The sequence below is a fragment of the Streptomyces sp. B8-7 genome (genome assembly GCF_058833805.1).
In genome coordinates this window covers 1,933,187-1,988,248 of the sequence record NZ_JBYRRL010000001.1, presented here as the reverse complement: position 1 = coordinate 1,988,248, position 55,062 = coordinate 1,933,187, and the positions used below count along the sequence as shown (strand labels likewise).

At 74.6% G+C, this 55,062-nt stretch carries 51 protein-coding genes, 5 tRNA genes and 2 pseudogenes (2 of these 58 only partly in view); 22 read left to right on the top strand and 36 right to left on the bottom strand.

Going from position 1 to position 55,062, the window contains the following annotated elements:
* The 3 genes from AC5K6T_RS08385 to AC5K6T_RS08375 form a co-directional block, all read right to left on the bottom strand.
* Positions 1-119: the 5' portion of a GNAT family N-acetyltransferase gene (locus tag AC5K6T_RS08385; RefSeq protein ID WP_493207013.1), read on the bottom strand. The gene continues 712 nt to the left of window position 1, outside the view; the window shows 119 of its 831 coding nt (coding positions 1-119); it begins with the start codon at positions 117-119; the stop codon falls past the left edge of the window.
* Between the two features lie 391 nt (positions 120-510).
* Entirely contained in the window at positions 511-1,332 is an 822-nt protein-coding gene (locus AC5K6T_RS08380) for an aminotransferase class IV (RefSeq protein WP_493207011.1), read from the bottom strand.
* 3 nt (positions 1,333-1,335) lie between these two features.
* Complete coding sequence (locus AC5K6T_RS08375) at positions 1,336-2,388, bottom strand: chorismate-binding protein (RefSeq protein WP_493207009.1); 1,053 nt, start codon at positions 2,386-2,388, stop codon at positions 1,336-1,338.
* A 177-nt stretch (positions 2,389-2,565) separates the two neighbouring features.
* Here AC5K6T_RS08375 and AC5K6T_RS08370 point away from each other — a divergent pair.
* The 5 genes from AC5K6T_RS08370 (at position 2,566) to AC5K6T_RS08350 (ending at position 3,043) form a co-directional block, all read left to right on the top strand.
* Positions 2,566-2,638, top strand: a tRNA-Gly gene (locus AC5K6T_RS08370).
* A 37-nt stretch (positions 2,639-2,675) separates the two neighbouring features.
* Positions 2,676-2,749: transfer RNA gene (locus tag AC5K6T_RS08365), tRNA-Cys, on the top strand.
* 1 nt (position 2,750) lies between these two features.
* Positions 2,751-2,822, top strand: a tRNA-Val gene (locus AC5K6T_RS08360).
* 43 nt (positions 2,823-2,865) lie between these two features.
* Positions 2,866-2,937 (top strand) — tRNA-Val (locus AC5K6T_RS08355).
* 34 nt (positions 2,938-2,971) lie between these two features.
* A tRNA-Val gene (locus AC5K6T_RS08350) sits at positions 2,972-3,043 on the top strand.
* 53 nt (positions 3,044-3,096) lie between these two features.
* On the opposite strand, the gene AC5K6T_RS08345 is transcribed toward AC5K6T_RS08350, so the two are convergent.
* The 3 genes from AC5K6T_RS08345 to AC5K6T_RS08335 all read right to left on the bottom strand — a co-directional run bounded on the left by AC5K6T_RS08345 (position 3,097) and on the right by AC5K6T_RS08335 (position 5,019).
* Complete coding sequence (locus AC5K6T_RS08345; RefSeq protein WP_493207007.1) at positions 3,097-3,393, bottom strand: TFIIB-type zinc ribbon-containing protein; 297 nt, start codon at positions 3,391-3,393, stop codon at positions 3,097-3,099.
* Positions 3,394-3,497: 104 nt separating this feature from the next.
* Complete coding sequence (locus AC5K6T_RS08340) at positions 3,498-4,412, bottom strand: phosphotransferase family protein (protein ID WP_493207005.1); 915 nt, start codon at positions 4,410-4,412, stop codon at positions 3,498-3,500.
* A gap of 400 nt (positions 4,413-4,812) precedes the next feature.
* Positions 4,813-5,019, bottom strand: a complete 207-nt coding sequence (locus tag AC5K6T_RS08335; protein ID WP_493207004.1) for a hypothetical protein — start codon at positions 5,017-5,019, stop codon at positions 4,813-4,815.
* A gap of 886 nt (positions 5,020-5,905) precedes the next feature.
* Here AC5K6T_RS08335 and AC5K6T_RS08330 point away from each other — a divergent pair.
* Positions 5,906-7,387 (top strand): serine/threonine-protein kinase, encoded by a 1,482-nt coding sequence (locus AC5K6T_RS08330; protein ID WP_493207421.1) that lies wholly within the window; start codon positions 5,906-5,908, stop codon positions 7,385-7,387.
* 393 nt (positions 7,388-7,780) lie between these two features.
* On the opposite strand, the gene AC5K6T_RS08325 is transcribed toward AC5K6T_RS08330, so the two are convergent.
* The 8 genes from AC5K6T_RS08325 to AC5K6T_RS08290 form a co-directional block, all read right to left on the bottom strand.
* Positions 7,781-8,599, bottom strand: a complete 819-nt coding sequence (locus AC5K6T_RS08325; protein ID WP_493207003.1) for a TrmH family RNA methyltransferase — start codon at positions 8,597-8,599, stop codon at positions 7,781-7,783.
* A 64-nt stretch (positions 8,600-8,663) separates the two neighbouring features.
* Positions 8,664-9,917 carry a uroporphyrinogen-III C-methyltransferase gene (gene cobA / locus AC5K6T_RS08320; RefSeq protein WP_493207001.1) on the bottom strand — a complete coding sequence of 418 codons (1,254 nt, stop codon included), beginning with the start codon at positions 9,915-9,917 and terminating at the stop codon, positions 8,664-8,666.
* A gap of 363 nt (positions 9,918-10,280) precedes the next feature.
* Entirely contained in the window at positions 10,281-14,594 is a 4,314-nt protein-coding gene (gene cobT, locus AC5K6T_RS08315; RefSeq protein ID WP_493207000.1) for a nicotinate-nucleotide--dimethylbenzimidazole phosphoribosyltransferase, read from the bottom strand.
* 346 nt (positions 14,595-14,940) lie between these two features.
* The gene (gene cbiE, locus AC5K6T_RS08310; RefSeq protein ID WP_493206999.1) at positions 14,941-16,161 is read right to left on the bottom strand and encodes a precorrin-6y C5,15-methyltransferase (decarboxylating) subunit CbiE; all 1,221 of its coding nucleotides are present in this window, start codon (positions 16,159-16,161) and stop codon (positions 14,941-14,943) included.
* Between the two features lie 361 nt (positions 16,162-16,522).
* The gene (locus AC5K6T_RS08305) at positions 16,523-17,161 is read right to left on the bottom strand and encodes a GNAT family N-acetyltransferase (RefSeq protein WP_493206998.1); all 639 of its coding nucleotides are present in this window, start codon (positions 17,159-17,161) and stop codon (positions 16,523-16,525) included.
* A gap of 193 nt (positions 17,162-17,354) precedes the next feature.
* The gene (locus tag AC5K6T_RS08300) at positions 17,355-18,182 is read right to left on the bottom strand and encodes a MetQ/NlpA family ABC transporter substrate-binding protein (protein WP_493206996.1); all 828 of its coding nucleotides are present in this window, start codon (positions 18,180-18,182) and stop codon (positions 17,355-17,357) included.
* A gap of 217 nt (positions 18,183-18,399) precedes the next feature.
* On the bottom strand, positions 18,400-19,152 hold the full coding sequence (locus tag AC5K6T_RS08295) for a methionine ABC transporter permease (RefSeq protein WP_493206994.1): 753 nt from the start codon (positions 19,150-19,152) through the stop codon (positions 18,400-18,402).
* Positions 19,149-20,192: a methionine ABC transporter ATP-binding protein gene (locus tag AC5K6T_RS08290; RefSeq protein WP_493206993.1), complete on the bottom strand. Its 1,044-nt coding sequence runs from the start codon at positions 20,190-20,192 to the stop codon at positions 19,149-19,151. Before AC5K6T_RS08290 ends, AC5K6T_RS08295 begins: the two co-directional genes overlap by 4 nt.
* 740 nt (positions 20,193-20,932) lie before the next feature.
* On the opposite strand from AC5K6T_RS08290, the gene AC5K6T_RS08285 reads away from it, so the two are divergent.
* Positions 20,933-21,292, top strand: a complete 360-nt coding sequence (locus AC5K6T_RS08285; protein ID WP_493206991.1) for a hypothetical protein — start codon at positions 20,933-20,935, stop codon at positions 21,290-21,292.
* 208 nt (positions 21,293-21,500) lie between these two features.
* Positions 21,501-21,887, top strand: a complete 387-nt coding sequence (locus AC5K6T_RS08280; RefSeq protein WP_493207420.1) for a hypothetical protein — start codon at positions 21,501-21,503, stop codon at positions 21,885-21,887.
* Positions 21,888-22,112: 225 nt separating this feature from the next.
* Here AC5K6T_RS08280 and AC5K6T_RS08275 read toward each other — a convergent pair whose 3' ends face one another.
* From AC5K6T_RS08275 to AC5K6T_RS08265, 3 genes are all read right to left on the bottom strand, one after another.
* Positions 22,113-22,610: a GNAT family N-acetyltransferase gene (locus AC5K6T_RS08275; protein ID WP_493206990.1), complete on the bottom strand. Its 498-nt coding sequence runs from the start codon at positions 22,608-22,610 to the stop codon at positions 22,113-22,115.
* A 43-nt stretch (positions 22,611-22,653) separates the two neighbouring features.
* Positions 22,654-23,160 carry a sigma-70 family RNA polymerase sigma factor gene (locus AC5K6T_RS08270; RefSeq protein WP_493206989.1) on the bottom strand — a complete coding sequence of 169 codons (507 nt, stop codon included), beginning with the start codon at positions 23,158-23,160 and terminating at the stop codon, positions 22,654-22,656.
* 101 nt (positions 23,161-23,261) lie between these two features.
* Positions 23,262-24,431, bottom strand: a complete 1,170-nt coding sequence (locus AC5K6T_RS08265; RefSeq protein WP_493206987.1) for a glycerophosphodiester phosphodiesterase — start codon at positions 24,429-24,431, stop codon at positions 23,262-23,264.
* A gap of 297 nt (positions 24,432-24,728) precedes the next feature.
* Between AC5K6T_RS08265 and AC5K6T_RS08260 the strand changes: the two genes are divergently transcribed.
* Together AC5K6T_RS08260 and AC5K6T_RS08255 are read left to right on the top strand one after the other, a co-directional pair.
* The gene (locus AC5K6T_RS08260; RefSeq protein ID WP_493206985.1) at positions 24,729-25,490 is read left to right on the top strand and encodes a lysophospholipid acyltransferase family protein; all 762 of its coding nucleotides are present in this window, start codon (positions 24,729-24,731) and stop codon (positions 25,488-25,490) included.
* Between the two features lie 231 nt (positions 25,491-25,721).
* Positions 25,722-26,249 carry a hypothetical protein gene (locus AC5K6T_RS08255; RefSeq protein ID WP_493206983.1) on the top strand — a complete coding sequence of 176 codons (528 nt, stop codon included), beginning with the start codon at positions 25,722-25,724 and terminating at the stop codon, positions 26,247-26,249.
* A gap of 53 nt (positions 26,250-26,302) precedes the next feature.
* On the opposite strand, the gene AC5K6T_RS08250 is transcribed toward AC5K6T_RS08255, so the two are convergent.
* From AC5K6T_RS08250 to argH, 4 genes are all read right to left on the bottom strand, one after another.
* Positions 26,303-27,862, bottom strand: a complete 1,560-nt coding sequence (locus tag AC5K6T_RS08250; RefSeq protein WP_493206981.1) for an MFS transporter — start codon at positions 27,860-27,862, stop codon at positions 26,303-26,305.
* Positions 27,859-28,410: a TetR/AcrR family transcriptional regulator gene (locus AC5K6T_RS08245; protein ID WP_493206979.1), complete on the bottom strand. Its 552-nt coding sequence runs from the start codon at positions 28,408-28,410 to the stop codon at positions 27,859-27,861. Before AC5K6T_RS08245 ends, AC5K6T_RS08250 begins: the two co-directional genes overlap by 4 nt.
* Before the next feature lie 159 nt (positions 28,411-28,569).
* Entirely contained in the window at positions 28,570-29,541 is a 972-nt protein-coding gene (locus AC5K6T_RS08240) for an aldo/keto reductase (protein ID WP_493206977.1), read from the bottom strand.
* 184 nt (positions 29,542-29,725) lie between these two features.
* Entirely contained in the window at positions 29,726-31,159 is a 1,434-nt protein-coding gene (argH, locus tag AC5K6T_RS08235; protein WP_493206975.1) for an argininosuccinate lyase, read from the bottom strand.
* Positions 31,160-31,449: 290 nt separating this feature from the next.
* Between argH and AC5K6T_RS08230 the strand changes: the two genes are divergently transcribed.
* The 4 genes from AC5K6T_RS08230 to AC5K6T_RS08215 all read left to right on the top strand — a co-directional run bounded on the left by AC5K6T_RS08230 (position 31,450) and on the right by AC5K6T_RS08215 (position 34,874).
* Positions 31,450-32,040 (top strand): pyridoxamine 5'-phosphate oxidase family protein, encoded by a 591-nt coding sequence (locus AC5K6T_RS08230; RefSeq protein ID WP_493206973.1) that lies wholly within the window; start codon positions 31,450-31,452, stop codon positions 32,038-32,040.
* A gap of 197 nt (positions 32,041-32,237) precedes the next feature.
* Positions 32,238-33,620 carry a ferredoxin reductase family protein gene (locus AC5K6T_RS08225; protein ID WP_493206971.1) on the top strand — a complete coding sequence of 461 codons (1,383 nt, stop codon included), beginning with the start codon at positions 32,238-32,240 and terminating at the stop codon, positions 33,618-33,620.
* A 32-nt stretch (positions 33,621-33,652) separates the two neighbouring features.
* Positions 33,653-34,087: an FMN-binding protein gene (locus AC5K6T_RS08220; protein ID WP_493206969.1), complete on the top strand. Its 435-nt coding sequence runs from the start codon at positions 33,653-33,655 to the stop codon at positions 34,085-34,087.
* A gap of 49 nt (positions 34,088-34,136) precedes the next feature.
* Entirely contained in the window at positions 34,137-34,874 is a 738-nt protein-coding gene (locus tag AC5K6T_RS08215; RefSeq protein WP_493207419.1) for an FAD:protein FMN transferase, read from the top strand.
* Positions 34,875-35,257: 383 nt separating this feature from the next.
* On the opposite strand, the gene AC5K6T_RS08210 is transcribed toward AC5K6T_RS08215, so the two are convergent.
* The 5 genes from AC5K6T_RS08210 to argC form a co-directional block, all read right to left on the bottom strand.
* Positions 35,258-35,797, bottom strand: coding sequence for an arginine repressor (locus tag AC5K6T_RS08210; RefSeq protein WP_493206967.1), 540 nt, complete (start codon positions 35,795-35,797; stop codon positions 35,258-35,260).
* Between the two features lie 18 nt (positions 35,798-35,815).
* On the bottom strand, positions 35,816-37,009 hold the full coding sequence (locus AC5K6T_RS08205; RefSeq protein ID WP_493206965.1) for an acetylornithine transaminase: 1,194 nt from the start codon (positions 37,007-37,009) through the stop codon (positions 35,816-35,818).
* Entirely contained in the window at positions 37,009-37,911 is a 903-nt protein-coding gene (argB, locus tag AC5K6T_RS08200) for an acetylglutamate kinase (RefSeq protein WP_493206963.1), read from the bottom strand. The genes AC5K6T_RS08205 and argB overlap by 1 nt, the downstream gene beginning before the upstream one ends.
* Positions 37,908-39,059 carry a bifunctional glutamate N-acetyltransferase/amino-acid acetyltransferase ArgJ gene (argJ, locus tag AC5K6T_RS08195; RefSeq protein WP_493206961.1) on the bottom strand — a complete coding sequence of 384 codons (1,152 nt, stop codon included), beginning with the start codon at positions 39,057-39,059 and terminating at the stop codon, positions 37,908-37,910. Before argJ ends, argB begins: the two co-directional genes overlap by 4 nt.
* 88 nt (positions 39,060-39,147) lie before the next feature.
* Entirely contained in the window at positions 39,148-40,176 is a 1,029-nt protein-coding gene (gene argC / locus AC5K6T_RS08190; RefSeq protein ID WP_493206959.1) for an N-acetyl-gamma-glutamyl-phosphate reductase, read from the bottom strand.
* Between the two features lie 364 nt (positions 40,177-40,540).
* On the opposite strand from argC, the gene AC5K6T_RS08185 reads away from it, so the two are divergent.
* Positions 40,541-40,906, top strand: coding sequence for a DUF6314 family protein (locus tag AC5K6T_RS08185; RefSeq protein ID WP_493207418.1), 366 nt, complete (start codon positions 40,541-40,543; stop codon positions 40,904-40,906).
* 35 nt (positions 40,907-40,941) lie between these two features.
* Here the strand turns inward: AC5K6T_RS08185 and AC5K6T_RS08180 are convergent, their stop codons facing one another.
* From AC5K6T_RS08180 to AC5K6T_RS08170, 3 genes are all read right to left on the bottom strand, one after another.
* A complete protein-coding gene (locus AC5K6T_RS08180) occupies positions 40,942-41,538 on the bottom strand; it encodes a histidine phosphatase family protein (protein ID WP_493206957.1) in 597 nt (198 codons plus the stop codon).
* A 73-nt stretch (positions 41,539-41,611) separates the two neighbouring features.
* Positions 41,612-42,052 (bottom strand): GNAT family N-acetyltransferase, encoded by a 441-nt coding sequence (locus AC5K6T_RS08175; RefSeq protein ID WP_493207417.1) that lies wholly within the window; start codon positions 42,050-42,052, stop codon positions 41,612-41,614.
* 19 nt (positions 42,053-42,071) lie between these two features.
* Positions 42,072-43,547, bottom strand: coding sequence for an aminotransferase-like domain-containing protein (locus tag AC5K6T_RS08170; protein ID WP_493206955.1), 1,476 nt, complete (start codon positions 43,545-43,547; stop codon positions 42,072-42,074).
* Here AC5K6T_RS08170 and AC5K6T_RS08165 point away from each other — a divergent pair.
* Complete coding sequence (locus AC5K6T_RS08165) at positions 43,546-44,493, top strand: DMT family transporter (protein WP_493206953.1); 948 nt, start codon at positions 43,546-43,548, stop codon at positions 44,491-44,493. The genes AC5K6T_RS08170 and AC5K6T_RS08165 overlap by 2 nt on opposite strands.
* 87 nt (positions 44,494-44,580) lie before the next feature.
* Positions 44,581-44,778, top strand: coding sequence for a DUF1918 domain-containing protein (locus tag AC5K6T_RS08160; RefSeq protein ID WP_493206951.1), 198 nt, complete (start codon positions 44,581-44,583; stop codon positions 44,776-44,778).
* 7 nt (positions 44,779-44,785) lie between these two features.
* Here AC5K6T_RS08160 and AC5K6T_RS08155 read toward each other — a convergent pair whose 3' ends face one another.
* Positions 44,786-46,063, bottom strand: a complete 1,278-nt coding sequence (locus tag AC5K6T_RS08155; protein ID WP_493206949.1) for a glycoside hydrolase family 10-like protein — start codon at positions 46,061-46,063, stop codon at positions 44,786-44,788.
* Positions 46,064-46,235: 172 nt separating this feature from the next.
* On the opposite strand from AC5K6T_RS08155, the gene AC5K6T_RS08150 reads away from it, so the two are divergent.
* The 3 genes from AC5K6T_RS08150 (at position 46,236) to AC5K6T_RS08140 (ending at position 48,153) form a co-directional block, all read left to right on the top strand.
* Complete coding sequence (locus AC5K6T_RS08150; RefSeq protein ID WP_493206947.1) at positions 46,236-47,096, top strand: 3-hydroxybutyryl-CoA dehydrogenase; 861 nt, start codon at positions 46,236-46,238, stop codon at positions 47,094-47,096.
* A 386-nt stretch (positions 47,097-47,482) separates the two neighbouring features.
* Positions 47,483-47,743, top strand: a complete 261-nt coding sequence (locus AC5K6T_RS08145; protein WP_493206945.1) for a type II toxin-antitoxin system VapB family antitoxin — start codon at positions 47,483-47,485, stop codon at positions 47,741-47,743.
* Positions 47,740-48,153: a PIN domain nuclease gene (locus AC5K6T_RS08140; protein ID WP_493206943.1), complete on the top strand. Its 414-nt coding sequence runs from the start codon at positions 47,740-47,742 to the stop codon at positions 48,151-48,153. The genes AC5K6T_RS08145 and AC5K6T_RS08140 overlap by 4 nt, the downstream gene beginning before the upstream one ends.
* A gap of 519 nt (positions 48,154-48,672) precedes the next feature.
* Here the strand turns inward: AC5K6T_RS08140 and AC5K6T_RS08135 are convergent.
* Together AC5K6T_RS08135 and AC5K6T_RS08130 are read right to left on the bottom strand one after the other, a co-directional pair.
* Positions 48,673-48,759 (bottom strand): annotated as a pseudogene (locus AC5K6T_RS08135) (hypothetical protein); the annotation flags it as partial.
* A gap of 136 nt (positions 48,760-48,895) precedes the next feature.
* Entirely contained in the window at positions 48,896-49,246 is a 351-nt protein-coding gene (locus AC5K6T_RS08130) for a hypothetical protein (protein ID WP_493207415.1), read from the bottom strand.
* 361 nt (positions 49,247-49,607) lie between these two features.
* Here AC5K6T_RS08130 and AC5K6T_RS08125 point away from each other — a divergent pair.
* Positions 49,608-49,694: pseudogene (locus tag AC5K6T_RS08125) on the top strand (3-hydroxyacyl-CoA dehydrogenase family protein); the annotation flags it as partial.
* 182 nt (positions 49,695-49,876) lie between these two features.
* Positions 49,877-50,134 (top strand): hypothetical protein, encoded by a 258-nt coding sequence (locus AC5K6T_RS08120; protein WP_493206941.1) that lies wholly within the window; start codon positions 49,877-49,879, stop codon positions 50,132-50,134.
* 83 nt (positions 50,135-50,217) lie between these two features.
* Here the strand turns inward: AC5K6T_RS08120 and AC5K6T_RS08115 are convergent, their stop codons facing one another.
* The 4 genes from AC5K6T_RS08115 to pheT form a co-directional block, all read right to left on the bottom strand.
* Positions 50,218-50,769 carry an NUDIX hydrolase gene (locus AC5K6T_RS08115; RefSeq protein WP_493206939.1) on the bottom strand — a complete coding sequence of 184 codons (552 nt, stop codon included), beginning with the start codon at positions 50,767-50,769 and terminating at the stop codon, positions 50,218-50,220.
* Positions 50,770-50,899: 130 nt separating this feature from the next.
* Complete coding sequence (locus AC5K6T_RS08110; RefSeq protein ID WP_493206937.1) at positions 50,900-52,240, bottom strand: NsdA family TPR-like regulatory protein; 1,341 nt, start codon at positions 52,238-52,240, stop codon at positions 50,900-50,902.
* Between the two features lie 304 nt (positions 52,241-52,544).
* A complete protein-coding gene (locus AC5K6T_RS08105; protein WP_493206935.1) occupies positions 52,545-53,615 on the bottom strand; it encodes a PP2C family protein-serine/threonine phosphatase in 1,071 nt (356 codons plus the stop codon).
* Positions 53,616-53,810: 195 nt separating this feature from the next.
* Positions 53,811-55,062, bottom strand: the final stretch of a protein-coding gene (gene pheT / locus AC5K6T_RS08100; protein ID WP_493206933.1) for a phenylalanine--tRNA ligase subunit beta. The gene runs 1,262 nt beyond the window's last position; 1,252 of the gene's 2,514 nt are visible here — the last part of the coding sequence; the start codon falls outside the window, past its right edge; it ends in the stop codon at positions 53,811-53,813.

Genomic DNA, 55,062 nt, shown 5'->3' with positions numbered 1-55,062 from the left:
GTGGCCAGGTGTATCGCGCCGACGGGACGGCTGTTCACGCACACCGCGAAACGGCGCGACAGTGCCCCGTCGGAGGCGCGCTGGAGCGGCTCGGTCGGCCGCAGGGTCGTGGTCATCATCCGTGTTCTACCCGCCGACGCGCGCGACGGCAGCCGATTTACGTCCTGGATCCGGTCCCGCGGCCTCGGCGCGAGGAGCGCCGCGTGCCCGGCGTCCCGAGCGGGCGGCACGGTGCCGTTATGGGCCACGGGCACCGGGCCTCGGCCCCGGGGCCACGGACACCGGGCCTCGCAGGCCAAGTTTTCAGCCCCCGGCCACGGACACCAAGCCCCAGCCCCCGGGCCACGGACACCAAGCCCCAGCCCCCGGGCCACGGCTACGCCCCGGCCGCGGGGCATGCACGGCGGGTACGCCGCGAGGGGCCGGTGGTCCGGAAGCCGGGCCCCGCCCCGCCGGTCCGGACGTCGGTGGCGGACCGGGGGCCCGGCCTCGGGCACGCCCCGGAGGGCATCAGGGGTCCAGGTCGTCGGAGGAGCGTTCGTCGAAGAGGCGCATCGCCTTGGCGGTCACCGGGCCCGGTGCGCCGGGCAGCAGGCGGCCGTCGATGCGGTGCACGGCCTGTACGTCGCGCAGGGTGGAGGTGAGGAACACCTCGTCGGCGTGGCCCAGGACGTCCAGGGGGAGGTCGGTCTCCTTGGCGCCGGTCCACTCCGCGGCCAGTTGACGGGTGATGCCGGCCAGGCAGCCGGAGGTGAGCGGCGGGGTGTGGAGCTCGCCGTCGAGGACGACGAACACGTTGGAGCCGGTGCCCTCGCAGAGCTGTCCGACGGTGTTGGCGAAGAGGGCCTCGGAGGCGTCCTGGGCGTGGGCGCGGGCGAGGGCGACGACGTTCTCGGCGTAGGAGGTGGTCTTCAGGCCGGTGAGGGCGCCGCGTTCGTTGCGGGTCCAGGGGACCGTGACGACGGCGGTGGAGTCGGGGCGGCGGGTGGTCTCGCCGAGGGCGACGACCAGGGTGGGGCCGTGGGTGCCGCGGTCGGAGCCGAGGGGGCCGTGGCCGCCGGTGTAGGTGATGCGCAGTCTGCCGAGCGGCATGGGGTTCGCCTCGATGACGGCCGCACAGGCGTGGCGGACCTCGTCGAGGTCGGGGTCGGGCAGGCCGAGGCCGTGGGCGGAGCGGGTCAGCCGGTCCAGGTGGCGGGTGAGGGCGAAGGGGCGGCCGTGCACCGCCTTCACCGTCTCGAACACGCCGTCGCCCACGGTCAGGCCGTGGTCGAGGACGGAGACGCGGGCGGACTCGGTGTCCTGCAGTACGCCGTCGAGCCAGATCTTCACGTGCTAGAACCCTTCTCCACCGGTCTCGTACGTCCCCGACGCTACCGCGAGCAGCCGGGCGGCCTTCAGTTCGGTCTCGCGCCACTCCCCCTCGGGGTCGGATCCCCAGGTGATGCCGGCGCCGGTGCCGAAGCGGAGTACTCCCCGGGTCCGGTCGACCCAGAAGGTGCGGATGCCGACGGCCAGCTCGGCGGTGCCGCGGTCGGCGTCGACCCAGCCGATGCCACCGCAGTAGGGGCCGCGGGGTGCGGTCTCCAGGTCTGCGATGATCCGCAGGGCGCTCGACTTGGGCGCGCCGGTGACCGAGCCGGGCGGGAAGGCGGCGGCGAGCAGCTCGGGCCAGCCGGCGTCGTCGCGGAGGGCGCCGCGGACGGTGGAGACGAGGTGGACCAGGCCCGGGTGCTTCTCCACGGCGCACAGGTCGGGCACGGTCACGCTTCCGGTGGCGCAGACGCGGCCGACGTCGTTGCGGACCAGATCGACGATCATGACGTTCTCGGCGTAGTCCTTCGGCAGCAGGTCCGCCTCGGTGCGCCCGGTGCCCTTGATCGGGCCGGACTCGATGATCCGGCCGTCCCGGCGCAGGAACAGCTCGGGGGAGGCGGTGGCGATCTCCACGCCGTGCGCCGGCAGCCGGATCGTGCCTGCGTACGGGGCGGGATTGCCGCGGGCGAGCAGCGCGGTGAGCGCGTCGACGTCTGCTCCGCCGCCGATGCCCGGGGCGAGGGGGGCGGAAAGGACGCGGCAGAGGTTCGCCTGGTAGACGTCGCCGGCCGCGATGTGCTCGCGGATCCGGCGGACGCCCGCGGTGTACGCGGCGCGGTCGAGGGAGGACGTCCAGTCGGTGGCGGCCGGGCCGCGCCATGCGCCGGGAACGGGCGCGGGCACCGGCTGGGTGCGGACATCGGCGAAGCGGGCGCAGGTCAGGCGGCCCTCGAAGTCGGCGCAGACGGCCCAGAAGCCGGTGGAGTCCAGGGCCGAGGGGTCGTCGGTGACGTCGAGGAGGCCGGTGGCGACACGGTCGCCGAAGCGGGCCAGAGGAGCGAGGTCGAGCACGCTGTCGAGTCTAGGGCGGGCGTCCCGCCGGTGAGCCGGGCGTGCCCTCGCGGGGCTCCTGCCGGGTCGCCGGGCAGCGCGGACGCAGCACGCTGCACAAACGCGTTTTTGTACTGGCCCAGGAATCCGCTAGAGTTCAACACGTCGCCGGGCCGCGCAAGCGGACCGAAACGACAGGCGGACGTAGCTCAGTTGGTAGAGCGCAACCTTGCCAAGGTTGAGGTCGCGAGTTCGAGCCTCGTCGTCCGCTCGTAGGAAGTGGGGGTCTCCCGATCCCCTACACTCCTGGTGGAGTGGCCGAGAGGCGAGGCAACGGCCTGCAAAGCCGTCTACACGGGTTCAAATCCCGTCTCCACCTCCAAGGACGATTAGCTCAGCGGGAGAGCGCTTCCCTGACACGGAAGAGGTCACTGGTTCAATCCCAGTATCGTCCACTGGTCCGGACCGCTCCGGACCCGGTCCGCAAGGATCATCCCCGCGCGATTAGCTCAGCGGGAGAGCGCTTCCCTGACACGGAAGAGGTCACTGGTTCAATCCCAGTATCGCGCACGCAGTGCCCCCGGCTCTCCGGCCGGGGTCCCGAGGACGATTAGCTCAGCGGGAGAGCGCTTCCCTGACACGGAAGAGGTCACTGGTTCAATCCCAGTATCGTCCACACCCCGAAGCCCCCGGCCGTCCGGCCGGGGGCTTCGTCGTGGGCGGTGCGGCTCAGCTGGAGAAGAGCATGCGGCCGAAGCCCTTGTGCCGGCGGTGGCCGCCGTAGTGGCCGCCGTGGCCGCCGTGCGGAGCGCCCCAGGCGGGGGCGTGCGGGGCGGCCGGGTAGGGCTGCGGAGCGACCGGCGGCGCGGGCGGGGCCGGCGGCTGCGCCCACTGGGACTCCATCCGGGTCAGGGCCTCCAGCTCGCCGTAGTCGAGGAAGATCCCCCGGCAGTTGGAGCACTGCTCGATCTGGACGCCGCTGCGGTTGTAGGTGTGCATCGCCGCGTGGCACTTCGGACACTGCATGGTCGGCTCAACTCCTCGCCGTTCGGTCCTGCTTCGGACGTCTTCTGGACAGACTCCGTCCCGCCGCCCACGGTTGCACGCGACATGGCGGAAGTCGTCGCGGGTCACGGTGACACGGAACACATGCGCGCGCACGCGTCGACCAGGGCCTGCTCCACCTCGTCCAGGGCGCGGCCTGCGGCGACGGCCTTCGCGATCGCGGTGGCGGCGGTCTGGACGGTCAGCGCGCGGGCCGGCGTGTCCAGGGCCGGCCACGGGTCGCCGTCCGGCGGCACGGCCGGCCCGCCGTGGGCGCGGTAGGAGGCCAGGAAGCGGGCCCACTCCCCGGGTGGCAGCAGGCCGCAGGCGTACCAGGCGGCCGGGCGGGCCAGATCCCAGGCGGGTACGCCGGTGCCGAGGTCGTCGACGTCGATGAGGCGCCACGGGCCGTCGGGGGCCGGGTGACGCACGAGCTGTCCAAGGTGCAGGTCGCCGTGGCAGAGGGTGCCGGTGTCCGGCATGGGACTCTCGCCGCGGGCCCAGCCGGGCAGGGTGCGCCAGGCGCGCAGGACGGGCGCGGCGGCCGCGTGGGCCGGGGCACCGCCGCACAGCCGGGCGACCGCGCGGGCGGCCTTCGCGGGGCCGCGCATCGGGGGCAGCCCCGCAGGGGCGGGCGCGCGGTGCAGTGCGGCGAGGAGGCTGCCCAGGGCCTCCCAGGGGGCGGCGTCCGGGTCACCGGGGTCGACGGGGGCGCCGTAGGGCCAGAACGTGACCAGGCGGCCGTGCAGCGGGACGGGGTCCGGCGCGAGGGGCCGCAGCAGCGGGCCGGACAGATCGGCGGCCGCGGCGAGGCGGGCCGCGAGGGTGTCCGGGGCGGTGCCGGGCGCATGCGCCTTGGCGACCGCGGTGCCGTGCCGTACGACGATGACGTCCGGCCGTTCCGCGAGCGCGCCGCCCGCACCGCAGGCACACGGCCCGCCGCGCGGGTGGGCCGCACGACGGGCCCTGACACTGAGCTCCGACAGCAGGTCCGCGGTCACATCTCCCCCAGGTGGCTCTGCCCGCGAGGGTACGGCAGCGGTCCTGCGATGCCCGCGGCGCAGGGACGGCAGGCGGCAGGCGGCAGGCGGCAGGCGGCAGGCGGCAGGCGGCAGGCGGCAGGCGGCAGGCGGCAGGCGGCAGGCGGCAGGCCACGGTGCCACGGAACGGTCGCGGCGCGGCGCGACGGTGAGGGCCGGGGCCCGGAAACGGCAACGCAGACTCAGACAGCCGGGAGGCCGGGAGGCCGGGAGGCCGGGAGGCCGGGAGGCCGGGAGAAGGTAATGCCGGCGCAGCTCCCCAGCTGCGCCGGCATCTGTGCCGTCCGCCGCACCCCCGTCCCCACGGGGCTATGGGTGGATGTCCCCGCCCGGACCGCTCTTCCGGGCCTGGGGTCGCCGCTCAGCGCCCCAGCATCACGCCCACGGACGACGCCTGTGTGGCCACTGTCTCCCAGCCGTCGAAGACGACGAGGAGCAGGACCGCCAGGGGAAGGGCCATGGCCGTGGCCACCAGCGGGTGGCGGCGCCCGGTACGGCGGGGACGGAAGGCGGAGTACGCCCTGCGTCCCTGGGCGCGGAGCGCTGTCCGCGGTGCCGTGTGGGCCATGCCCCTCTCCTGACCTGATTCGGTTGACGTCTGGCAGCGGCGGGCGTCCGACCTCGGGGGACGAGTGCTGCACCCGCCGCTTGACCTCAAATCTAGGGGCGGGGCGGGTGCCGGGCGTCATGCCCTCGTACCGATTGCCGGGCCTCCCGGAGGATGAGCCGTCCGGCCGCGTGTACTCCCCAGGGTGGAGACCCGGGTCCGGCTCTCGGGGTCTTCCCGGAGGGGGTGTCCGGTCCGTCCGGGTGCGCCGGGTGCGCCTGGTGCGTCCGGTCCGTCCGAGCCGACCGTGTCGGGCGAACCATGTCGGGCGGACCGTGTCGGGTGGACCGTCCGGCCGGGACACGGGACGACGGGACGACGGGACGGCGGGACGGCGGATCGACGGGACGACGGGACGGCGGATCGACGGGACGACGGGACGACGGGACGACGGATCGACGGGACCGCGGATCGACAGGGCGACGGGACGACGGGGCGGCGGATCGACGGGGCGGCGGATCGGGGTGTGGGCTTGCGGGAGGGGCCGGCCGCGTAGGGGCGTACGGGGGCCGCCGAGGTGACTTCACTCACTTCCGCCGCCTCGGGGCGTGCGCCCGGCGGCTCCTCGGGCGGCGGCCCGCCCCGCGCCGGGGCGGGCGTGCAGGCCGCGGCGGCACGGTCGGCGGCCGTGTCCGCACCGTCACGCTCCGCGGCCTCAACCCCCCGTGGATCTCTGGCTGTTGGAATCACCCGTTGGAACGGGTCGGCCGTCGTGCGCGGTGTCTGACCGTTCCTCAAGTCTGCTGCTCGGCACCGACAATCGATCGGGCCGAGAGGGCGCGGCCTCTGCGCGCTCACGGCCGCAGACTCGTAAGCTGTGCCACGTCACACGGACCGGGCAGCGGGGATGAACATGGCGATGATGCGCCTGAGGCGCGAGGACCCGCGCGTCGTCGGCTCGTTCAAGCTGCACCGGCGGCTCGGCGCGGGCGGCATGGGTGTGGTGTACCTGGGCTCCGACAAGAAGGGGCAGCGGGTCGCGCTGAAGGTGATCCGGCCCGATCTCGCGGAGGACCAGGAGTTCCGGTCGCGGTTCGCCCGCGAGGTGTCCGCCGCCCGGCGGATCCGCGGCGGGTGCACGGCCCGGCTGGTCGCGGCGGATCTGGAGGCGGACCGGCCGTGGTTCGCCACCCAGTACGTGCCGGGACCGTCGCTGCACGACAAGGTCGCCGAGGAGGGCTCGCTGGGTGCGGCGGACGTCGCCGCGGTCGGCGCCGCCCTGTCGGAGGGGCTGGTGGCGGTGCACGAGGCCGGGGTGGTGCACCGCGATCTGAAGCCGTCGAACATCCTGCTCTCCCCCAAGGGCCCCCGGATCATCGACTTCGGCATCGCCTGGGCGACCGGCGCGTCCACGCTCACGCACGTGGGCACCGCGGTCGGTTCCCCCGGGTTCCTCGCCCCCGAGCAGGTGCGCGGTGCGGCCGTGACGCCGGCCACCGACGTGTTCTCGCTGGGTGCCACGCTCGCCTACGCCTGCACCGGCGACTCCCCGTTCGGCCACGGCAGTTCGGAGGTGATGCTGTACCGGGTGGTGCACGAGGAGCCCCAGTTGCAGGGGGTGCCGGACGCGCTGGCCCCGCTGGTGCGGGCGTGTCTGGCGAAGGACCCCGAGGAACGGCCCAGCACGCTCGACCTGTCGCTGCGGCTGAAGGAGATCGCCGCCCGCGAGGCGCAGATCCTGCTCGACGGGCGGCCGCCCGCGCCGCGCCCTGCGGAGCCGGACCGGCCTGCGGGGCGGCTCGCGGAGACCTACCCCGAGCAGCAGCGCCGCCGGACCCGGCCGCCTCAGGGCACGCCGGCCGCGCCGCGGGGCACGGCGTCCTCCCGGGGTTCCGCCGCCGCCCGGGGCGCGTCGCCGTCGCGGGGCGGCGGCACCGCCTCGCGCGGGGGCTCCGCCTCACGTGGCGGCTCCGCCCCGCGCAGCGGTACGGGGTCGCGGCCGGGAACGGCGGGGCCCACTCCGGTGCCTCGCGGCACGCCCCCGCCGCGTGCTTCCACGCGCGGCGGCAGCGGAGCCCGGCCCGTGCCGCGCGGCGGCCGTCCGGCGCCCCGCACGACGGGCACCAGGCTGCGGCCGGCCAATCCGCGCCTGCTGCGGCAGCGGCTGTTCGTGTTCGTCGTGGTCACCCTGCTGGTGGCGCTGGGGATCGCCCTGGTGCAGGGCTGCGAGGGCGCGGCCCGGGGGTTCGGCGGCGACGTCCGGCGCGGCCCGGCCGACCGGCAGGAGCAACCGGCGGCGGCCCATCCTCCGCCGGGGCAGCGGCAGTCGGTCTCCCAGGGGTCCACGCCGGTGGCGGGCCGGCCGGCCGCGCAGCCGGGGCACGTCTGACGGTCCGGCCGCCCGCACGGCGACGGCGCGGCAGGGTGCGCGACGGGTCGCACACCCGGACCACGCGCACCCGGATCGCCCGTGCGATACGCGTCGGCCGCCCGCACCGTACGCACCCGGCGGGCCCCCGACCACGCGCACGGCGCCCGTCTGGGGCCACGCGCACGGCGCCCGTCCGGGGCCACGCGCACGGTGCCCCTCCGGGACCACGCGCACGGTACCCGTCCGGCGGGTGCACCGCCCGACCGCACGGCACAGGCGCGGCGCGCATCCGGAGGGCACACGACAGCCCGCACGGCGCGCGCCCTGCCGTACGCGCGGGCCCAGGGCCTCCCGCCCCGTCCAGTCCGCGGCCTCCCACTGCACGCCTGGGGACGGCCCGCAGCGACCGCTCTACGCCTGAGGACGGCCGGTGGCGACGGCGTAGAAGGCGACCGCGGCGGCCGCGCCGACGTTGAGCGAGTCCACGCCGTGCGCCATCGGGATGCGCACCCACTCATCGGCGGCGACCAGGGCCTGGGTGGACAGGCCGTCGCCCTCCGCGCCGAGCATCAGCGCCACCCGTTCCATGCGGTGCGGCGCGGCCTCGTCCAGGCTCCTCGCCTTCTCGTCGGGGGTGAGGGCCAGCAGCGTGAACCCGGCCTCGCGGACCGAGTCGAGCCCCCTGGGCCAGGTGTCCAGCCGGGCGTACGGCACGGAGAACACCGCGCCCATGGAGACCTTGACGCTGCGCCGGTACAGCGGGTCGGCACAGTCCGGGGAGAGCAGTACGGCGTCCATGCCGAGGGCGGCCGCGGAACGGAAGATCGCACCGATGTTGGTGTGGTCGTTGACGGACTCCATCACCACCACACGGCGGGCGGCGCGCAGGAGTTCGGACGCCGACGGCAGCGGCTTGCGCTGCATGGAGGCGAGCGCCCCGCGGTGCACGTGGTAGCCGGTGACGCGTTCGGCGAGTTCCGGGCTGACCGCGTACACGGGTGCGGGAAGCTCGTCGATGACGTCGCGCATGACGTCGACCCACTTCGCCGAGAGCAGCATCGAGCGCATCTCGTACCCGGCGTCCTTGGCCCGGCGGATGACCTTCTCCCCCTCGGCGATGAACAGGCCCTCGGCGGGTTCTCGCGTGCGGCGCAGTTCCACGTCGGTCAGGCCCGTGTAGTCGCACAGGCGCGGGTCGTCGGGGTCGTCAACGGTGATGAGATCGGCCACAGGGTGATACTGCCTTGTCGTACGGGTGGTGCCAACGGCTCGGAAGCGGGTGAGTTACCTCGGGTTACGCCTGCCGGGGTCCGGCACCCCCGAGGTGTTCCGGGCCGACCCGGACGACCTCGCCGATGACGACGACCGCGGGGGGCCGTACGTCCTGGGCGGTGACGGTCTCGGCGACCGTGCCGAGGGTGGCGTCGACGCGGCGCTGCGCGGGGGTCGTGCCCTCCTGGACCAGCGCGACCGGGGTGTCCGGCGACCTGCCGTGGGCGACGAGGGTCTCGGCGATCTTCCCGATCTTGTCCACGCCCATCAGGACCACGAGTGTGCCGGTCAGCGCGGCCAGCGCCGGCCAGTCCACCAGGGACCGTTCGTCGTCGGGGGCGATATGCCCGCTGACCACGGTGAACTCGTGGGCCACACCCCGGTGCGTGACGGGGACGCCGGCCGCCGCGGGGACCGAGATCGAGCTGGAGATGCCGGGCACGACCGTGCAGGGGATGCCCGCCTCGGCGAGGGCCTGGACCTCCTCCATGCCGCGGCCGAAGACGTAGGGGTCGCCGCCCTTGAGCCGCACCACGGACCTGCCCTGTTTGGCGTGCTCGATGAGGGCGTTGTTGATGGCCTCCTGGGCCATGAACCGGCCGTAGGGGATCTTCGCGGCGTCGATCACCTCGACGTGCGGCGGCAGTTCGGCGAGCAGGTCGCGTGGGCCGAGCCGGTCCGCGATGACGACGTCGGCCTCGGCGAGCAGGCGGCGGCCGCGGACCGTGATCAGGTCCGGGTCGCCCGGCCCGCCGCCGACGAGGGCGACGCCGGGGGTGCGGGTGCGGTGGTGGGGGGCGACGAGGGTGCCGTCGCGCAGCCCCTCGACGACCGCGTCGCGGACGGCGGCCGTGTGGCGGGGGTCGCGGTGGCGGGAGTCGGTGGTGAGGACCGCCACGGTGACGCCCTCGCTGTGGCCGGTCGCGGGGGTCCAGGCGGTGGCCGCGTCGGCGTCGTCGGAGCGTACGCACCACACGCGGTGCCGCTCGCCCTCCGCGGAGGCGGCGGCGTTCGCCTCGGGGTCGCTGGTGGCGATCAGGGCGTACCAGGCGTCGGCGAGGTCGCCCTCGGCGTACGGGCGGCGCAGCCAGGTGATCTCGCCCGCGTCCGCCATGGCCTCGACCGAGGCGGTGGCCTCCGGGGAGACCAGGACGATCCGTGCGCCCGCCGCGATCAGCGAGGGCAGGCGGCGCTGGGCCACCTGGCCACCGCCGAGGACGGCGACCTTGCGGCCGGTCAGGCGGAGGCCTACCGGGTAAGCGGGGTGTTCGGCCATGAGGGGCGGCTCCTCGTCCAGGCGGAGGGGTGCGGGCGCTGCGCCGTCGGAGCGGCCCTGACGTGCGGATTTTAGTCGGCTGCCGGGCGTGGCGGCAGGGGTGGCCCGGATCCGGGTGCCCGGCCCGGCCCTGTGGCCGGGCCCGCGCCCGCCCCCGGACGCCCCGGCACGGGAGGTTCCGTGGCGTGCCCGCGCTCCCGTGCGCCGTCCGGTGGTGCGGCGCCGGCGCGCCGGACCGGCTCCCGGCGCACGGCCCCGCCCTCGCGTCCGGGGCCGTCCCGCGGGTGATCCGTACCCGGGTGCCGGACCGCGCGCCCCGCGGGGCGGTCCGGTGCTCACGAGCCGGCCCGCCCCGCGGTGCGACTACTTCTCGGTGACCCCGGCCGAGTCGAAGGTGGCCACCTCGTGCATCGCCCGTGCGGTGCTCTGCACCAGCGGCAGGGCGAGCAGGGCGCCGGTGCCCTCGCCGAGGCGGAGATCGAGGTCGACCAGGGGGCGCAGGCCGAGCTTGTTGAGCGCGGCCACATGGCCGGGTTCGGCGCTGCGGTGCCCGGCGATGCAGGCGGCGAGCACCTCGGGGGCGATCGCGCGGGCCACCAGGGCGGCGGCTCCGGCGCTGACGCCGTCCAGGATGACCGGCGTGCGCAGGGAGGCGCCGCCGAGCAGGAGGCCGACCAGCGCCGCGTGCTCCAGGCCGCCGATGGCCGCCAGCACGCCGACGGGGTCGGCCGGGTCGGGCCGGTGGAGCTCGATGGCGCGGCGGACGACCTCGGTCTTGCGGGCGAGGGTCTCGTCGTTGATGCCGGTACCGCGGCCGGTGACCTCGGCCGGATCGGTGCCGGTGTAGACGGAGATCAGGGCGGCGGACGCGGTGGTGTTGGCGATGCCCATCTCACCGGTCAGCAGGGCCTTGTTGCCGGCCGCCACCAGGTCGCGGGCGGTCTCGATGCCGACCTCGACGGCCTGCTTGACCTCCTCGCGGGTCAGGGCGGGGCCGGTGGTCATGTCGGCCGTGCCGGCGCGGACCTTGCGGGGCAGCAGTCCGGGAGTGGCGGGCAGGTCCCCGGCCACGCCGACGTCGATCACGCACACCTCGGCGCCGACCTGGTGGGCGAAGGCGTTGCAGACCGCTCCCCCGCCCAGGAAGTTCGCCACCATCTGCGCGGTGACCTCCTGCGGCCACGGGGTGACGCCCTGGGCGTGTACGCCGTGGTCACCGGCGAAGATCGCGACGGCGGCGGGTTCCGGGATCGGCGGCGGGCACTGCCGGGACAGCCCGGAGAGCTGCGCGGAGATGATCTCCAGCATGCCGAGCGCGCCGGCCGGCTTGGTCATGCGCTTCTGCCGCTCCCACGCCTCGCCGAGCGCCTTGGCGTCCAGCGGGCGGATCTGCGCGACGGTCTCGGCGAGCAGGTCGTGCGGCTCCTCACCGGGCAGGGCGCGGCGGCCGTACGTCTCCTCGTGCACCACCCACGACAGCGGGCGTCTCCTTGACCAGCCGGCCTGCATCAGCTCGGGCTCGTCCGGGAACTCGTCCACGTACCCGACGCACAGGTACGCGATGACCTCCAGGTGCTCGGGCAGGCCGAGGGCACGGACCATCTCGCGCTCGTCGAAGAAGCTGACCCAGCCCACGCCGAGGCCCTCGGCGCGGGCGGCGAGCCACAGGTTCTCCACCGCGAGGGCGGCGGAGTACGGGGCCATCTGCGGCTGCGTGTGACGGCCCAGGGTGTGGCGGCCGCCGCGGGTCGGGTCCGCGGTGACGACGATGTTGACCGGGGTGTCGAGGATCGCCTCGATCTTGAGTTCCTTGAACTGCTTGGCCCGGCCCTTGGGCAGCGATCTGGCGTACGCCTCGCGCTGGCGGGCCGCGAGTTCGTGCATGCCGCGGCGGGTCTCGGCGGACCGGATGACCACGAAGTCCCAGGGCTGCGAGTGGCCCACGGAGGGCGCGGTGTGGGCCGCCTCCAGCACCCGGAGCAGGACCTCGTGCGGGATGGGGTCGCTGCGGAAGCCGTTGCGGATGTCACGGCGCTCGCGCATCACCTTCAGCACGGCGGCGCGTTCGGCCTCGTCGTACGCGGGCGCGGCGGGGCCGGCGGCGGGAGCGGGGCCTGCCCCGGGCGCGCCCGGGGCCGCGCCGTGCCCGGCCTCGGCGCCGTGCCCGGCCTCGGCGGTGGAGGCGTCGTCGGGCACGGCGTCGGGGCCGGGCGCGGCGTCGGGGCCGGGCGCGGCGTCGGGGCCGGGCGCGGCGTCGGGGCCGGGCGCGGCGTCGGGGCCGGGCGCGGCGTCGGGGCCGGGCGCGGCGTCGGGGCCCTCGGTGCCCTCCGCCGCGCCTGCGGCGGCCTCGTCGTCCTGGTCGGCGACCCGTGTGTCCAGGTCGTCGCCGTGCTGCACGAGGTCCGGGCCGTCGGCCGCCTCGGGGGCCGCGTCCCGCTGCGCGGGGACGGGGACCGGGTGCGGCACTGCCGGGGCGGGGTGCGGGGTGCCGGGCACGGCGGCCCCCTCGGGCAGCTGCTGGTCCGGGTGCCCGACCGCCTGGGGGCCCGCCGGCGCGGACAGGGCCTCCGGGACGGACGGCGCCGCCGCTGCCGGAGCGGCTGCCGCTGCCGGGATCGCGGCGTCGGCCGGGGCGGCGGCGGGCGCCGGCGGCGCGACCGGGTCCACGGCGGGCGTGCCGCCCCGCAGCTCCGTCACGCCGTTCGGGGTACCGCCGGCCTGGTCCGGGACCTGGAGCGAGGGGTCTTCCGCCTCCGGCGCGGGGGCGGGCGCGGCCTCGGGCTCGGGCGGGCCTTCCTGGGCAGGGTCGGCCGTTGCGGCCGGGGCGGCGGGTGCGGCCGGGTCGGCCTGTTCCGGTGCCGGGTCGGCCTCGGAGGCGGGGGGTTGCCCGGGGGCGGACTCCGGCCCGGGAGCGGGAACGGGCTGCAGAAGGGCTCCCACGGCAGAGGCGGCGTCGGGGCCGGCGGCGTCCGGAGCGGCCCCGTCCGGGCCCGGCAGCCCTGGCCCGGGGGCCTGGCCGACGGGGGCATCGGGGCCGGCGGCCTCGGGAGCCGCTCCGGTGCTCCCCGCGGGACGCACCGCCTCTGCGGCGGGCGCGGCGGCGGGCGCGGGGGCATGCTGCGGCCCGGCGGGCCCGCCCTCGGCACCCTGCGGGTGGGCGGGGCCGGCCGGGAGGGGCTCCTGGTCCGGCCGGGAGTCCTGGCCGGGCGCGGCGACCCGCGGCGCCGAATCCGGCGCCGGGGCCGCGTCCGCCGCGTGCCGGACCTGGCCGGCTCCGGCTCCGGCTTCGGCTTCGACTGCGGCGGCCGCGGACGGGGCCTGACCGGCTCCGGCGGCTTCGGCCGGCGCGTCCTGCGCGGGCGGCCGCACGCCGTCGGCGGACGGAGGCGGCACGGTGGCGTCGGCCGGCTCCGTGGCGGCCTCGGGGGCCGGCGCCGCGCCGTCCGTGACCTGCCCCGCCTCCGCCACCTCCACGACGGGTCGGGGCGCGACGACGACCTGCGCGGGCACCGGACCGGCGGCAGCCGCCTGCGGTGCGGCCTCGGCCGGGGCGACCGGCTCCGCGGTGCCGGTCGCGGCGGCCTGCTCCGGCGCGGCCTCCGCCGCGGGCACGCCCCCGACGGGAGCCTCGTCGGCGGCGTCCTGGCCGGGCTCGTGCGGACCGGGCTGCCGGCCGGACTGGTGCGGCCCGGGCTCCTGCCCGGCCGCGTGGGTCGGGGCAGGTCCGCCCGGCTCGCCCCCGGACTCCGGCAGCTCTCCGGCGCCGGGCCCGCCTCCGACGGCCTGGGCGCCCACGTCCGTGGTCCCGGCGTCCGAGGAGCCCGCCGCGTCCTGCACGGGCTCGGCGTCGGAACCGGCCCCGGCGCCCTCGGGGCCGGTGGCGACCGCCTGCCCCCGGCCCAGGTCCTGCACGGCGACGTCCCCGCCGGCCGCGAGCGGCTGCACGGTGTCGGCGGCGGCCTCGCCCGCGGCGCCCTCGGGCACCGCGGTGGAGGCCGCATCGGTGCCGTGCGCGGCGCCGTCCCGGGCCGGCGCCGCTCCGGCCTGCGTGGCCAGCCGGGCCATCACGGCCTGGGCGGCTCCCACCGGCTCGGGCCGCGGGGAGGCCGCCGGGTCGGCCGCTTCCCCGGCCGGGGCGGGCGCGGCGGCCGGTGCCGCTCCGGGCTCCGCCGGAGGCGCGCCGTCCGCCGGGCCGGCCACCGCCGCGGGGGCGGGCTGTGCGGGCGCCGGGGCGGTCCACGGCGTCGCGCCCTGAGGGCCGGCACCCGGCGGGGGGCCGGGCTGCCGTACGGGCGTGCCGGCGGGGCCGCGGTCGGCGAGGGAACGGACCGGGCCGGCGGACGGGCTGGGGATGGGCGGGCCCAGGTGCAGCGGGCGGCGGGACGCGGCGGGGGCGGGGTTGGGGAGGCGGACCTCGGTGAGGTCGACGGAGCCGGTGTCGCGGCCGCCGGTCTGGTGCGGGTCCGGCTGGTGGACGGCTTCGACGACCGGTTCGGGCGCCGGCGGGGCGACCTCGTTGCCCCAGGCGCTCTGGGCGCCCGGCAGCAGCAGGTCCTCGTCCTCGGCGGGGCTCTCGGAGACGTAGGCGTACGCGCCGTGCCCGGGAACGCCCGGCTGCTCCGCCGCGTCTGCGTTCTCCGGCAGTCCCTCGGCCGGGACCTGGCCGGTGTCGGTCATGCGAACCCCTCGCCCATCGGTTAGTGCCTCTACAACCAGCTCACCCGGAACGGCGCACCGACCGCCCCGCAGTGAAGAACGAGCGTGCGTGTCCAGCGGCACGAACGACCCGCCCGGAAAAGGCGACAAAGCCATTCCGTGGCATTGTCGCTGGCCTGCCGCCGTCATGACAGCGCGATCCGCAAGGGTCCGCTGTGGACTGCGCCACGTTGCGCATCCTCCGGTTTCGCCGTACCACACTCGGTCCAAATCGGGCGTGCTTTCCGGACATTGACCGACGAAGCGCCGGGTGACCGCGTGCGGTACGACGATCGGCCAGCCTACCGCGCGCGGTACGACAACCGGATCACGGGGAGCGTTCCGGCAGCACTCCGGACAGCAGGAACGCCACGCTCCGCTCCTTCTCGGTCCAGTCGCGGGGGTCGAGTTCCAGCGACTGGAGAAGGGCGCACTCCACGTCGTAACCGTGCTCCGTCAGGTCCCGGCCGAGGAGTTCGGCGGCGTCGCGGGTGGCGGCGTCGGCGACGATGCGGCGCGGGCGGCGGTCGGCGACCGCGGAGACCACGGCCGCTCCCCCGCCGCCGACCCGGACGACGTCGGGTTCGGGGAGGTCCTCCAGGGCGTGCGGGGCGGTGCCGTGCACGATCTGCATCTGCACCGCGAAGCGGCGCGCGGCGGCGTCGGTGCGGGCGCAGGCCGCGGGGTCGCGGTCGACGGCCAGGACGGCGGCGCCGGCGCGGGCGGCCTCGGCGGCGAAGGCCCCGGCGCCGCACCCGATGTCCCAGACCAGGTCGCCGGTGCGCGGGCCGAGCCGGGCGAGCTGGGCGGCACGCAAGAGCTGCGCCTCGCCCTCGCCCAGCGGGCCGTCGTAGGCGTCGGCGGGCTGGGTCCAGCCGCGCGGGCCGGCGGCCGGGTCGCGGCCGGCGAACCATCCGCTGCCCTCGGGGGCGGCGCCGGGGGCGGCGCGTCCTCCGGCGACGATGACGACGTTCGGGTCGCGCCAGGTGTGGTCGGCCGCCTTGTCCGAGGTGACGACGGTGACCTGTTCGCGTGCGGTGCCCAGTTCCTCGCAGATCACGAAGGTGCGGTGGACGCCCTCCAGGAGCAGGCCGAGTTCGGCGGGGCCGGCACCGGGCGAGGTGAGGACCGCCACTTTGGTGTGGGCCCGGCATACATTCACCGCGCGTCGCAGGGTTCGGCGATGTGCGACGACCACTTGGGCGTCGTCCCAGGGCATGCCGGCACGGGCGAAGGCGGCGGCGACGGAGGAGACCGCGGGCACGACTTCGATCTCCAGTCCGAACTCGGGGTCGCGCAGGGTCCGTACGACGCCGAAGAAGCCGGGGTCGCCGTCGGCGAGCACGACCGCGCTGCCCCGGTGGGCGGCGATCCGGCGGGCGGCGAGGGGGACGCTGCCGAGCCGGATGCGTTCGGCGGCGGGGGGCACCTCGGGGAGCGCGAGGTGGTGGGCCGCACCGGCCACCAGGGTGGCGGCGCCGAGGGCGGCGTGTGCCGCGGCGGTCAGCGGCGAGCCGTCCCAGCCGATCACCGTGACCCGGTCGGCCATCGTCGTCAGTCTCCAGGGGGGTCGTCGCGCGCGATCGCCGCGCGGGAGCCCTCGCGCGGGGTCGTCGCAGGTCGTCGGACGGGGGGTGGCCCGTGGCGGGCGGGCTTGGTGAGCGTACCGGGTTGCGGCGTGCGACCGGGGCGGCGGGACGGTTCCGGTCGGCGCGGCGCCGGTCCCGGCCCGTCGGCTTTCGCCTCGGAGCTGCTCGCGGCTCTGTCGCCGCCGCGCGTGGCTCCGTTGCGGCCGCTCACCATCCGGTTCCGGTCCCGCCAGGGGTCCGGCGGCTGCGGGCCTCGCCTCGGGGCCGGCCCCGGTGCGGGCCGGTCCGGGCCGGCGTCCGGCCGTGCGCGGGGCGGCGGGCTCACCTCCAGTCGGCGTACGCGGTGAATCCGCTGGTGTCGGCGAGCTGCTCGGCGGCGCCCTCCAGGTCCTCGGGCAGCAGGCTCCAGACGATGAAGTCGGTGCGCACGTCGGTCCAGCCGCCGTCGTCGGCGCGCACATGGACGATGCAGGCGTTGCGCAGGACGCCTTCGCTGAGGCAGCCGATCTTCTGGGCGACCTGCTGGGAAGCGGTGTTGTCGGCGGCGGTGCGGATCTCGATGCGCTCGAACCGCTGGTCGCCGAAGAGCCACTGGGCGGTGGCGAGGGCGGCTTCGGAGGCGTATCCCTCGCCGCGGGCCCAGGGGCCGACGACGTACGACAGCTCGGTGGACCGGATGCGCCAGTCGGTGCTGCCGAGGCGGACGACGCCGACCAGGCGCTGGGTGAGGAACTCGGTGACGGCGAGGTCGAGTCCGCGGCCGGCCTCCCGTTCGGCGGGGGCGAGCGCGGTGACCCAGGTGCGGGCGGCGTCCTCGGTGAAGGGCTGCGGGACGTCGGTCCAGGCGGCGACCTGCTCGTCGTTCATCATGGCGGCGAGGGCGGGGACGTCGTCCTCGTCGAGGGGGCGCAGCACCAACCGCTCCGTGCTGATGGAGATGTTGGGGAAGGTGCTCGTCATGCGCCGCTCCATAGCCTCGGAATAGGCCTCGAAACCCTGAGGTCCTGCTGAACTGCCCAGCATGCAGCATGAAAGCACCGCACCGCACCCGGGGGCCCCTCCGGCGGCACACGCGTTCGTCCGCGGGTGCGCGCCGGGGGGCCGCCGGTGCGGCCGGTACGGGGCGAGGCGCTGGTGACGGGGTGTCAGCCGGTCAGAAGGAGGAGATGACCGAGCCCGCGTACTCGTCCTCGATGAACTTCGCGACCTCGGGCGAGGTCAGCAGCTCGGCGAGCTTCCTGACGCGCGGGTCGTTCTCGTTGCCCTCCTTGACGGCGAGGAAGTTGCCGTACGGGTTGTCCTCGGCGGACTCCAGGACCAGGGCGTCCTCGGCGGGTTCGAGGTCGGCCTCGATGGCGTAGTTGCCGTTGACCACGGCCGCGTCGACGTCCTGGAGGGAGCGCGGGGTCTGGGCCGCCTCCAGTTCCTTGAACTTCAGCTTCCTGGGGTTGCCGGTGATGTCCGCGGGGGTCGCCTCGCTGCCGACGCCGTCCTTGAGGGTGATCAGGCCGTTGTCGGCGAGCAGCTTCAGGGCGCGCGCCTCGTTCACCGTGTCGTTGGGGACGGCGACGGTGGCGCCGCTCTTGAGGTCGTCGGCGCTCTTGGCCTTGTCGGAGTACAGGCCGAGGGGCTCCAGGTGGACCGTGACGACGGGCACGACGTGGGTGCCGTTCTTCTGGTTGAAGTCGTCGAGGTACGGCTGGTTCTGGAAGTAGTTGGCGTCGACGGAGCCGTCCTCGGTGGCCGTGTTGGGGGTCACGTAGTCGGTGAACTCCCTGACCTCCAGGTCGAGGCCCGCCTTCTGTGCGAGGTGGTCGCGGACGAAGCCGAGGATCTCGGCGTGCGGGGTCGGGCTGGCGGCGACCACGAGCGGGGCGTCGGCGCCGGAGCCGGAGTCCTTCCCGGAGCCGCAGGCGGTGAGCCCGAGGGTGAGGGCTCCGGCGGCGAGGGCGGCGGCGGTGATCTTGGCGGTGTTACGCACGAAAAGTGCCTTTCCTTGTGGGTGGTGCTACCCCGTCTCGGGTGTACGGGGGGTCGGTGGGGGCGGGCCGGCCGGAGCCGTCGGCGCGGAGCCGACGGCCCGGGCGGCACGCCCTGGGCGCGGGGCGCCGTGGGGGCCGGGCGCCGTGGGGGCCGGGCGGACGCGGGCGCAGTGCGCCGGAGCGGGCGGCCGGGCAGGGCGGGCGGCGGCGGCGAGGTCAGGCGGCCTTGCCGCCGCCCGCGCCGTCAGGACCGCCCTTCGTCCTCCCGCCCGCCTTGAGCAGGCGGAGCCTCGGGGCCGGCCCGGAGCGGGCGCCGCGCCGGTGCAGGGAGCGGGCGGCATGGTCGCCGGCGAACTGGATGAGGGAGATGACGACCGCGAGGATCGCCACGGTGACCCACATCAGGCCGGTCTCGAAGCGCTGGTAGCCGTAGCGGACGGCGAGGTCGCCGAGGCCTCCGCCGCCGACCGTGCCGGCCATGGCGGAGTAGCCGATGAGCGCGATGACCGTGGTGGTGGTGCCGGCGATCAGTGAGGGCAGCGCCTCGGGCACCAGGACCTTGCGGACGATCGTCCAGGTGCTGCCGCCCATCGACTGCACGGCCTCGACCAGGCCGCCGTCCACTTCGCGGACGGCCGTCTCGACGAGCCGGGCGAAGAACGGGATGCCGCCGATGGCGAGCGGCACGATCGCGGCGCCGCTGCCGATGCTGGTGCCGGTGATCCAGCGGGTGAAGCCGGTGAGCGCGACCATCAGGATGATGAACGGCATCGAGCGGCCGACGTTCACGATCTGGCCGGTCGCCTTGTTCAGGACGGTGCTGGGCAGCAGTCCGCCCTCGTCGGTGAGGACGAGCAGGATGCCGATGGGCAGGCCCGCTGCGACCGCGATCAGGGTGGACCAGCCGACCATGAACACCGTCTCGGAGCACGCCTGTTCCAGCAGCGGCCGCATCTGGGACCAGGTCACCGGGCACCGTCCTTCACCGGCAGGGGCTCCTGGCCCAGTACGTCGATCTGGAGGCCCTGTTCGCGCAGGAAGCCGATCGGGACCACGTTGTCCACGTAGGGGCCGGGCAGTTCGATGCGCATCCGGCCGACCTGGAGTCCGCCGACGGTGTCGACGGCGGCTCCGAGGATGGAGATGTCGATGTTGTAGGTGCGGGCCAGCCGGGAGATGACGGGCTGGGTCGCGGCCTCGCCGTGGAAGGTGACGTCGAGGACCGTGCGGTCGTATCCGGACGCCTCCCCGCCCACCGGGAAGAGGGCCGCGGCCAGCTCCGAGCCGGGGGTGGCGAGCAGTTCGCCGACGGTGCCGGACTCGACGATGCGCCCCTGCTCCATCAGTGCGGCGGAGTCGCAGACCGACTTCACCACGTCCATCTCGTGGGTGATGAGCAGGACGGTCAGGCCGAGCTGCCGGTTCAGGTCGCGCAGCAGCTCAAGGACGGAGCGGGTGGTGTCGGGGTCCAGCGCGCTGGTGGCCTCGTCGGAGAGCAGCACCTCGGGGTCGCCGGCCAGGGCGCGGGCGATGCCGACGCGCTGCTTCTGGCCGCCGGAGAGCTGGGCGGGGTACGCCTCGGCCTTGTCGCCCAGGCCGACGAGGTCGAGCAGGTCGAGCGCCTTGCGGCGGCGTTCCGCGCCGGAGACGCCGAGGATCTCCAGCGGCAGTTCGACGTTGTCCTGGACGGTGCGCGAGGACAGCAGGTTGAAGTGCTGGAAGACCATGCCGATGCGGCTGCGCGCGCGGCGCAGTTCGCGGCTCGCCCGCGGGCCGCGGCCGGCGATCGCGGTGAGGTCCTGGCCGGCCACGGTGACCGTGCCGGAGGTGGGACGCTCCAGGAGGTTGACGCAGCGGATGAGGGAGGACTTTCCGGCGCCGGACTGGCCGATGACGCCGAACACCTCCCCTTCGCGGACGTGAAGGTCGACGCCGTCGAGGGCGGTGACCTCGCGGCGCGGGGAGCCGTGAGCCCGGTAGGTCTTCGTCAGGCCCGTTGTGGTGATCACTGGGGATTCCGTCACTGTCGAGTGCACGGCGCGGGTGTGGGCGCCGGGCACGGGGCATTCGGGGTCGGGAACAGCCGGATCGCGGCACGGTTCTCGCGGACACGGTGGAACGGGGGAGAAACTGCACGCGGGGGCAGGCCCGTTTCCGGCGCGGCGTGCGCGGGACGCGGGCGGGCGCTCGCTTCGGGGCGCGAGGCTCAGCTGGTGCGGGGGCCCTCTAGAAGGCGCACATTCGGTTCATGCGGCGACACGCGCGCATGCCGTGACCCGTACAACGAGCACCGGGCGTCATGGTCGCCTCGGTCGCAAGGGTGCGGCTGCTCGTCGTGGTCATGAGATCAGTAAAGCAGACGGAAGCGGCGGGCCGGTCACGGATGTCCGGATGGTGGACACCGGTGGACACGGTCCGGGAGTGTTCCCGGTCGCGTACGGCGGCCTTCGCAGACCGTCGCCGGCCGGTGTGCGCAAGGCCGGGGGCCCGTCGGTGGTGAGGCGGGCCGGCCCACCGGCCGCGCGTCCGCGGCCCCTCGGGCTGTGGCCGACGCCACGGCCGACGAAGCCCCCGGACCGGCGGGGTGGGCCTCGGCCCGCGTGTCCGGGCGCTCGCCCGCCCCGCTCTCCAGGCGCTTCCCCGGGCTCCCGCACCGTCCGGGGTCTGCCGGGAATCACCCGCCGAGCCCGCCCGCCCGGGCCACGGGCCCGGCTGCGGCGGCGTGCGCGTCGCGTAATAGGGTCGCGGCATGCTGAATGCCCTGACGCCGGTGACCGGGGTCGCCGCGCTGCTGCTCGCCGCCTGGTGCGGCTGGGCGGCCTACCGTGATCAGCCGACGAAGGACTGGCATCTCATCGGCATGGCCGTGGTGTCGGTGCTGGGGCTGGTCCAGCTGGTGGCCGGGGTCGCGCTGCTGGCGCAGGGCGAGAAGCCGGCGCAGGGGACGACGATCTTCGTGGCGTATCTGCTGGGCGCGTTCGCCTGCGTACCGGTGGCGGCGTTCATGTCGCTGGCCGAGCGGACCCGCTGGGGTTCGCTCACGGCCTCCGCCGGGGGCGTGGTCCTCGCGGTACTGGAAGTTCGGCTCTACGACATCTGGGGAGGCTGAGGTGACGGGGGCCCAGAACACCGGGAACGCCCAGAACACCGAGAACGCCCAGAACACCGGGAACGCCCAGAACACCGAGAACACCGGGAACGCCTGGAACGCCGAGGCCGCAGACGCCGAGGACACCGGGGCCGCCGAGGACACCCCGGACACCGGACACACGGTCCAGGCGCGGAAGCGGCCGGACCGGCTGATCGGCGGGCCCGGCATGCTCCTGGTGTGGCTGTACGGGGTGATGGTGGTCGGCGCGGTGTCCCGCTCGGTCGTGCAGATCGCCACGGACTTCGACCGGGCGCCGCTGGCGTACTCGCTGTCGGCGGTGGCCGGGGTGGTCTACGGGTTCATCACGTACTCGCTGGTGCGGGGCGGCGAGAGGGCGCGCCGGGCGGCGCTGGTGTGCTGCGCGGCGGAGCTGCTGGGCGTGCTGACGGTCGGTACGTGGACGCTGGCCGATCCGGCGGCTTTCCCCGACGCGACCGTGTGGTCGGACTACGGCATGGGCTATCTGTTCATCCCGGTAGTGCTGCCGCTGTCGGCGATGTACTGGCTGCGTCGGGCACGTGCCGCGCGGGACGACGCACGCGAGGCCGCCTGACGCACCTCGCCCGGGGCGGTACCGCGCCGGACCGGCGGGATGCCCGCGCGCTGCGGTCGCGGGGCGCCGCGCGCCGGTGTCAGGCCCGGCGGCGCGGACGGCCGGGCGGCGCGGACGGCCGGGCGGCGGGCTCGGTCCCGGCGCGCTGCGGTCGCGGGGCGCCGCGGGATCCGTCACGCCTCCGCCGCGGGGAGGCCTCCGGCCGGGCGTGCGGCGGACGGGGCGTCAGGCGGTGGCCGCGTAGCTGCCGGCCGCCTTCTCCAGGACGATCATCGGGACGCCGTCCGCGCCCTGGTCCGTCCCTACGGCGATGTATCCCACCTTGCGGTACAGGCGGAGGCTGCCCTCGCTGCGGTGGCCCGTGCTGAGCCGGAAGCGGGTGGCGCCGCGCTGCTCGGCGAGGGCCGACTCGGCGGCACGCAGCAGGCGGGCGCCGATGCCGTGGCCCTGGAGGCGGGGGTGGACGCAGAGGGTGCCGATGGCGGCGGCGCCGTCCTCGGTGAGGCTGCCGCGCACCGAGCCGACGACCTCCTCGCCGAGCCGGGCGACGAAGACGCAGTCGGTGGCGACCTCCCGGCGGACGGACTCCAGGCTCTGCACGAGCGGCTCGATGCGGTAGTTGCCGTAGAGCGCGGCTTCGCTCTGGAAGCACAGGTACTGCAGCCTGAAGATCTGCTCGACGTCCTGGTCGGTCGCCTCGGAGATGGTCACGCTCATGCCCATGTGTGCACGCCTCCCGCTCACCTGTTGCCTGTCGTCCTCACTCCTATCCCCGTGCTCCTCCGGCCGCAACCTCCAGGGTGAGCAATCGACGCAGACAACCCAGGCATTTCGAGCGTTCAGGCCCAAGACTGCCCTGTGAGATACCCAACTCACCCGCGATCTCCCGGTAGGTGAGGTCCCTCGGGGAGAGCAGCGCGGTCAGCAGGCGGGGGCAGCGTCCGGGCAGCCGGTGCACGGCGTCGCGGACGGCACGGCGGCGGGCGGCCGCGAGAGCGAGCTGCTCGGGGCCGTGGGCGGTCGCGTCGGCGGGCTCGGTCCCGTACGGCAGCTCGCGGCGGGTCCGGCGGCGGCTGCGGCGTGCCTCGGCTCGCACGGCGGAGCGCAGCCAGCGCCCGGGGTCGGGCGGCGGGGCGTCCGCGTCGAGACGTTCGAGCAGGCGCAGCCAGACCGCCTGTTCGAGGTCCCCGGGCTCGGTGCCGGCGGCGTGCGCCTCGGCGGCGGCCTCGGCGGCCAGCAGCGGGCGCAGGGCGGCGAGCATGTCGTGCGTCATGTGCGGCACGACGCGGCCGCCCGGGGCGGCGGTTGCCCGGGCGGCCGGTGGTTCACCTTCAGGGGGAGCGGGCGGCTCGGCTGTTGACACGGCCCGTCGGCTCAGCCGCCGGCGCAGTCCTCGCGGGCGAGCACGCCGGTGTCCGGCTGGTCGGTGAAGACGCCGTCGATGCCGGTGGCGAAGTACGTCCGGTAGGCGGCGAAGACGTCACCGTAGGCGTCGGCGTCGCTGCCCCTGCGGAAGTCCGCCGGCAGGAAGGGGTTCTCGTTGCGCAGGGTCCAGGGGTGCAGGACCAGCCCGACGCGGTGGGCGTCGGCCACCAGGGTGGTGGGCGTGGTGAGCCGTCCGGCCGCGTCCTTCGGGATGACCAGGTCCAGGGTGGGGCCGATGCCCTGGGCATAGGAGGCGATCTCGCGCAGGCCGGCCGGGCGGATCAGGTCGGCGACGGTACGGGGGTCGCCGGTCTCGACGAAGTCCCAGGGGCGGCCGGCGGCACCGGACAGCAGGACGACCAGGTTGTTGTCGACGAGCCGGTTCATGCGCTGGACGCTGGTCGGCTCGAAGGACTGCAGGATGACGGGCGAGTTGCGGCGGTCCTTGCGGTGCCGGTGCAGCAGCTTCGCCACCCGCTCCTCCAGGCCGAGGCCGAGCTTGCGGAAGTAGGTGGGGTGCTTGAGCTCCGGGTAGATCCAGACCTGCCGGCCCCGCCTGCGGGTCTGCTCGTCCTGCCAGCGCAGCACCTCTTCGAAGGAGGGGATCTCGAAGCGGCCGTCGTAGAGGGTGTTGTGCGGGCGGTTGGCGGGGATGCGCTCGGTGGCCCGCAGGGTCTTCAGCTCGGCGAGGGTGAAGTCCTCGGTGAACCAGCCGGTGACGCTGACACCGTCGAGCACCTTGGTGGTGCGGCGGCCGGCGAACTCGGGGCGGCTCGCGACGTCCGTCGTGCCGCCTATCTCCGGCTCGTGGCGGCAGACGAGGTGGCCGTCCTTGGTGGGCACCAGGTCGCCGGCCTCGACGATGTCGGCGCCGAGGTCGAGGGCGAGCTGGTAGGAGGCCAGCGTGTGCTCGGGGCGGTAGCCGCTGGCGCCGCGGTGGCCGATGATCACCGGCTTGGGCAGGCTCTTCAGGCCGCCGTCCGGGTGGTGTCCGGATGCTCCGGCGGCGCGCGCCGTGCCGGACAGGCCGAGGACCCCCGCGCCGAGCACCGCCGCGCCCAGCAGCGCCCGCCGTCCGGTGCCTGCCGTCTGCGGTTCGTTCGACTCCTGCTGGTCCATGGGGCGGCCTCCTTGCCGTCGGTCCTGTCGCGGGTGTGCGGGCCGATCGTAGGGGTGTGGACGTGACCGCGGGGGTACCCGTACCGGAACAGGCGGATGACGCTGAATGTCGTACCGGAGCGCGGGAATGACGGTGTGTCGGACGGACCGGGGTGCGGGCCGCACCGACCGGTCGGGCAAGGCCCGGGAGGGTCCGGGCGATGTCCGTCACATCGCGGGGACGGGTCCGCGTGGGCCGGGGACGGGACCTGCGCAGGTAAACCCCGGTCAATAGTGCGTAAGACCCCGGTGAACCCGATGTGCGCAACCCCCGCGCCCGCGAGTATCGTCCTCACCTGCACGGACTCGCACCAGATCGCCGTCGTTCCCTCGACACCGGAGGACTCGTTGTCCCGCTTCGCCCTCATCAAGGCAGTGCTCGGTCCGATCATGCGCCTGATGTTCCGTCCTCGGGTGGAGGGCGTGGAGAACATCCCCGGCGAGGGCCCGGTCATCCTGGCGGGCAACCATCTGACCTTCATCGACTCGATGATCCTGCCGCTGGTCTGCGACCGGCAGGTGTTCTTCATCGGCAAGGACGAGTACGTCACCGGCAAGGGGCCCAAGGGCCGGCTCATGGCGTGGTTCTTCACCGGCGTCGGCATGATCCCGGTCGACCGCGACGGCGGCAAGGGCGGTGTCGCGGCGCTGATGACCGGGCGCCGGGTGCTGGAGGAGGGCAGGGTCTTTGGCATCTACCCCGAGGGCACCCGGTCCCCCGACGGCCGGCTGTACCGGGGGCGCACCGGCATCGCCCGGCTCACGCTGATGACCGGCGCGCCGGTGGTCCCGTTCGCGATGATCGGCACCGACAAGATCCAGCCGGGCGGTTCGGGGATGCCCCGTCCCAGCCGGGTGACCGTCCGGTTCGGTGAGCCGCTGGAGTTCTCCCGCTACGACGGCATGGACCGCGACCGCTACGTCCTGCGTGCCGTCACCGACTCCGTGATGACCGAGGTCATGCGCCTGTCCGGCCAGGAATACGTCGACATGTACGCGACCAAGGCGAAGGCCGCGTAGCCGAGGGCCCGCCGGAGCCCGGCTCCGTGCGGCCCGGCCTCCCGTGCCGGTCCGCCCGGACCTGGCCGGATCCCTCCCCCTCAAGCTCAGATCTCCCTCAGCCTTCCCGCGTTCCGCCGCCTCCGGCCGCCCGGGACGTGATGGTGTTCGGGTCGCTCGGCTCCGACCGGACCGGGCACCTGACTGTTCGACCGGGGGGTTTGCGTGTACGTGCACACACGAGGAGCGGCCGTGACCGGCGCCGCGATCCTGGCGGCGGCACTGCTGCCGGCCGCCACCGCGACCTCGCAGGAGGCCGCGGCAGCCGACTGCCGGCAGCACATCCGCTACGAGGTGGTGTCGTCGGCCCCGTCGTACGAGGCGATCGGCGGCGCCGCCGGCAAGTACAACGCGAGCTCCGTGCCGGAGACGCTCCACTACGACCAGGCCACCACCGCGTCGAAGAAGACGACCTGGAGGCCCGCCCTCGGGGGAAGTCCGGGCTGGGCGGTCGGGCTGGTGGAGGACAGGACGGGGTTCGGCGTCACCGAGACGGCCCGCAGCGGCCTGCCGGTGTCGCACACCGTCCGGGTCCCCGGCCGGAGCTACGGCTACATCGCGCCGAAGATCGAACGGCGCACGTTCACCGTGGAGCGGTGGCAGGGCACCCCGGCCTGCGGTACCCGCTACGTGGGCGTCATGGGGACGTTGAGCGCCGTCACGGCCTACCCGGTCCTCTCCGCGTGCGTCGCCCGGAGCCCCTGCACACTCAGGCCGTGAGAGCAACGCGGGGAGCCGGACCGAGGCTCCCCGCGTTCCGCGCGCGGCGAGGGTCAGGCGGCGTTCGCGGCGCTGCGGGCGCTGCCTGCGCTGTCGGCGCTGTCGAGGTGCTGGTTCTTCAGGAGGAACCAGGCTGCCGCCGCCGCTGTCAGCAGGACCGCCGCGCCCGCTCCGGAGGCGAGGGCCAGTCCGTCCACGAACGACTGACGGGCCGCGTCCAGGAGGGCCTCCGCCTGGGGGGCGGGCAGCGTGTGGGCCGCTTCGACGGCTCCGCCCAGGGACTCGTGGACGCTGTCCGGCGTGCCGGCCGGCGCCGCGAAGCCCCGGTAGACGCCGGTGACGATCGAGCCCAGGACGGCGATGCCCAGGGCCGCTCCCAGTTCGTACGCCGTCTCCGAGACCGCTGAGGCGGCACCCGCCTGCTCCTTGGGCACGGCGCCGAGGATGACGTCGGCGGTCACGGTGAACGAGAAGCCCGCGCCGACGCCGACGACCAGCAGCACCGTCCCGAGAAGCGGGTAGCCGGTGGACCGGCCGAGGACGGTGAGCACGGCCAGGGCCAGGCCGACCGCGGCGAGGCCGCCGGAGACGACCGCCCGCACCGAGTAGCGGCGGGCCACCCGGCCCGCGATCAGACCGGCCGTCACCGCACCCACCGCGGCGGGCAGTTCCGCCAGGCCGGCCTCGAACGGACGCCGCCCCTGCACGAGTTGCAGGTACTGGGAGAGGAAGAAGACCAGCCCGGACATGCCGAGCACGGTCAGCAGGTCGGCCAGCACCGCGCCGCTGAAGCCGCGGTGGGCGAACAGCCGCATGTCGAGCAGCGGTGTGGGCAGCGTCAGCTGCCGGCGGACGAAGGCGTACAGCGCGGCCGCACCCAGCACGCCCACGGCGGCCGGCTGCCACGCCGGTCCGTGCGAGGCGGCCTCCTTGACCGCGTACACCACGGCGATCATGCCGACCAGGGACAGCAGCACGCTGGGCACGTCCCAGGGGCCGGGCTCGGGGGTGCGGGACTCGGGCAGCGTCCTGACGCCGACGAGGACCAGGACCGCCATGACCGGCAGGTTGATCAGGAACACCGAACCCCACCAGAAGTGCTCCAGCAGCACACCGCCCACGATCGGGCCGACGGCGGTGCCGGCGGAGGCGGTGGCGCCCCAGATGCCGATGGCCAGGCTGCGCTCGCGGCGGTCGTGGAAGAGGTTGCGGATCAGCGCCAGGGTGGCGGGCATCAGGGTGGCGCCGGCCACGCCGAGGAGCGCGCGGGCCGCGATCATCATCTCGGGGGTGGTCGCGTAGGCGTTCAGCACGGACACCGCGCCGAACGCGGCGGAGCCGACCAGCAGGATGCGCTTGCGGCCGATGCGGTCGCCGAGGCTGCCCATGGAGACAAGCAGGCCGGCGATCACGAAGGAGTAGACGTCGCCGATCCACAGCAGCTGGGTGCCGGAGGGCTGGAGGTCCTCGCTGATGTAGGGGCTGGCGAGGCCGAGGACCGTCGCGTCGACGGCCACCAGCAGCACGGCGAGCACCAGCACGGACAGCGCGAGCCAGCGGCCCGGGCGCTTCACCGCCTCGGTCGTCGTCGCCGGCTGCAGGGCGCTGGTCATGGTTCCTCTCTTCGTACGGCGCCGCCGAGCATCAACTCGGCGATCATGAACTGGAAGTCGTTGCGGGCGACCTTGCCGTCGTGCACGGCCCAGGCGCCCGAGGCGATCAGCCCGTAGAGGGCCTCGGTGAGCCAGGCCGGACTGAGGTCGATACGGAACTCGCCACTGTCCTGGCCGCGCCGGAACAGCGCCGCGACCCGTGCGTCGAGCCTGGCCCAGCCCTCGTTCCGCTCCTCGCCCTCGAACAGCTGGTTCTCGCTGTAGAGGAAGGACAGCAGTCCCGTGGCGGGTTCGATCTCGCGCACGAAGCGCCGTACGGCGTCCTGGGCGGAGCCCTCGTCGAGACGGGCCGCGTCCAGGGCGGCCTCGCACGCGTCGATGCACAGCCCTTCCAGGGCCCGCACCAGGGCGTCGCGCCCCGCGAAGTGGCGGTGCAGGGTCGCGCGGCTGATGCCCGCAGCCCTGGCGACCTCGTCCATGGTCGCGGTGGACTTGCGGGTCAGCAGGGCTGCGGCGGTGCGCAGGACGTGCTCACGATCGACGGCCATGAGACGACCATAGCCCATGCGAGACATTCTTGTCTCATTCTAGGCACAGGCGACTCAGTTTCGTGAGGGAGAGCGCATGTGCCGCGACACCAGGTGACGAAGCCCCGCTCCTCGGCGCACGGCCGGTCCGGGACTCCGCACCGTGGCCCGCGGGCCCGCTCAGTGCCAGGGGAGCTGCCCGCGCCCCTCCCAGTACGCGCGGGGCTCCTCCGCCAGGGCGGCCAGCCGGGCGAGCCGGTCCTCGTCGAGGTCCGCGGCGGGTGCGTGCAGGTTGGAGGCGAGCTGGCGGGTGGTCGCCGCACCGGAGAGGACCACCCCGGCCCAGGGCCGGCACAGCACGAAGGCGAGGGCGACGGCGTCGCAGCCGAGGCCGTTCTCCGCGGCCACCGCCTTCAGCACGTCCGGCGCGTGCGGCTCGGCGAGGCGGCCGTTGGCCATGCCCTCCTTGACGATCACGGTGAGCCCGGCGTCGTGGGCTTCGGCGAGGGCGGGGCCGGCGGAGGTCTCCAGGATGTTGTACGTGCTCTGGACGGTGCGGAAGAGCGGCTCACCGTCGACCGTCACGGCGAGGGCCGCGCGGATCGCGTCACCCTGGGCGGGCCCGCTGGTGGAGAAGCCGACGGTGACGCCCTCGGCGGCCGCGCCCGCGAGCTTCGCGTGCAGGGCCCGGTCGGTGAGGGCGGGGCTGTCCGGGGTGACGGAGTGCACTTGGTAGAGGTCGAGCCGGTCGCCGAGCAGGGCGGCGGTCTCCTCGCGCTGGCGTTCGTAGGCCGCGAGGCCGTGGTCCTTGACCTCGTGCTGCTCGGCGTCGGTGGACCAGCCCGCGGTGTACGTGTAGCCCCACTTGCTGCCGACGACGAGGTCGTCCGCCTCGGGGTGGGCGGCGAGCCAGCCGGCGAGGAACTCCTCGGCGCGGCCGTAGGAGCGGGCGGTGTCGACGTAGCGGACGCCCTGCGCGTAGGCCGCGTCCAGCAGGTCGTGGGTGCGGTCGCGCAGGGCGTCGACGGTGCGGGCCCCGGGGAGGTCGTCGGCACGGCCCAGGGTCAGGTAGCCGGGGCGGCCGACGGCGGCCAGGCCCAGACCGATGTGGCAGGTGGGCGTGGTGGCCTGGGCGAGGCGGGCGAAGGACATCGCGGACTCCGTTCGGTCGGCTCCGGCGGGCACCGACCAACGTAACCCGCGATGTCCGGGGTGATCGCCCCGACCGCCGGGGAGGGCGACGTGTCCGCCGCGAGCGGCGGCACGTCCGGACGGGGCGTGGGAGGTGTCCGCCGGGGTGCTGGGGCGCCCCGGGGTGCCCCGGGGCGCTTTCCGCTCAGCCGAGGCGCCCGGCGTCCGCCCAGGCGTGCTGGGCCGCCACGTCCGCCTTCACCTCGGCGAGCTGGACGGCCACCGCGCTCGGGGCGGTGCCGCCGCGGCCGTGCCGGGAGGCGAGGGCGCCGGGGACGTCGAGGACGGAGCGGACCTCGGGCGTGAGGTGCGCGCTGATGCCGGCGAACTGCTCGTCCGTGAGTTCGTCCAGCTCCTTGCCCTCGGCCTCGGCGGTCTTGACGCACTCGCCCGCGACCTCGTGGGCGACCCGGAACGGGACGCCCTGGCGGACCAGCCACTCGGCGATGTCGGTGGCCAGGGAGAAGCCGGCCGGGGCGAGCTCCTCCATGCGGTCGCGGTGCACGGTGAGGGTGGCCATCATGCCGGTGAAGGCCGGCAGCAGGACCTCCAGCTGGTCGATGGAGTCGAAGACCGGCTCCTTGTCCTCCTGCAGGTCCCGGTTGTAGGCGAGCGGGAGGGCCTTCAGCGTGGCCATGAGGCCGGTGAGGTTGCCGATCAGCCGCCCGGACTTGCCGCGGGCCAGCTCGGCGATGTCCGGGTTCTTCTTCTGCGGCATGATCGAGGAACCGGTGGAGAACGCGTCGTGCAGGGTGACGAAGGAGAACTCCTTCGTGTTCCAGATGATGACCTCCTCGGCGATCCGGGAGAGGTCGACACCGATCATCGCGGTGACGAAGGCGAACTCGGCGGCGAAGTCCCGGGAGGCGGTGCCGTCGATGGAGTTGCCGGCGCTGCCGCGCTCGAAGCCGAGGTCCGCGGCGACCGCCTCCGGGTCCAGGCCGAGCGAGGAGCCGGCCAGCGCCCCCGAGCCGTAGGGCGACACCGCCGTGCGCTCGTCCCACTGGCGCAGCCGCTCCGCGTCCCGGGACAGCGCCTGCACGTGGGCGAGGACGTGGTGCGCGAACAGCACCGGCTGGGCGTGCTGGAGGTGGGTGCGGCCGGGCATCGCCACGTCCGGGTGGGCCTCGGCGAGCCCGATCAGGGCGTCCTGGAGGCCGGCGATCAGCCCGGCGATGATCCGGGCGTGGTCGCGCAGGTACATCCGGAACAGGGTGGCCACCTGGTCGTTGCGCGAGCGGCCCGCGCGGAGCTTGCCGCCGAGGTCCGGGCCGAGCCGCTCCAGCAGGCCGCGCTCCAGGGCGGTGTGCACGTCCTCGTCGGCGACCGTGCCGGTGAAGGAGCCGTCGGCGACGTCCGCCTCCAGCCGGTCCAGCCCCGCGGTCATCCGGGTCAGTTCGTCCTCGGTGAGCAGCCCCGCCTTGTGCAGCACGCGGGCGTGGGCGCGCGATCCGGCGATGTCGTAGGGGGCGAGCCGCCAGTCGAAGTGGACGGACGCGGACAGTTTCGCCAGGGCCTCGGCGGGACCGTCGGCGAACCGGCCGCCCCAGAGCCGTACGTCACCGCTGCTGCTGCTCACTTGCGCTGCTCCTAGGAAGACGCCGTTGTTGTGCATGAGTATGCAGAGCTTTGCATGATTCGTCAAAGAAGCCGGGCGCGGAGCCGGAGGGGGCTCCGGGCCTCCGTCACCGGGCCCCGGGCGGCGGGCCCCGGCCGGCGGGCCCCGGGCGGCGGGCCCCGGCCGGCGGGCCCCGGGCGGCGGGCCCCGGCCGGCGGGCCCCGGGCGGCGGGTTCCGGCCGGCGGACCCCGGGCGGCGGGTTCCGGTCGGCGGCGGGGCGCCCGGACCCCGGCTGCGAGAATCGGGGATCATGGGAAAGACTCACACACGCATAGCGGGCCGGCTGCGGAGGTTCATCGAGGAGCAGCCGCTGTTCTTCACCGCGACCGCCCCGCTGGCCGCGGACGGCACGGTCAACATCTCCCCCAAGGGGCTGAGCGGATCCTTCGTCGTGCTCGACGAACTCACCGTCGCCTACCTCGACTTCGCCGGCTCGACCGCCGAGACCGTCGCCCATCTGCGGGAGAACGGGCGGATCACCCTCATGTGGTGCGCGTTCCAGGGCCCGCCGAACATCGTGCGGGTGCACGGCCGCGGCGAGGCCGTACTCCGCGACGACCCGCGCTTCCCGGACCTGCTCGCCCGGTTCCCCGGGATCGACCCGGCCCCGCACGGGCTGCGGGCGATCGTCGTGGTCACCGCGGAGCTGATCCGCGACAGCTGCGGGTACGCCGTGCCGCTCATGACCTACGAACAGGACCGCGACCTGCACGGGCGGCGCTTCGAGCGGGAGGACGACGCCTCGCTCGGCGCGTACTTCGCGAAGAAGGACCACATCGCCACGAGCCTCGACGGGCTGCCCGGCCTGCCCCTGCCGCTGCCGCCGCTGCCCGGGCCCTGACCCGGCCCGCCGGGACCGTCCCGGGACCGGACGCCCGGACCGGACCCCGGGACACCGGGACACCGGAACCCGGAACCCGGAACCCCGGAACCCCGGACCCTGGCGCCCGGGGCCGCGCCGGGGCATTGAACGAGGTCACTCCCGGCCGCGTATGTGAGGGCCAAGGGACGACAGGTCTTGGCCTTCCCGGAGGAATCGTGACCACCACCCTCGCAAGCGGCCGTGCCGCCCGGCGGCAGACCATGCGCCGGATCCGCCCCCGCCGCTCCCCCGCGGTGCCGCTGCTGCTCGCCCTGTGGGCTGGGGCGGCCGGGGTGCTGTGGCTGTGGTGGGACAACACGCCGGCCGTCACGGACCGGGCGGGCTGGATCCTCAACGCGGGCCGGATCACCGGGCTGCTGGCCGGCTACCTGATGGCGCTGGTGGTGCTGCAGATGGCCCGGGTGCCCGCGCTGGAGCGGCGGGTCGGCTCCGACCGGGTCGCCCGCTGGCACGCCATGACCGGCCGCTACACCCTCTGCCTGGTCCTCGCGCACGTCCTGCTCACCATGTGGGGCTACGCCCTCCAGGCCGGCCGGGGTCTCGCCGACATCGTCGCCCAGACCGTGGACGCCGTGACCGGGCTGCCCGACATGGGCAAGGCCGCCGTCGGCACCGTCCTGCTGCTGCTCATCGGGCTGGTCTCGATCGGCCCGGTGCGGCGCAGGATGCCGTACGACACCTGGTACCACGTGCACCTGATGACGTACGCGGCGGTGTTCCTGACGTTCTGGCACCAGCTCGCCACCGGCAACGACTTCGCGGTGCAGCCGGTGGCCAGGACCGCCTGGACCGGCCTGTACGCGGCCGTCACGCTGCTGCTGCTCTGGTACCGGGTGCTGACCCCGATCCGGCTGAACCTGACGCACCGCATGCGCGTCGAGGCGGTGATCGAGGAGACGCCCGGCATCGTCTCGGTGCTGATCAGCGGACGCAAGCTGCACCGGATGGGCGCCCAGGCGGGCCACTTCTTCCGCTGGCGGTTCCTGGCCCCGGGCATGCGGTTCAGCTCGCACCCGTACTCCCTGTCGGCGGCGCCCCGCCCCGGCCTGCTGCGGATCACCGTCAAGGCGATCGGCGACCACAGCTCCCGGCTGCGCGACCTCCCGCCCGGCACCCGGGTGTGGGCCGAGGGCCCGTACGGGGCGCTGACCGCGCAGCGGCGCAGCCGCGGCAAGGTGCTCCTGGTCGCCGGCGGGGTCGGGATCACGCCCATGCGGGCCCTGTTCGAGACGCTGCCCGGCGCCGCCGGCGACATCACCCTGCTGTACCGGGCCAACAGCACCCAGGACCTGGCCCTGTGGAGCGAGCTGGCCGCGATCGCCGAGGAGCGCGGGGCGCGTCTGATGTACGCGGTCAACAGCCCCGACGGGGAGCGTCCGGACATCTCCGCGGAGTCCCTGCGGCGTAAGATCCCCGACGTCGAGGACCACGACGTGTTCCTGTGCGGGCCGCCCGGCTTCGCCCGGTCGGTGTACGAGGCACTGCGCGACGCGGGTATCCCGGCCCGGCGCATCCACCACGAGTCCTTCGAGATGTGATCTGCCCCTCGCGGGGCGACCCAGGAGCTGCGATGAAGAAGAACCGTCCCTGGCGGCGGGCCCTGCTGGCCACCGCCGCGACCGTGTCCGGGATCGTGCTGCTGCTGTCCCTGAAGCCGTCCGCGGACCCGGCCGTCGCGGCACCGCCCGTGCAGTCCGCCGCGGTGCAGGGCAGCGCCCCGCCGTCGGGCGCGTCCACCGTCACCGGTGAGGCCGCCCGCACCGAGTACGGCCCCGTCCAGGTCCGCCTCACCCTGGTGGACGGCAGGATCACCGGCGCCGAGGCCGTGCAGGCGCCCAGCGGCGGCCGCAGCACCGAGATCAACGGCACCGCCGTGCCCCGCCTCAACGAGGCCGCCGTGGCGGCGCAGAGCGCCCGGATCGACGCCGTGTCCGGGGCGACGTACACCAGCGAGGGCTACCGGCGGTCCCTGCAGTCCGCGCTGGACCAGGTGTCCGGTGCCTGACGACCGGGCCGCCCCGGCCCCCGCGGCGGTGCGCGGCACCGAGGAGGTCATGGGGACGGTCTTCTCCTTCGACGTCCGCGGCGGGGACCCCGGGGCGGTGGGGGCGGCCCTGGCCGACGTCCGGGCCGGACTGCACCGCGTCGACGCGCTGTTCAGCACCTACCGGGCCGACAGCCAGCTCTCCCGCCTGGCCCGCGGCGAACTGCCCCTGGACGCCTGCGACCCGGAGGTCGGCGAGGTGCTGGCCCTGGGTGCCGAGGCGGAGCGGCTGAGCGAGGGCTGGTTCAGCCTCCGCTGGGGCGGGTCCCTGGACCCCACCGGCATCGTCAAGGGCTGGGCGGTGGAGCGCGCGGCGCGCGGACTGCTGGCGGCCGGCGCGGGCGGGGTCAGCGTCAACGGCGGCGGCGACGTCCAGCTGCTGGGGGCTCCGGAACCGGGCCGGCCGTGGCGGATCGGGGTGGCCGACCCGCTGCGCCCCGGCGGGCTGGCGGCGGTGGTCTCGGCGGGGGACGCCGCCGAGCTGGCCGTGGCCACCTCCGGCACCGCCGAGCGCGGCGCGCACATCACCGACCCGCGCACCGGACGGCCGGCGGTGACCGACCTGACCGCGGTGACGGTCGTGGGCCCGTCGCTGACCTGGGCGGACTGCTGGGCGACGGCCGCCTTCGCGATGGGGTCGCGGCAGGGGCTCGCCTGGCTGGAGGCGCTGCCGGACACCGAGGCCCTGCTGATCACGGCGGGCGACGAGGTGCGCTGCACGGAGGGCCTGGCCGCCTGGCTGGGCTGAGCCGGGCGGGGCCCGGCCACAGCGGGGCGGGGCCGTACCGGGCGGGACCGCGCGCTCACCGCACCGTGCGGGGGCGGCCGGGGCAGGACCCGCCGTGCGGGGGCGGGCCGGGGCGGGACGGCGTCGGCCGGGACACCGGCGGGCAGCACCGCGGCGGTCGCCGGCCCGCGGTGGACTCCGGTGCACGGGGCTGCGGGCGGTCACCCGCCGGACGGCGGAGGACGGGGTGGTGGGCAGGGACGGGGTGGTGGGCAGGGGCGGCCGGGACACCGGTGGCCGGGTCCGCGGGCGGTCGCCCACGGCCCGCCCGGTGCGCCGGCGTTGTACAGGGCCCGTCGGGGCCCGTCGGGGCCCGACGGGCCGGGTGCCGCCGGGCGGCCGCGTCAGTGGCCGTTCTGCGCGAGCCGCAGCAGATGGTCGGCCAGCGCCTGTCCCCCGGTGGGGTTCCGGCTGATCAGCAGCAGCGTGTCGTCTCCGGCGATGGTGCCCAGGATGTCGTGCAGTTCGGCCTGGTCGATGGACGAGGCGAGGAACTGCGCGGCGCCGGGCGGGGTGCGCAGGACCACGAGGTTGGCGGAGGCCTCGGCGGAGATGAGCAGTTCCTGGGAGAGCCGCCGCATCCGCTCCTCCTTCGCCGACTCCCCCAGCGGGGCGCGGGGCGTCCGGAACCCGCCCTCGCTGGGCACGGCGTAGATGAGTTCGCCGTCGGTGTTGCGGATCTTGACGGCGTTCAGCTCGTCGAGGTCCCGGGACAGCGTCGCCTGGGTGACCGTCAGCCCGTCGTCCGCGAGCAGCTTCGCCAGCTGGCTCTGCGACCGCACCGGCTGCCGGTTGAGGATGTCCACGATCCGCCGGTGGCGTGCGGTGCGGGTCTGGGGCACGGCCGGCCCGTTGGGCGATTCGTGGTCCTGCGCCTGGCTCATCGTCGTCTCATTCTCCGGTCATTCTCCGGCTCGTCCGTCCCCGTTCACGGCAAGGATGCCCGGCAGCGCCTGAAGCAGCGCCTCCACTTCCCTGTCGGTGATGTTCAGCGGCGGCATGAGCCGTACGACATCGGGGGCGGGCGCGTTGAGCAGGAAGCCGGCGTCCTGAGCCGCCTGCTGCACCTGGGGCGCGAGCGGCTCGGTGAGCACGATACCCAGCAGCAGGCCCGCACCCCGGACATGCGAGACCAGCGGGTGGCCGAGCGCCTCGACGCCGGAGCGCAGCGCCTCGCTCTGCCGCTTGACGTTCTCCAGCAGCCCCTCGTCCTCGATGGTGTCGAGCACGGCCAGGCCGGCCGCGCAGGCGACCGGGTTGCCGCCGAAGGTGGTGCCGTGGTGGCCGGGCCGCAGCAGTTCCGCGGCGCGCCCGAAGGCGACCGTCGCGGCCAGCGGCAGGCCACCGCCGATCTGCTTGGCGAGGGTGACCACGTCCGGCAGGACGCCTTCGTGGGCCTGGTACTCGAACCAGTGCCCGGTGCGGCCGACACCGGTCTGCACCTCGTCGAGGACGAGCAGCGCACCGTTCGCGGCGGTGATGGCGCGGGCGGCCTTGAGGTAGCCGGCCGGCGGGACGACGACGCCGTTCTCGCCCTGGATCGGTTCGACGATCACCAGTGCGGTGTCGGTGGTGACGGCCGCGGCGAGTGCCTGGGCGTCGCCGTAGGGGACGTGGGTGACGTCGCCGGGCAGCGGACGGAACGGGTCCTGCTTGGCGGGCTGCCCGGTGAGCGCGAGGGCGCCCATGGTCCGGCCGTGGAAGCCGCCCCGGGTGGCGACGATGTGTGTCCGCCCGGTGAGCCGGCCGATCTTGAAGGCGGCCTCGTTGGCCTCGGCGCCGGAGTTGCAGAAGAAGACCCGGCCGTCGCGGCCGAAGAGCCGCAGGAGCCGTTCGGCGAGCGCGACGGTCGGCTCTGCCAGGAAGAGGTTGGAGATGTGGCCGAGGGAGGCGATCTGGCGGCTGACGGCGTCGACGACGGCCGGGTGGGCGTGGCCGAGGGCGTTGGCGGCGATACCGCCGACGAGGTCGAGGTACGCGCGGCCGTCGGCGTCCCACACGGTCGCGCCCTCGCCCCGCACCAGGGCCAGGCGCGGGGTGCCGTAGTTGTCCATGAGCGCGCCCTGCCAGCGGGTGGCCAGTTCCTGGTTGCTCATCACTCCCCCTGATCGCTTCCGTCGGGCACGACCATCGTGCCGATGCCTTCGTCCGTGAAGATCTCCAGCAGGATCGAGTGCTGGACGCGGCCGTCGATGACCCGGGCGGTGCGCACCCCGTTGCGTACGGCGTGCAGGCAGCCCTCCATCTTCGGCACCATGCCGGCGGACAGGTCCGGCAGCAGTTTCTCCAGCTGGGAGGCGGTCAGCCGGCTGATCACCTCGTCGCTGTGGGGCCAGTCCTCGTAGAGGCCCTCGACGTCGGTGAGGACCATGAGGGTCTCGGCTCCGAGGGCCGCGGCGAGCGCGGCGGCCGCGGTGTCGGCGTTGACGTTGTAGACGTGCCCGTCGTCCTCGCTGCGCGCGATGGACGACACGACGGGGATCCGGCCGTCGGCGAGCAGTGCCTCGACGGCGCCGGTGTCCAGGGCGGTGATCTCGCCGACCCGGCCGATGTCGACGGGCCGGCCGTCGATCTGCGGCTGGTGCTTGACGGCGGTGAGGGTGTGGGCGTCCTCGCCGGTCAGGCCGACGGCCAGCGGGCCGTGCCGGTTGAGCAGGCCGACCAGTTCGCGCTGCACCTGACCGGCGAGGACCATGCGCACGACGTCCATGGCGTCCTCGGTGGTGACGCGCAGGCCCGCCCTGAACTCGCTGACGATGCCGTGCCGGTCGAGGGCGGCGCTGATCTGCGGGCCGCCGCCGTGGACGACGACGGGCTTGAGGCCGGCGTGCCGCAGGAAGACGACGTCCTGGGCGAACGCGGCCTTCAGGTCCTGGTTCACCATGGCGTTGCCGCCGAACTTGATCACGACGGTCTTGCCGTGGTGGCGGGTGAGCCAGGGCAGTGCCTCGATGAGGGTCTCGGCCTTCGGCAGCGCGGTGTGCTTGCGGGTGCTCATGACGAGTACGCGCTGTTCTCGTGGACGTAGTCCGCGGTCAGGTCGTTGGTCCAGATGGTGGCGGTGTCGGAGCCCGCGGCGAGGTCGGCGACGATGTGCACCTCGCGGTAGCGCATGTCGACCTTCTCGCGGTCCTCGCCGACGCCGCCGTTCTTGCAGACCCACACGCCGTTGATGGCGACGTTGAGGCGGTCGGGTTCGAAGGCGGCCCGGGTGGTGCCGATCGCGGAGAGCACGCGGCCCCAGTTGGGGTCCTCGCCGTGCAGGGCGCACTTGAGGAGGTTGTTGCGGGCGATGGAGCGGCCGACCTCGACGGCGTCGTCCTCGGTCGCGGCGTTGACCACCTCGATCCTGATGTCCTTGCTGGCGCCCTCGGCGTCGCGGACGAGCTGCTGGCCGAGGTCGTCGCAGACCTCGCGGACGGCCTCGGCGAAGGCCTCCTCGGCGGGGGTGATGCCGCTGGCGCCGGAGGCGAGCAGCAGCACGGTGTCGTTGGTGGACATGCAGCCGTCGGAGTCGACGCGGTCGAAGGTGACGCGGGTGGCGGCGCGCAGGGCGCGGTCCAGTGCGGCGCTGTCGACGTCGGCGTCGGTGGTGAGGACGACGAGCATGGTGGCGAGGCCGGGGGCGAGCATGCCGGCGCCCTTGGCCATGCCGCCGACGGTCCAGCCGTCGCGGGCGGCGACGGACGTCTTGTGGACGCTGTCGGTGGTCTTGATGGCGATCGCGGCCTTCTCGCCGCCGTGCTCGGACAGCTGGGCGGCGGCGGTCCCGACGCCGGGCAGCAGCTTGTCCATCGGCAGCGGGACGCCGATCAGGCCGGTGGAGCAGACGGCGACCTCGCCGGCGCCGACGCCGAGGACCTCCGCGGCCTTCTCGGCGGTGGCGTGGGTGTCCTGGAAGCCCTTGGGTCCGGTGCAGGCGTTGGCGCCGCCGGAGTTGAGGACGACGGCGGCCAGCTCACCGCCGGTGAGAACCTGCTGCGACCACAGGACGGGGGCGGCCTTGACGCGGTTGGAGGTGAAGACGCCGGCGGCGGCGCGGCGGGGACCGCGGTTGACCACGAGGGCCAGGTCCGGGTTGCCGTTCTCCTTGATCCCGGCGGCGATGCCCGCCGCCGTGAATCCCTGTGCTGCCGTGACGGTCACTGCGTCTCCTCGGTGGCTTGTCCGCCCGTGCCGGGCAGTGGTGCGGCGTTCGTCGTGGGGTGCGGCCCGGCCGCGGCGGGGGTCCGGCTCACGGTGCGACTCCGGTCGCGGTCAGGCCGGTGGTCTCGTCGAGCCCCAGGGCGATGTTCATGCTCTGCAGGGCGCCGCCCGCGGTGCCCTTGGTGAGGTTGTCGATGGCGCTGACGGCGATGACGCGGCCGGCCGCGGCGTCCAGTGCGACCTGCACCTGGGCGGCGTTGGACCCCTGGACGGAGCCCGTGGCGGGCCACTGCCCCTCCGGGAGCAGCCGCACGAAGGGCTCCTCGGCGAAGGCCTTCTCGTAGGCGGCGCGCACCGTCTCCGCGGTGACGCCGTCCCTCGCCTTCGCGCTGCAGGTGGCCAGGATGCCGCGGGCCATCGGGGCGAGGGTCGGGGTGAAGGACACGCTCACCGGCTGCCCGGCGACGGCGCCGAGGTTCTGCATCATCTCGGGGGTGTGCCGGTGGCCGCCGCCCACGCCGTACGGGGTCATGGAGCCCATGACCTCGCTGCCCAGCAGATGAGGCCTGAGCGTCCGGCCCGCGCCGGAGGTGCCGGAGGCGGCGACGACCACGGCCTCGTGCCCGGCGAGCCCGGCGGCGTAGGCGGGGAACAGCGCGAGGGTGACCGCGGTGGGGTAGCAACCGGGCACCGCGACGCGCTTGGACCCCTCCAGCGCGGCACGGGCGCCCGGAAGTTCGGGAAGGCCGTAGGGCCAGGTGCCGGCGTGCGGGGAGCCGTAGAACGCCTCCCAGGCGGCGGCGTCGGCCAGCCGGAAGTCGGCTCCCATGTCGACGACCAGGACGTCCGGGCCGAGCTCCGCGGCGACGGCGGCGGACTGTCCGTGCGGCAGGGCGAGGAACACCACGTCGTGCCCGGCGAGCGTCTCGGCGGTGGTGTCCTGGAGCACGCGGTCGGCCAGGGGCAGCAGATGCGGCTGGAGTGCGCCGAGCCGCTGCCCGGCGTTGGAGTGGGCGGTCAGCGCGCCGATCCGGACCTCCGGGTGGCCCAGGAGCAGGCGCAGCACCTCCCCGCCCGCGTATCCGCTCGCTCCGGCCACTGCCGCTCGTACCGTCATGGAACCCTCCTCCTGGATGGCATGACTATACGTTTCCTTGCACGTTTATGCAATCACGGTACCTGCGGGGGTCCGGCCCGTCGCGGGTTCTCCAGCGGCCCTCGACGGGTTCTCGGGCCGTCCCGGACGCGACGCGGCCGGAGCCGGGTCCGCCCCGCCCCGCCACAGGCCCCCGGCTCCCGCCGGGCGGCGCCGGTGGCAGACTCCTCGCAGGTGGGAAAGGCGAGGCCGCGGCGGGTCGCGCGGCGCGGACGGAAGGAGCCCGGCGGAGCGATGGACGCATTGTGGCCGGTGACGGACGTGTTCGCCTACCTCGCGGGGAGCCGGCGGGTGGAGCGGACCGCGACCGACCGGACGGACGGCGCTGCGGGCACGTTCACCGGAGCCACCCGCTCCACCCCGCCGGCGGCGGGCGGGTCTGCTGCACCGGGAGGCGGGCACGTGCGTCCGGCGGGGTACGCCGCGGCCGGCCGGGCGGACCCTGCGCTTCCTGCCGGGTGTGCGGCCCGGTACGGCGGACGTCCGGTTCGCCGGCGGCCGCCCCTTCCACGACCTGGACCTCACCGCGGGCCGGCACCTCGCCCGGCACCCGTGCGCGGCCGACCTGCACCGGGGCGAGTTCACCGTCACGGACGCGGGCCGCCGGCGGACGGTGGGGCGGGTCGGCGGACCGGCCAGGGACCTGCTGCTGGTCACCGACTACCCGCGCGGCACGGCAGCGGCTCCCTGAGGTCACGGCGCCCGCGGGGAGCGGCGAGCGGCACCCTACGGGCCCGGCGTCCGGCAGGCCGCGCCGTCCAGGCGGAGGTTCCACCGGCCGGAGCCGCCGGAGAGGGTGGTCGTGGACAGCGGGCGCACGTCGAGGTTCCAGTAGGAGCCGGGCGGTGCCTTCAGGGCGTACACCAGCGCGGCGCGGATGACCGAGGGCTCGGCGACCGCGACGATCCGGCAGCCGTCCTCGTCCGCCGGGCGGGTGTCCAGCCAGCCGCCGACCCGGGAGATGAAGGCCAGCAGCGACTCGCCGCCGTGCGGCACCGACCGCGGGTCGGCCAGCCAGGCGTCGACCGCGCCCGGCTCCCGCGCCATCGCCTCACCCAGGGTGAGCCCGCGCCAGCGGCCCATGTCGCAGTCGCGCAGTGCGAGCTGGACCAGCGGGGCGTAGCCGAGCGCGTCGCCGGTGGCACGGCTGCGCGGGGTGGGCGAGCAGTAGCGCAGGTCGGCGCGCGCGAGCGGCAGCAGTCCGCCCGCCACGTACCGGACCTCCTCCCAGCCCGCCTGGTCCAGCGGCCGGTCGTCCTGGAACCGCTCCGCGACCAGCGGGGATCCACCCGCGGCCGCCACGAAGGTGACCCGAAGTGCCATGCGGGGATGGTGTGCCGAGAAGGTGGGCAGGTCAAGAGCCGTTACCTGTGGGTTACCCAGGGTGCGCCGGACCTCACGGGGCGAAGAGGTGCACCATCCACCGGTCGGGGCGCTCCAGGGGCGCGAACCCGGCCCTGGCGTAGACCTCGTGGGCGTCGTGCGTGGCGAGCAGCAGGCGGCGCAGCCCGAGCGGCCGCAGCTCCTCGCGCACGGCGGCGGCCAGGGCGGTGCCGATGCCCTTGCCGCGCACCGAGCGGTCCACGTACACGTCGCACAGCCAGGCGAAGGTGGCCCCGTCGGTCACCACGCGCGCGTACGCCACCTGCTCGCCGGAGGCGCTGTCGTAGACCCCGAAGTTGAGCGAGTGGGCGATCGCGCGGTCCTGGGTCGCGCGCGGCCGGCCGGTGGCCCAGTAGGCGTCGGTGGACAGCCAGTGGTGCACCCGCGCGGCGTCGATGCGGGCGGGGTCGGTGGCGATCTCGTAGCCGTCGGGGAGGACGGAGGTGTCGTCCATGGCGGTGTCGTCCATGGGGTCAGCCTCGCAGTCCGTCACCGCGGGGGCGAGGGGGTTTCGGCCGGAGCGCCTCGTCGAAGGCGGCCCGCAGGCGCCGTACGCCCTCGGTGATCTCGGCGGTCCCGGCCACCGCGGCGAAGCTCAGGCGGAGGTGTCCGGCGGGGGGTTCGGCGCAGAAGTAGGGGCGGCCGGGGGTGAGGGCGACACCGGCGCGGGCGCCGGCCGCGGGCAGCGCGGCCTCGTCGAGGTCCTCGGGCAGCCGGGCCCACAGCTGGTAGCCCCCGGAGGGGATGTGGGGCAGGTCGAGTTCGGGCAGGTGCCGCCGCAGCGCGCCGGCCATCGCCTCGCGGCGGGAGCGCAGCGCGGCGCCGAGCGCGCGCAGGTGGCGGGGCCAGGCCGGGGAGCCGACCAGTTCCAGGGCGGCCTCCTGCAGCGGCCGCGGCACGAAGAAGGTGTCCACCACCTGGATGGCGCGCAGCCGCTCCAGCACCGGGCCGCGGGCGACGAGCGCGCCGACGCGGAAGCTCGGTGAGGTCGCCTTGGTCAGCGAGCCGACGTGGACGACGACGCCGTCGGGGTCGTCGGCGGCCAGCGGGGGCGGCAGCTCTCCGGCGTCCTCGTGGGCCAGCCGGCGGACGAAGTCGTCCTCGACCACGAAGGCGCCCGCCTCGCGGGCGATGCGCAGCACCCGGGCGCGCCGCTCGGGGGCGAGCACGGCTCCGGTGGGGTTCTGGAACAGCGGCTGGCAGACGAACACCCGGGCGCCGGTGGCCCGGAAGGCGTCGGTGAGCAGCTCGGGCCGTACCCCGTCGGCGTCGGTGGGGACCGGTACGGGGCGCTGTCCGGCCGCGCGGGCGATGGCCAGCATGCCCGGGTAGGTGGGCGACTCCACGAGGACGGGGGCGCCGGGCGGGGCGAGCGCGCGCAGGGCGGTGGTGAGGGCCGACTGGCCGCCGGCGGTGACGAGGACGTCGGCGGCGCTGACGCTGTCGGCGATGCCGCGCGCGAACCACTCGCGCAGTTCGGGCAGCCCCTCCAGCGGGGGCCGCCCCCACGCGCCGGGTCGCCGGCCGGCCCGGGAGAGGGCCGCGGCCATGGCCTTCTCGGGCTGGAGGCCGGGGTGCGGGTAGCCGCCGTTGAACTCGATCACGCCGGGCGGCGGCGCGGCGAGCGAGACCGTCACGCCGGAGGCGTCCACCGTGCGCGGGACGAGGTCGGCGGTGCCGGCCGCGCTGAGGGCGACCTCCTGCCAGGAGGTGTCGCCGGCCGCCGGGGGCGTCTCGCGCGGCCGGGCCCGGAACGCTCCGGCGCCGGGCCGGGTCACGACCAGGCCCTCGGCGGCGAGCCGGGCCAGAGCCCGCGAGACGGTGACCGGGCTGACCCGGAACCGTTCGACGAGGGCGCGGCTCGACGGCAGCTTCTCGCCGGGAGAGTAGCGGCTCAGCTCACTCCGCAGGACGGTGGCCAGTTCAGCGACGCTGCTACGCTCATGCATGAGAGCACAGAGTAGCGCTATTGCCCGGACTCGAATAGCGGTCGACGTTCCTCGACGGCCCGCCTCCGGCATCGTCCAGGCCGCCCTCGGCGTGACCGCCTTCTCCCTGACCTTTCCCGCGACCGCGTGGGGGCTGGAGGGGTTCGGGCCCTGGGCGCTGGTGGCGGTCCGCAGCGTGCTGGCCGGACTGGTCGCAGGCGGCTGCCTGCTCGCCGCGGGGCTGCGCGCCCGTGGCCCCCGCGGCCGGGGGCGGCTCGTACTGCCCGCGGGTGCGGACTGGGCCGGACTGGCGGTGGTCGCCGGCGGGGTGGTCGTCGGGTTTCCGCTGCTGACCACCCTGGCCCTGCAGACCTCCACCACCGCGCACGCCGCCGTGGTGGTGGGGCTGCTGCCGCTGACGACCGCGCTGTTCTCCGCGCTGCGCACGGGCGTCCGCCCCTCGCGCACCTTCTGGCTGGCGGCGCTGGCCGGGGCGGTCGTGGTCGCGGCGTTCACCGCGCAGCAGAGCGGCGGGGCGCTCACCGGCGCCGACCTGTATCTGTTCGCGGCGCTGCTGGTGTGCGCGGCCGGGTACACCGAGGGCGGCAGGCTGGCCCGGGTGATGCCCGGCTGGCAGGTGATCGGCTGGGCGCTGGTGCTGTGCCTGCCGTTCGGCGCGGCCGGTGCCGCGGTGGCCCTGTCCTACGAGCCGGCCGCGCTCACCGTGCACAGCGTGGCCGGAGTGCTGTGGGTGGCGGTGGGCTCGCAGTTCCTGGGGCTGGTGCTGTGGTACCGGGGTATGGCGTCCGTCGGCATCCCCCGCGCCAGCCAGTTGCAGTTGGCCCAGCCGCTGCTCACACTGGTGTGGTCGGTGCTGCTGCTGGGCGAGCACCTGACAGTGGCCGCACCGCTGACGGCCGCGGCGGTGCTGGTGTGCATCGCCGTGACCCAGCGGGCCCGTGGCTGAGCGCACCGTACGGCACGCTCTCCCGCACCCGTCCGCCGCGGGCCCGACGGCCACGGACCGCTGCTTCCGTCCCGTGAGGAGGCCCAGATGCGTGCAACCGTGGGCGACCAGCTTGTCCAGCACGGCAGGGTGGTCGGTCAACACGACAAGGTCGGCGAGATCGTCGAGGTGATGGGGCAGCAGGGCAACCCCCCGTACCGGGTCCGCTTCGAGGACGGGCACGAGGGCATCTGCTCACCCGGACCGGACACCGAGATCCGGCACCGGGACCGGCGGATGGCCTGACGGCACGTCAGCGCGGGGGCAGCGCCGGCCCCGGGTAGTGTTCGGCGACCACCCGCGCCAGCGCGCCGGCCCGGTCGGCGGCCACGTCCGCCCCCGCGAAGTAGACGTGGCCGCTCACCTCGGGGTGGCGACGGGCCAGCGTGAGATGCCGGGACAGCTCCGCCGGGTCCTGCCAGGCCGCAGGCTGCGCCGGATCACCCGCCTTGTACAGGGCTTCGCCGATGTAGAGCTGTACGCCCGTACCCCGGACAACCGATGACCACCACGGCACGAGGACGGAATAATTTGCCGGAACCTGCTGGTCAAGAGGTTGTGCCAACCAATACAACTGCGGGCACACGTAGTCGATCCAGTTCTCCCGCACCCAGGTGCGGGTGTCCGCGTACAGGTCGTCGTAGGCCTGCAGGGAGCGGGTGTCCGAGCCGCGCGGGTCGGTGTCCGCGTTGCGCCACACACCGAAGGGGCTGATCCCGAAGCGGGTGCCCGGGCGGGTCCGCCGGATCCCGGCCGCCATGTCGCGCACCAGGCGGTCGATGTTGTCCCGGCGCCAGGCGGCCCGGCCGGCGGAGCCGCCGCCGTGGGCGTCGTAGGAGCGCTGGTCGTCGAAGGTCTGGCCGGGCACCGGGTAGGGGTAGAAGTAGTCGTCGAAATGGACGGCGTCGACGGGGTACCGGCGTACCGCGTCCAGCATCGCGTCCTGCACGAACGCACGGACCTCGGGCAGCCCCGGGTCGTAGTAGAGCCGGCCCCCGTGAGCCACGACCCAGTCGGGGCGGCGGCGCGCGGGGTGGGCGGCGGCGAGCCGCCCGGGGTCGCCGTGGGTGGCGACCCGCAGCGGGTTGAACCAGGCGTGCAGCTCCAGGCCCCGTGCGTGTGCCTCCCGTACGGCCGTCTCCAGCGGGTCCCAGCCGGGGTCGCCGCCCTGCACACCGGTCAGCACCTGCGACCACGGCTCGTACGGCGAGGGCCACAGCGCGTCGGCGGCGGGCCGCACCTGGAGGATCACCGTGTTGAGCCGGCAGGCGACGGTCCGGTCGAGGTGGGCGATCAGCTCGGCGCGCTGCCGGGCCGCGGACAGTCCGGTGCGGGAGGGCCAGTCGCGGTTGGCGACGGTCGCCAGCCACATCCCGCGCATCTCCACGGCCGCCCGCTCACGGCCGGCCCCGGCGGTGCCCGCCGTCCCGTCCCGCCCGCCGCCCGGCCCGCCCGCGGCCGCGCCGCCGCGGCCGGCCGCCAGCCCCGACACCGCCGCCACCGCGAACGCGCGCCGCGACATCCGTCCCATCCGGGCACACTCCCTGCGCTGCGGATCCGCTCGCTCGCCGGCGGAGTCCCGGGCCAGGATGCCCCACCCCGCCGATCGATCATCGATACTTGAGGGTAACGTGCACGGACGGAGCAGTCGCGGGAAGCCCGCGGGCCTGCCACAGCCGTACACAAGCAGCGAAAGGGACGATGTGACAGACATCGAGCGCGTCGGAGTGGTGGGCTGCGGTCAGATGGGCGCGGGCATCGCCGAGGTCTGTGCCCGTGCCGGACTGGACGTCATGGTCGCCGAGACCACCGGCGAGGCCCTGGAGATCGGCCGTACCCGGCTGTTCAACTCCCTGGGCAAGGCCGCCGAACGCGGCAAGATCTCCGCGGAGGAGCGCGACGCCAGCCTGGCCCGGCTGAGCTTCACCACCGACCTGGGCGAGTTCGCCGACCGGGACCTGGTCATCGAGGCCGTCGTGGAGAACGAGCAGGTCAAGACCGAGATCTTCCAGGTCCTCGACCAGGTGGTGACCCGGCCGGACGCGATCCTCGCCTCCAACACCTCCTCGATCCCGCTGGTGAAGCTGGCCGTGGCGACCTCGCGCCCCGACCACGTCGTCGGCATCCACTTCTTCAACCCGGCCCCGGTGCAGAAGCTCGTCGAGCTGATCCCGGCGCTGACCACGTCGGAGGGCACCCTCAGCCGCGCCCAGATGTTCGCCGAGAAGATCCTCGGCAAGCACGCCATCCGCGCCCAGGACCGCTCCGGCTTCGTGGTGAACGCGCTGCTGGTGCCGTACCTGCTGTCGGCGGTCCGGATGTTCGAGTCCGGCATGGCGAGCCGGGAGGACATCGACAACGGCATGGAGTTCGGCTGCGCCCACCCCATGGGCCCGCTGAAGCTGTCGGACCTGATCGGCCTGGACACGGTCGTCTCGATCGCCGACTCGATGTACGCCGAGTACAAGGAGCCGCTGTACGCCGCTCCCCCGCTGCTGCAGCGGATGGTCGACGCGGGCCGGCTGGGCCGCAAGTCCGGGTCGGGCTTCTACTCCTACAGCTGACCTGCGTCTTCGAGTCCCAGCCCGCTGACCTACGACGCAACGTTGAGGGCCGCCACCCGGCATCCGGGTAGCGGCCCTCGGTGATCGTCTACACCTTCAGGGAGTTCTCAGGGGGTTTCCATCGGCTCTCACGGCCTCGGGACTGGTGGGCCCGCATGCTCAGGAGTCGCGTATTCGCCGAGACTGTCGGCCGATCGTCACCCTGTGCCGGTGCTCTGCGACACGATGATCGGCGTGGACACCGAGCTACTGATAGACGTCTGGCAGCGGCTTCTCGCCGACCCTCGCACGTCGTGGGTGCTGTTCGATGTGATCATTGGTCGCCGCGCTATGATGTGTGACTAGTGGCACAGGTTCCCACACGATCAACATGGGAGGTGGGTCGCGTGAGCGTGACCAACGTGGATCTGGACGACGACGCCCTGGCCGCCGCCGCTGAGATATTCGGCACGACCACCAAGCGCGACACCATCAACACCGCCCTACGCGAGGCCGTACAGCGCTACAAGCGGCGCGCCGCAGCCGAGCGCCTGGCCGAGCGGGCAGCGCGCGGAGAGTTTGATCCGACGCGCCGGGTATGGCAGGCACGTAAGGCCACCCAGCGCACCGAGGCTGCCGTACTCGACGGCCGCGAGGGCGCCGAGTGATCACATACCTGATCGACACCGGCGCATACGTCGACTTGGTGAGCGAACCCTCGATCCGGCGCCGCTGGGATGCCGAGATAGAAACGGGCGCCATCGGCATCTGCGAGCCCACGCGCGCGGAGATCCTTTACAGCGCGACCGGGCCCGCCGACCGTGACGAGATGGACGCGGACCTGTCGGACCTGTTCGGGCGCGTGGCGGTCCCCAAGGACGCATGGCGGTGGGTCGACTCGGCGCAGTACAAGCTGACGCAGAAGGGCCAGCACCGCAGCGCGGGAGCGATAGACCTCCTCATGTGCGCCACGGCCGTACACCATGGGCTGATCGTGCTGCACCGCGACAACGACTTCGCCACGGTGGCGCGGGTCCTGCCCGAGGTGGAGCAGCAGGATGTACGCGGCGGACCCTGACTGCTCTACCGACGGCGAACAGTCCTCGCGGTGGGGGGACATCGTATGGCCGGGGCCGTCGGGGACGCGATCTTGCTGCTCGAGCAGTGACGGGGCGCCGGCCTTCTCCGTCTGTCGCGCTGTTGACATTGCCCTTGCTGGATGCACGTCATGCGGCACGTTCGTACTCGTGGAGGATGCCGCCGAGTCGGTCGCCTCGGCGGATGCCGAGGCCGACGATCTGCTACGGATCGGCGATGGGTTGGGCAGCGGGCTTAGCGGTCGGGCGTTGGCGATGCCCTGGTGAGGCCGGTGTCCGTTGTAGAACTGCTCGAACTCTGTGCGTGCCGAGAACCATGTCCGTGCAGGTCGAGCGGCGTGTTGGTACTCGTGGACCACTCCGCCGAAGCGGTCGTGTCGACGTATGTCGAGGCGAGCGATCTCCCTGGAGTCGGTGATGGTTTCGGGGAGTGCGCGCAGCGGCGCGGCTGCCAGCAGGGAGCGGTGGGTGCGGTGCTCGTTGTAGAACCGCTCGTACTCGCGCCGGGCATGGCGCAGGTGGTGAGCGTTCCAGATGAGGGTGCGGTCGAGGAGCTCGCGGCGGAGGCTGAGCACCCATCTCTCCATGATCGAGTTCGTCCTTGGCATGCGGACGCCGGTGAACACGCTCTGGATGCCGACGTCGGCGAGGATCTCGTCGATCAGGGCAGGGTACTTCGCGTCGCGGTCGCGGATCAGGTAGGCGACGTGCGCGCCCACGTCCTCAAGGTCCATGACGAGGTTCTTGACCGCCTGGGTCACCCAGCCCTCGGTGGGGTGCGCGGTGGTGCCCAGGACGCGGATGCGGCGGGTTGCGTGCTCGATGACGGCCAGCTTGTACTGCCGCTGCCCGGTCAGGGTGATTGTTTCGATCAAGTCCATGGCCAGCAAGGCGTCGGCCTGGGGGCGCAGGAAGCCGGCCCAGGCAGTCGCGGTCCGTTCCGGAACGGACAGGTCCCGCCGGCCTCCTCGACGAACGCATCCACCGGCGCCATGTCCGTCCACTCCACCGGAACGAGCACCTGCGTCCCTGCTCATCCAGGGCCAGCACCACGTCCCCGCGCCACGAGTTCATCCGCTCCAGGAACTCGAACGCCTCGCCGGACCGCGGGTGGAACGGATGGACCAACCGCACACGTCCATCGTCGACGCGGGGAACGAGCGCATCCGACGGTGAATGCCAACGCCGCCGCGGAAAGCTGGTTCGCCATCCTGAAAGCCGAGATCGGGACGACGGTGTGGGAGACCCGCGAGGCCGCCCGGGCCGACGTTTTCCGTTACGTCGAGGTCGAGTTCAACCGCAGCCGGCTCCGTCGGCACCCCGACTACGGGTACGTCACCCCGCTCGAAACGCGATCCTTGCTCAGGCTGAACCTCGTCCCGGCTGCGTAAACACCCGCTGTCCAGTTCGCAGGGGGAACTTCAGGGCGGTTCAGTACGCCGCTCCCCCGCTGCTGCAGCGGATGGTCGACGCGGGCCGGCTGGGCCGCAAGTCCGGGTCGGGCTTCTACTCCTACAGCTGACTACCCAGAGTCGCCCCCGCGGGCCCGGCACGCTCCTCGGTGCCGGGCCCGCGGCATTCGCACACCGTGTGCGCACCGGGCCCGCATATGCCGTTCGCACACCCTCCCCACGCGCCCACCAGGCGAGTTCACTCTTGATGCATGTGCAAGGGATGAGATCCCCTACGGAAAGGAGCGGACACGTGACCGCCGATCCCGAGCATCCCGTGGTCCATGGAGAACTCGCAGAGTTACGGCGCCGCCTCGATGTGTCGAACGCACGGGTCGAGGGCGGGCTGACTCTGCTGACGCATCGCACCGAGGAGACCGCGAAGGAACTCGACGCGCTGCACACGCGGCTCGTCACCCTCGAGCACGCCCGCTGGCCGCTGCCCTCGGTCGCCGCCCTCGCGGCCGCGGGCGCTCTCCTCGTGACCCTCTGGCAGGCACTGGGCCGCTGAGCGGGGCACCCCGCCGCGGGAAGCGCGCCCGCCTCCGGAGCCGGGCAGGGCGGGTGGACCTGCCCGGCCGGTGCGGGGCGGGATCAGCCCCGGGACGGGGCGTCCTGGCCCAGCCTGAGGTGGTGCAGTAACAGCAGCGCGGCCGCCATGTTGGCGGCCGGGACCTCGCCGCGGGCGACCAGGTCGGGTACGACCTTGAGGGGTATCCACTCCCGGCGGTCGGACTCGAAGTCGTCCACGGGGTGTCCGACGTACTCACCCCGGTCGGACCAGTAGATGTGGTGCCGGGCGTCGGTGAGGCCGTTGGACGGCTCCACCGTCATCAGATGGCGCAGGGCCCCCGGCCGCCAGCCGGTCTCCTCCTCCAGTTCCCTGGCGGCCGCGCGGGCGACGTCCTCCCCGTCCTCGACGACGCCGGCCGCGAGCTCCCAGCCCCAGCTGTCGGTGATGAAGCGGTGCCGCCACAGCAGCAGCACCTCGTTGGCCTCGTTCACGACCGTGGCCACGGCGACGGGCCGCAGCCGGATCAGGAAGTGGTCGAGATGCCGGCCGTCGGGCAGCTCGACATCCGCGAGATTGACCCGGAACCAGCGATTTGAGTACACAGTCTGTTCGTTTCTCTTCACCCACTGCACGGTTCTGCCACCTTCCGTCGGGTTGGTGGCAATATCGCAGCAGGAGCGAGGCGACAGCAGGCTCAGGGCCGGGCGATGGCGGCGCGGCGGGCGCACGGGAGCAGGGTGAAGCCCGGCGGCCGCCCGGGGGTCACAGCGGTACGCGCAGGGCCCCGTCGATGAGTTCGGCGGCCTCGGTGGTGCCCGCGCAGCCGCTGCCCACCAGGTGCTCGCGCACCGCCCGGAGTCTGTCGCGCAGCCGCTGCGACTCCATCCCCCGCGCCTGCTCGGCCATCTGCACCGCGGTGGCCACCGCCTTGTCGGCGTTCCCCCGGCGCAGCTCGATCGTGGTGAGCATGGCCAGCCGGTGCACCCGGCCGCGGTCGTGGGCCGGGGTGTCGACGGCGGCCAGGGCGTGCTCCGCGGCCGCCCGGACCTCACCGAGGCTGAGGAGCGCCTCCGCCACCTGCACGTTGACCAGGCCGGGCTGGACATAGCCGGTCTCGTCGGGCTCGCGTCCGCGGTGGATGCGTGCCGCGGCCGTCTCCGCGCGCCGGATGCAGGACAGCGCGCTCGTGCCGTCGCCGAGGTGCGCGTACGCCTTCGCCTGCATCGCGTAGAGGTCGGACCCCAGCGCGGGCGTGATGTGGGGGCCCGCGGTCCGCAGCGCGGCCTCCGCGAAGGCCACCGCCTGGCGGTACTCGCACATGAACAGCGACTGGTTGACCAGCAGCGCGATCACGTACGCGCCCAGCCCCCGGTCTCCGCTGGCCTTCGCCAGCCTGAGCGCCTGGTGGAAGTACCGCTGGGCCAGGCCGTGCGCGTCGGAGTCGTACGCGCAGATCCCGGCGATCGCGACCAGCCCGCCGGTGGCCCGGTGCAGTTGACGGCCCGTCGCGTCGGTGTAGCCGCCCCGCAGCAGCGGGGCGGCCTCGGCGTTGAGGAACCCGACGACCCGGCTGCGCGTCGCGACGCCGCCGGCCTTGCGGTACAGCTGCTCGTAGTGCGTCCGGGCGGCGCGCAGCATCTCCAGGTCGGACGGGGTGACGCGGTGCCGGCCGCCACGGGAGACGTCCACGTCCTCGGGCGGGTTCTCCCACTCCCACACCGGCATCACCGCGGGAGTGCCGGTGACCGCGGGAGCGCCGAGGATGTGCGGGCGCTGCTGCTCGTCGGAACGCCACAGCGCGGTGGCCCGTTCCACGAACCCCGACAGCGAGCCGGCGTGGAGGCCGGCCGGTTCGCCGGGGACGCCGAGGCCGATGTCGTCGAGCGTGACGGGCCGCTGCAGCCGTACCGCGAGCACCTCGCAGATCAGGTCGGGCACCTGGCCGCGCGGGCGCTGCCCCTTCAGCCAGCGGGCCACGGCGGTGTGCTCGTACCGCAGGGCCAGACCGCGGGCCCGGCCCGCCTGGTTGACGTGTGCGGCGAGCCCGGCGTGGGAGATCCCGGCCTCGTCCAGGATCGCGTCGAGCAGGGTGTTGGGCTGCATGGGTGCCCCCCGATGACTGGTGCCGGACAGAGTAGTGGGTGTGTCTTCACACGGGGTGTGAACGGAGTGCCCGAATCCGCAGGGTGTGCGCGCTGTCGCGGAGCGTTGCGGGCGGGTTGACTGGGTCGCCTCGCAAGAGGCCGGCCGGGCCGCCGGCTCCCCCTCGTACAGTGCGGCGGTCCGCTTCCCGCCGTCCGCCCGGCCGCCTGCCCGACACTCCGCGGCGGGGCGGACGGCCTGCCGGCCTCACCCGGCGGGCCCGGACCGCGGTGCGGCGCGCCCCGGGCTGCTGCGGGGCCGCGGCCTAGGGAACGGTGGGCTGGGGCCGCGGGGCGGCGTCCCGGGCGGTTCCGGGCGTCCCCGGCGGCGGGGGCGGCGCGCTCGCCCGGTCGTTGCGCAGGACCAGCAGGGCTATGTCGTCCGTGGTGCGACCGCCGGTGTGGTGGAGCAGGGAGCGCAGCACGGTCCGCACCAGGGCCCGCGGACCGGTGCCGGCGCCCCGGGTCAGCGCCAGGCGCAGGTCGAAGAACCGGCCGCGACCGTCCCGGGCGTCCTCCGCGCCGTCCGTGTAGAGGACGAGGCTCTGCCCGCCCAGCAGGCGCCCGCAGGGCAGCGCGGCCAGGTCGGACGGCAGCGGGAACGGGCCCAGCGGTGGCAGCGGGTCCTCCGCCACCAGGGGCTCCGCACCGGCGGCGGAGAGCCGGTAGGGCCAGGGGTGGCCGCAGTTGAGGGCGTGCACCTCGCCGTCCCGGCGGATCTCCAGCAGCACCAGCGTCACGAACTCCTCGGCGACCGGGTCGGCCGCGGGCGGGCCGGCCGCCGCCCCGGACGCCGGGTGCTCGCCGCGGGCCCGCTCCCGCAGATGGCGGGCCAGGGCCCTGTCCATGCGGCGCAGCAGCCGCCCGAGGTCCGGCTCGTCGTGCGCGGCCTCCCGGAAGCTGCCGAGCACGGCGGCGACGGTGGTGAGCGCGGCGAGGCCGTGGCCGCGTACGTCGCCCATCACCGCGCGGACACCGTGCTCGGTGGCGACCACCTCGTACAGGTCGCCTCCGACGCACGCCCCGCGGTCGGCGGAGAGCTGGGCGGCGGCGGTGCCCAGCCCCGCCACCCGCGGTGGCAGGGGACGCAGCAGCACGCTCTGCGCGGTGCGGGCCACACGGCGCGCCTGACGCAGTTCCCGCAGCAGCAGCCACCGAACGTGCAGTATCAGCCCGGTGCCGACGGCGAAGAACACGGCGCTGGTGGCGACCCGCGCAGCGAGCCCGGACGGCTGTTCCACCGGCCAGGCCAGTTTGTAGACGACGGCCAGGGCTCCCCACAGCGTGGGTGGCCCCAGCACCTGGGCTCCCCGCAGCGGCCGCCTGATACGGATCATGTCGTTGGCCCCCCGTCCAGGCCCTGACGGCACAGATCGACCGGCCCCGAAAGGCCGGTCCGATTCTGTCCACGTCATGGCCCGAAGGGGCCACTGCGCCCGGGATTTGCCACCCGGACGAGTGAACGAGGGGGGACGGAACGACGAAACCGGCCCCGCACGGTGGCGGGGCCGGTCACACGACGTGCTGCGGGGTCAGCCGCGCAGGACGGCTCCCGTGCGGTCGCCCGCGCGGGCGACCGCGGCGTCGCGGGCGGCCGAGGCCTCGTCGACCGTCAGCGTCCGGTCGGGCGCCCGGAACCGCAGCGCGTAGGCGAGCGACTTGCGGCCCGCGCCGAGCTGGTCGTCGTTCTCGTACACGTCGAACAGCCGGATCGCCTCCAGCAGTTCGCCGGCGCCCTCCCGCAGCGCGGCCTCGACCTCGGCGGCCGGCACCGGCTTGTCCACGACGAGGGCGACGTCCTGGGTGGCGACGGGGAACGCGGAGATGCCCGGAGCCTGCGGCGTGCCGTCGCCGGCCCGCTCCAGCGCGTCCAGATCCAGCTCCATCGCACAGGTCCGCTCGGGCAGCCCGAACGCCTTCACCACGCGCGGGTGCAGCTCGCCGGCGTGCCCGACGACGGTCTCGGTGCCGTCGGCGTCGATCACGAACTCGGCGCAGCGGCCCGGGTGCCAGGGCCCGTAGACGCCCTTGCGGACGGTGAGCGCGGTGCCGGCCTCGCGGGCGACGGCACGCCCGGCCTCGACGGCGTCGGCCCAGTGGGCCGGACGGCCCCCGCCCCACCAGCCGGCCTGTTCGCGGGCGCCGGCGAGGACCACGGCCACATGGCGGGGCTGCGCGGGCAGCGCGGCGTCCAGCGCGGCGATCTCCTCGTCGGTGGGCCGGCGGTCCACCGGCAGGTGCCCGGCCACGCGCTGCTCCTCGCGCGGCTGGAAAACCAGCCCCGTCTCGAACAGGGCGAGGTCGTGCGAGCCGCGGCCGTCGTTGCGGCGCAGCGCGCCCAGCAGGCCCGGCAGCAGCGTCGTGCGGAGCGCGGGCTCCTCGTCGTTGAGCGGGTTGACCAGCTTCACCACACGGCGGGCCGGGTCGGCGGCGTCCAGGCCGAGCTGGTCGAAGACCCGCTCGGCGACGAACGGGTAGCTGGGCGCCTCGACGTAGCCCGCGCCGGCCAGGGCGCGGCCGACGCGGCGGTGCAGCCGCTGGCGGTGGGTGAGGCCGCGGCCGGCGGGCGGCCTGGGCAGCGTGGAGGGCAGGTTCTCGTAGCCCTCCAGGCGGATGACCTCCTCGGCGAGGTCGTTCGCCTCCAGCAGGTCGGGGCGCCAGGACGGGACGGTGACGATCAGCTCGTCCTGCCCGTACACGTCGCAGCCGGTCTCCTGCAGGCGCCGCACCACGGTCTCGCGGCCGTAGGTGACGCCGGCGACCTGGTCGGGGTGGTCGGCGGGG

Bases quoted from the DNA above. Each gene is read 5' to 3' on its own strand.
- AC5K6T_RS08155 (WP_493206949.1), bottom strand. From the start codon at position 46,063: ATGGGACGGATGTCGCGGCGCGCGTTCGCGGTGGCGGCGGTGTCGGGG.
- AC5K6T_RS08180 (WP_493206957.1), bottom strand. From the start codon at position 41,538: ATGGCACTTCGGGTCACCTTCGTGGCGGCCGCGGGTGGATCCCCGCTG.
- AC5K6T_RS08110 (WP_493206937.1), bottom strand. From the start codon at position 52,240: ATGCAGCCCAACACCCTGCTCGACGCGATCCTGGACGAGGCCGGGATC.
- AC5K6T_RS08240 (WP_493206977.1), bottom strand. From the start codon at position 29,541: ATGTCCTTCGCCCGCCTCGCCCAGGCCACCACGCCCACCTGCCACATC.
- AC5K6T_RS08250 (WP_493206981.1), bottom strand. From the start codon at position 27,862: ATGACCAGCGCCCTGCAGCCGGCGACGACGACCGAGGCGGTGAAGCGC.
- argB (WP_493206963.1), bottom strand. From the start codon at position 37,911: ATGAGCACCCGCAAGCACACCGCGCTGCCGAAGGCCGAGACCCTCATC.
- AC5K6T_RS08165 (WP_493206953.1), top strand. From the start codon at position 43,546: ATGAGAGCACAGAGTAGCGCTATTGCCCGGACTCGAATAGCGGTCGAC.
- AC5K6T_RS08275 (WP_493206990.1), bottom strand. From the start codon at position 22,610: ATGGGCATGAGCGTGACCATCTCCGAGGCGACCGACCAGGACGTCGAG.
- AC5K6T_RS08305 (WP_493206998.1), bottom strand. From the start codon at position 17,161: ATGACGAGCACCTTCCCCAACATCTCCATCAGCACGGAGCGGTTGGTG.
- AC5K6T_RS08285 (WP_493206991.1), top strand. From the start codon at position 20,933: ATGCTGAATGCCCTGACGCCGGTGACCGGGGTCGCCGCGCTGCTGCTC.
- AC5K6T_RS08105 (WP_493206935.1), bottom strand. From the start codon at position 53,615: ATGATCCGTATCAGGCGGCCGCTGCGGGGAGCCCAGGTGCTGGGGCCA.
- AC5K6T_RS08130 (WP_493207415.1), bottom strand. From the start codon at position 49,246: ATGAACTCGTGGCGCGGGGACGTGGTGCTGGCCCTGGATGAGCAGGGA.
- AC5K6T_RS08280 (WP_493207420.1), top strand. From the start codon at position 21,501: ATGCTCCTGGTGTGGCTGTACGGGGTGATGGTGGTCGGCGCGGTGTCC.
- AC5K6T_RS08265 (WP_493206987.1), bottom strand. From the start codon at position 24,431: ATGGACCAGCAGGAGTCGAACGAACCGCAGACGGCAGGCACCGGACGG.
- cobA (WP_493207001.1), bottom strand. From the start codon at position 9,917: ATGGCCGAACACCCCGCTTACCCGGTAGGCCTCCGCCTGACCGGCCGC.
- AC5K6T_RS08245 (WP_493206979.1), bottom strand. From the start codon at position 28,410: ATGGCCGTCGATCGTGAGCACGTCCTGCGCACCGCCGCAGCCCTGCTG.
- AC5K6T_RS08260 (WP_493206985.1), top strand. From the start codon at position 24,729: ATGTGCGCAACCCCCGCGCCCGCGAGTATCGTCCTCACCTGCACGGAC.
- AC5K6T_RS08345 (WP_493207007.1), bottom strand. From the start codon at position 3,393: ATGCAGTGTCCGAAGTGCCACGCGGCGATGCACACCTACAACCGCAGC.
- AC5K6T_RS08160 (WP_493206951.1), top strand. From the start codon at position 44,581: ATGCGTGCAACCGTGGGCGACCAGCTTGTCCAGCACGGCAGGGTGGTC.
- AC5K6T_RS08220 (WP_493206969.1), top strand. From the start codon at position 33,653: ATGAAGAAGAACCGTCCCTGGCGGCGGGCCCTGCTGGCCACCGCCGCG.
- AC5K6T_RS08210 (WP_493206967.1), bottom strand. From the start codon at position 35,797: ATGAGCCAGGCGCAGGACCACGAATCGCCCAACGGGCCGGCCGTGCCC.
- argC (WP_493206959.1), bottom strand. From the start codon at position 40,176: ATGACGGTACGAGCGGCAGTGGCCGGAGCGAGCGGATACGCGGGCGGG.
- AC5K6T_RS08175 (WP_493207417.1), bottom strand. From the start codon at position 42,052: ATGGACGACACCTCCGTCCTCCCCGACGGCTACGAGATCGCCACCGAC.
- AC5K6T_RS08205 (WP_493206965.1), bottom strand. From the start codon at position 37,009: ATGAGCAACCAGGAACTGGCCACCCGCTGGCAGGGCGCGCTCATGGAC.
- cbiE (WP_493206999.1), bottom strand. From the start codon at position 16,161: ATGGCCGACCGGGTCACGGTGATCGGCTGGGACGGCTCGCCGCTGACC.
- AC5K6T_RS08215 (WP_493207419.1), top strand. From the start codon at position 34,137: ATGGGGACGGTCTTCTCCTTCGACGTCCGCGGCGGGGACCCCGGGGCG.
- AC5K6T_RS08330 (WP_493207421.1), top strand. From the start codon at position 5,906: ATGAACATGGCGATGATGCGCCTGAGGCGCGAGGACCCGCGCGTCGTC.
- AC5K6T_RS08170 (WP_493206955.1), bottom strand. From the start codon at position 43,547: ATGCATGAGCGTAGCAGCGTCGCTGAACTGGCCACCGTCCTGCGGAGT.
- AC5K6T_RS08335 (WP_493207004.1), bottom strand. From the start codon at position 5,019: ATGGCCCACACGGCACCGCGGACAGCGCTCCGCGCCCAGGGACGCAGG.
- AC5K6T_RS08270 (WP_493206989.1), bottom strand. From the start codon at position 23,160: ATGACGCACGACATGCTCGCCGCCCTGCGCCCGCTGCTGGCCGCCGAG.
- AC5K6T_RS08230 (WP_493206973.1), top strand. From the start codon at position 31,450: ATGGGAAAGACTCACACACGCATAGCGGGCCGGCTGCGGAGGTTCATC.
- cobT (WP_493207000.1), bottom strand. From the start codon at position 14,594: ATGACCGACACCGGCCAGGTCCCGGCCGAGGGACTGCCGGAGAACGCA.